Source organism: Sporomusa sp. GT1 (assembly GCF_014634905.1).
Lineage (GTDB): Bacteria > Bacillota > Negativicutes > Sporomusales > Sporomusaceae > Sporomusa > Sporomusa sphaeroides.
The window spans coordinates 173,015-230,685 of the sequence record NZ_BMBX01000004.1 but is presented as its reverse complement, the minus strand read 5'-3'; the positions used below and the strand labels follow the sequence as shown (position 1 = coordinate 230,685).

Below are 57,671 nucleotides of genomic sequence, written 5' to 3'. Positions count from 1 at the left end.
GATTGCTGTTAGTGAGAAATTGTTTAAAGAGTTTTCGAAAACAAAACTTGGGATAGATGTGGATGATTTTAAAAAAATATAGCTTCTTTAACCGGGTTTTTTATGGCGCAAACATATGTTCCGTGTTATAATAGACTTATAGTTCATAAAGGCAGGGAACCAGTATGCAAGAGCAAAAAGAATTGTGGAAAGAAGTAGAGCGATTACAAGAAATACTTCATGAAACAGTTAGTAAGAAGGGTGTTAATTCACCCGAATCAAAACGAGCAATTGAAGCGTTTAGAAACAAGATGGAAGAATATAACGATTCGGTGAAGCCCTAACGTCCTTCGGGACGTTTTTCTTTTACCATAAATAAAAGCCTGGGTAGTTAACCCAGGCTTTGGAGGCTAGTCTCGGTGATAGATTTGATGGTGATGGTAGGCTTTTATGCCAACATACACTAAAGCACCTATAGCCAGGACTTTTAATAATGGTGAGTCGCCACAACCGCATTCACGTTGATGCGAGCGCCTATGATGATGACAGAACATTATTAACCACCTCCTAATTTAGTTTGCCACATATCTGTAGTAATTATTTTTGGAGGTGATACTGACCAACTGCTTTACCCTACATAGCCGTACTTGGTTGATAGGCGGTGCGTCACCTTCAAGCGGGGTTCGCGATAATCAGAAAATTCAAAGGGCGGCTGATACGCCGGATTTGCATCAGTAACATATAGTATCATAAAGGAGGTAGTGTACTAATGAAGGGTATTGACGTAAGTTATCATAACGGTGTGGTAGATTGGCAAGCAGTCGAAGCTGCCGGTATTGAATTTGTAATCGTCCGCAGTTCTTATGGTTTGCAGTCGAAAGACCCAATGTTTGCTCAGCACGTGGCCGGAGCAAAGGCTGTTGGCTTGAAGGTTGGCGCCTATCACTACTCTTATGCATTGAGTGTAGCGGATGCAATCCAGGAGGCAGCTAACTGCCGGGAAGCAATTGACAGTACCGGGCAATTATTTGAAATGCCGGTATGGTTTGACATGGAGGATGCAGATGGCTACAAAACAAGAAAAGGCTTTGCCTTTGACAGAGCAGAGATAACGGCCATGTGTAAAGCTTTTATTGACAATGTTGGTTTGGATTGCGGTGTTTACGCCTCCTATTTTTGGCTTTGTGATTATATTGATTGGCGGTCGCTAGGCTGTGCCGTGTGGAATGCCCAATGGTCAAAAAATGATGATATCAAGGGCTACATGTGGCAGTATACAGATCGCCTGGAGATTGGCGGCAAACTATTTGACGGCAATATCTGCTATATATAAAATGAGTGCGGCGGCAGATACAGCTTTTTCGTGCACTAATTATAATTTTGCACCCTTAGGGGTGCATTTTTTACTTATAAAACCAGTATAGATTATCTAAATATTTCTAAGCTAGTAACAGGCTAGTAACAAATATGCGGCAAACTCCAAGGAGTGGCCGGGATTGTGTTAATTTACAGTTAATTCAGTGTTAAGAAACAAAAAAATACAGGAATTTTAGTTCTAATTGTCGAAGATTTGAATATTATAGAAATTATACTAGCGTTTAGGAGGGGCCATATGGCCAGACATGCACCCGAAAGGTTTGCCGCTATTCATGTCGGATCAGAACAAATTGGCGTCCAGATTGTGGAATATACCAATCTGGATGATTTCAGAATTGTGGAACAAAGTTATCGCCAGGTCATGTTGGGTGAGGAAACTTTTAAAACAGGACGCGTCAGCTTTAGCGCCGTAAGTGAGATTTGTGAACTGCTAAAAGGCTATCGCCGTCTGTTGTCCGAATATGGTGTGCGGGACTACCGCCTGGTAGCCACCACGGCTATCCGGGAAGCTCAGAACCAGCCGTATATCATCGACCAGATTAAAATCAAAACCGGCTTTTCGGTAGAAGTTTTTGAAATGCCGCAAGAAATATTTTACAAATACGTATCACTGGTTAAAACCGTGAACGACCGGGGACTGATGAACTCCTGTGATTGTATGCTGTTTGTCGATATTTCCTCAGGCGGTCTGGGCTTTACCCTGTACAAAGACGGCAATCTTACCTACCAGCAGAACATTCACATTGGTGCGCTGCGCATTAAGGAAAGCTTTGATAAAAGCCAGCGCGACTCCGCCCACTTTCATCAGGCGCTTTCCGAATACATCAAGAGTACCATCGAACCGGTAGAAAAGGAAATGAGGCAGCATAGTATCAAACGTCTGGTTTTGTCAGGCACTGAAACCAAGCTGCTGGTGAAAATGCTGGGCAAGGACCAAGGCAAGATTACTTTTGTCAGTTTGTCTGAATTTGACAGCCTCTATAAGCAGGTGCGTTCGCTTAACCTGCCGCAAATCATAAAAAACTTTCAACTGCCCGAAAATAAGGCGGAAATGGTGCTGCCAACCATTGTATTGTATAAGCAGGTCCTGTCCCTGACAAATCCGCAAGAAATGCTGATCTTAAGTGATCAGTTTATGGATGGCGTTGTTGTTAAGCATATTGCCGAAAAAACCGGACATGAACATAAGCAGCTTATCCAGGACCAGCTTATCAGCCTGTGCTGGGAAATTGGCAAGAGATATTACTATGACCCTGTCCATGCAGCCGCTGTGGAAAAGTGGTCGCTGCTCTTATTTGATAAATTGGCGCGCATTCACGGTTTAGGCGAGCGTCACCGCCTGCTGTTAAAGGTTGCCGCCATTCTTCATGACATTGGTAAACATGTGAACCTGAGGAAACACTATTTCTATTCCTACCGGCTGATTATATCCTCCGATTTTATGGGCTTTTCCGAAGCTGAAAAACATGTAGTTGCGAATATCGCCTACTATCACTCCAAAGGAACTCCCTCCGATAATGACCCCACCTTTGCTTATTTGACGCCAAATCAGAAAGTTACAGTTGCTAAGCTTTCGGCGATCATCCGGCTGGCCGATGCTCTTGACCGCAGCCACCGGCAGAAGATCAGTGAAGCAGAGGTTGCTTTTCGCGGTGATGAACTTGTCATTACTGTAACCAGCAGTGAGGATATGTCGCTGGAAGGTTGGACTTTTGCCGATAAAGCCGACTTTTTCGAAGATGTTTTTGGCATTAAGGCGACATTAATCAGAAAGGTAGGGTAGCGACAGTGGACAAAGACAAAAGTTGTGATATACATGATGACCCGGAATATTTTTTCAACCGGGAGTTAAGCTGGCTTAAGTTCAACCGGCGGGTGTTAGGCGAAGCCGATGTTAAACCTACACCGCTGCTGGAACGTCTCAAATTTATCGCCATTACCAGCTCTAACCTGGATGAATTTTTTATGATTCGTGTAGCCGGCCTCAAACATCGGCTGGAAGGCGGGATCAATAAGGTTGACGCTGCCGGTTTATCGGCGAGCCAGCAATTGATTTGCATTACCGAAGACACCCACGAACTGGTTAAGATCCAGTACCGGTATTTGAAAAATATAATGTCCGAGCTGGAAGAGAAGGATATTGCGTTTAAGGATATCGCCAGTCTGGATGAACGGGCACAGGAATGGATGGAGAACTTTTTCAATAACACCATTTTCCCGGTTATTACCCCGATGGCAGTGGATGCCGGTCATCCGTTTCCCTTTTTGGCCAATCGCAGCCTGAATCTTGCGATATTGTTATGCCAGGAAGCCGGCGATGACCATGCCGCCGTTGTCCAGGTCCCTGCCGTACTGCCGCGGATTGTGGAGGCTCCCTCTGCCGGTGCTAAGCGGCAGTTTGTCTTCCTGGAGGATATTATCAAGCATTATTGCGGTCATTTATTCCATGGATATAACATTAAAGATGTAGTGCCTTTTCGCATAACCAGAAATGCCGACCTTTCCATTGATGAAGAGGACGCGGAAGACCTGCTGGCCGAGGTTGAGAAATCGCTGCGCCAGCGAAAACGCGGCCAGGCCGTGAGACTGGAAATCGGCAAAACCAGCAACAGGCCTTTAAAGCAATTGCTGGTGCATAACCTGAATATTGAAGAACAGGATGTCTACGAAATCTCCGGTCCGCTGGATGCGGCTTGTTTCTTTAAATTTAGTGATCTGCCCGGGCTTGAGCATTTGCGGCACAGTCCGGTAGTGTCCTACCCGCCGAAGGAGCTTGCGGGTGTTGTCGACTTATATGAGGCCATCAAGCAGCAGGACATTTTATTACATCATCCGTATGAGTCCTTTCAGCCGGTTATGGAGTTTGTCCGGCAGGCTGCCTGGGACCCGAAGGTCCTGGCAATCAAACAAACCCTGTACCGGGTCAGCGGCAACTCGCCTATCGTCAAAGCTTTGGCGCAGGCAGCCGAAAATGGCAAGCAGGTTACGGTACTTGTCGAGCTAAAAGCCCGTTTTGATGAGGAGAATAATATCCTGTGGGCCAAACGTCTGGAAGAAGCAGGCTGCCATGTCATTTACGGCCTGGTTGGCCTCAAAACCCACGCAAAAATGGTATTGGTTGTCAGACAGGAACAGGACGGTATTAAGCGTTATGTCCATATGGGCACAGGCAACTATAATGACGCTACGGCCAAAATCTATACCGATATGGGGCTGTTTACCGCCAACGAGCAGTTTGGTGCCGATGCGTCAGCCTTCTTCAATGTACTGTCAGGATATTCCGACCCGCCGGTGTGGAACAAAATTGTGGTTGCCCCGCTGGGACTCCGGGAGAAAATTAAGGAACTTATTGATCGCGAAATCGAATTTGCCCAGACCGGCAGCGGCGGTCACATTATTGCTAAAATGAACTCACTTGTGGATAAGGATATTGTCTTAAAGCTGTATGAAGCCTCCTGCAAAGGGGTTAAAATTGACCTCATCGTCCGGGGAATTTGCGTACTCAGACCGGGAGTGGCCGGCGTTAGCCACAATATCACGGTACGCAGCATTGTCGGCCGGTTTTTAGAACATCACCGCATTATTTATTTCGGTAATGGCGGCGATGAGCGGATATTCTTATCCAGCGCCGACTGGATGCCGCGCAATCTCAACGAACGTGTGGAGCTCTTTTTCCCGGTCGAAGATCCAGAGCACATTAAACGGATCAAAGATATGCTGGACCTAACACTGGCCGACAATCAAAAGGCCTATATTATGAGAAAAGACGGTACCTACCGGCGGGTTGACAGGCGCGGCAAAGCCATCAATTCACAAAAGGAATTTTATACTCAGGCTCAGGCAGATGCCCAAACACCGGATATCACCATGGAGCAGCGGCTTAAACCGATGTACCGCCGGGCCGTGGAATAAGCAGTTTATACCGGCAGGATTTTGCACCCTGCCGGTATAATATTAGGATATGTGGAAATAATGTGTTTCTATGATTATGATGCTGATTTTTTAAAGCGGAACAGAGGAAAGAGGCGATACTGTGGAAAATAATTTTAAGGTGGCTGTTCAGTATAACAACAAATGCGGTTATATTGAATATGATCAAGCAAGTAAAACGGTGAAAGTGATATTTGATGACGCGGCTGTCCGCCAAATCATTGAAACCTACCTGGCAGCAGAACATGTTATCCGGGTTCCCGGTGAAGGGCTCTTGGATTTCCGCGAGGAAACCATCCGCCCGGCGGAAAGTGTGGAAAGTCTTAAAACCGCCCTCACCCGCATCTGGGGCAGAACAGGCGTACATGTAGATTGGAGCCGGCCGGTAGCGTGACGAAAGCGTCACGCTTTACTTTTTTTCACCGGTTTACACAAGTTATCCACAAAGTTATCCCCAAAACACCTGTTTTTGGGGATAACTTTGTGGAAGTTGTGGGGAAAAAGCAGTATAGGGGTTACCGGATACTTAAAAAACAAGCTTTTTTCTGTGGATAAGTCGGAATGTTGTGCATGTGGATAAATAGAACAGCAGGGCTTATGGGTAAAAGCATGACTTGTGCACACAAGACTAACAGCATTGTTGGCAATTATAGAGAATAGTGGGGATTATGATTATGGGAGAAAAGATGAAAGCCCTGAAAGCGGCTTTTCCACATACGATTCCTGTTTTAACAGGTTATCTTTTTCTTGGTTTTGCCTTTGGCATATTATTAAGCAGTAAAGGATATTCTGTGGGCTGGGCAATTGTAATGAGTACCGTAATTTATGCGGGAGCCATGCAATTTGTGGCAATCGGTCTGCTCACGACAGTTTTTCAACCGTTGTCTGCCTTGCTAATAACCCTGGTAGTTAATGCCAGGCACCTGTTTTATGGTATTTCTATGCTCAGACAATTCAGTGGGACAGGCAGGAAAAAACCGTATTTGATTTTCGGACTTACTGACGAAACCTTTTCGATACTTTGTTCGGCCGAACCGCCTCAGGACGTAGACCGCGGCTGGTTCATGTTTTTTATCAGCCTGCTCAATCAGGCCTACTGGGTCATTGGCTCCGCCTTGGGCGGGATTTTGGGTTCCATGGTCGCCTTTAACACCAAGGGCATCGACTTTGTTATGACCGCGCTGTTTGTAGTCATCTTTATCGAACAATGGAAATCGCAGAAATACCATGCCCCGGCTATTATCGGTATAGCTGCATCGGCGCTGTGTCTGTTGCTTTTTGGTGCCGGTAACTTTATTATTCCGTCTATGATAATGATTGTTGTGCTATTAACCCTGCTTAGAGCAAGGCTTGAAAGGAGAGCGGCAGAATGATCCAGACAGTCCAGCAGTCTTTGCTTATTATTGCGGTCATTGCTTTCGGAACGCTTCTGACAAGAGCGTTGCCGTTTATTCTGTTTCCTGACAGCAATAAAACGCCGGCATATATCCTCTATCTGGGCAAAACCTTGCCCTTTGCGGCCATCGGGCTTTTAATCGTGTATTGTTTGAAAAATGTATCCCCTTTAGCTGCCCCTTACGGTATTCCTGAAGCCATAGCCATCGGCGCAATTGTACTGCTGCACTTGAAACTGAATAATACCCTTCTCAGTATTGGCGGCGGCACAGTACTCTATATGCTTTTAGTACAACTTGCCTTTGGGTAAAAGCTGTGGCAGGAGGGCATTTGTAAAATTCCCTTTTATTTACGCTTTGCCTAAAATCTGCTATAGTAAATAGATGGATGAAAACGATTATCAATCAGTGGGGGAGAGTATGGAACTTTTAAAATCAATAGGGTATTTTATCCTGGCAGGCTTATTTGAGATTGGCGGCGGCTATCTGATATGGCTTTGGCTAAGGGAAGGCAAAGGGATTAGCTATGCGGTCGCCGGCGCCGTAATTCTTGTCTTGTATGGGGTGATACCAACCTTGCAGCCGGCGAACTTTGGCCGGGTGTATGCCGCCTATGGCGGTGTGTTTATCGCCTTGTCCATTCTTTGGGGCTGGGGCGTGGATAAGGTTGTACCGGATAAATTCGATATTATCGGCGGTGTAATATCGTTGATTGGGGTTATGATTATTATGTATTGGCCCAGATGAGCAGCAAGTAGGGAACCCATTTTGAGGTTGGATTTTGCCATAACAAAAAAATAAGCATCTGTAGTTAATTACTCTACAAATGCTTCGGGCCTTTATGCGGCTGTTTCATTTACCGTTTAGGGAAAAATGCGTTTGGCTTTTCCTGGTTTCATATATTTCTATTTCAAGCAAAAACCGTTCGATGATTATCCTGTTAATCATCTCCTGCACCTGCCTGGCCGTCTCATCAACACCGGTTTCAATGGAGGCTATGAGGGCTTTCCGCTCTTCAAAAGTCAATGTTGGCGGTACTGATAAATTGAAATTTGGTTCAAACCATGTATTGGCATAGTTCTGAATAAAACTCATCATCCGTGCGGCAACCGTGTCAATGAAATTGCGCTCATCTGACACATTGCACAACCATTCCCGCATAAGCTTCTCTATTTCCGGTATATTGGGTTCATACTTGTCAGGAAACGGAATTACCTTTGCTGCCACATGCATTCCTCCTATAAGTGCTTAAAATTCTACGACTTGATTATCGCATGCAATTATTAAAAATCTATTTACTGTCAAGGCCAAAATGTCAGGGGATAGTAGCATGATATGGGTGTGGCAGATACTGTCGACGACATACAGGAAAGCAAAAACAACATTGACTGGATTTCCGGATAGTGGTGAGGCTGTTATGAGGAGGGGAGGTAAGTAATGACAGAAAAATTAAAGTTCGAGGTTTTAGTTGACACACTGGGTGTTTGCCGGCTGTGTGCAAGCCAGAGTATTCCGCAGTGGGCTTATCGGGGCGAGTTTTTTTCCATTACGAAAACAACGGAGGAGCTTTCTATTGTCTGCTCTGAGGTGGTTATCCCCGAAGATGTCGTCTGTGAAAGAGGCTGGCGGGCACTAAAAATTGCCGGCATACTGGATTTTAGCCTGGTAGGCATATTGTCGGTGGTAGCCACAATACTTGCTAAAGCCAAGGTAAGCATTTTTGCTGTTTCTACCTACAACACAGATTACATTTTGGTAAAAGCCAAAGACCTGGAATGCGCTTTGCAGGCACTTCGGCATGAGGGATATGACGTAGTGATTCAGTGATTATCAGGCTTGGAAGGAAAATTGGCAATACCCGACAATTGACAATGCCTCATTCAAAATGCTATACTAAATAGCGTTATCTTTAGTATTGCCATTACCGACGAAGCTGCCAATTATGCGGGTTGACATCACTTGCGCGACTGTCAATTGCATCTTTTGGTATGGAGGAAATGGCGAAAAAGATATGAAATCTGCGTCCGTAGCTCAGGTGGATAGAGCGGTGGTTTCCTAAACCGCGTCTTGCGGGGGTTCGAGTCCCTCCGGGCGCACCATCTAAATACAACAACGGCAAGGCTTTGGAGTTTTCCAGCCTTGCCGTTGTTGTGTGCTTTTTTATAGTTTTGTATGCTATTTGTATGCTACGGCACTTTCTTGCTAGAGTAAGAAGAGAAGTTCTGACTATTCTTAGGCAGATTGTAGCTTTGTTTGAAATGTAGATTTCAGAGGTACTTCTGATGGGCTGCAGGTAGCGGTTTTAGAAATAGGATGATTGTCATTATATTTTATGTATTTAAAACAAGGTGCTTGTCCCCCTGTTTCTTGTGTGGATATGGTGGACAGCTCACGGCTAACGCCTACCTGACCACATATCGCACAGAAGCATCGCCTTGACGACTATTATTATTTTTATTAATTTTTTTCAGGGGTTGTGCCTTTTAAAATACGCTTTAACAACAAAAAGATTCAACCGAAAAAGCCGGAGAAAGGTAAAATAGTTACTTTACAAATTCCAAGGGTTGGTGTATATTTAATATGTAATATAATTTCATATACACTATCGGGTAAAAAAATAAAATGTTGATTTTACTATTTTAGTGAAATCATCTAACCCATAAAAAAAACGAATTAAATCCCGTGTATGGCATGTCAAAATACCGATAGTTGATTACTTGAATTAAAAACAGGGTGAAGTCTGCCCTTTTTCAAGCGAGTAATCAACTATTGGTATTTTTTGTTTTTATGATTGATATCTTCGTAGTGATCTTTGAAATCTTACATATTGTTTGGGAAAGTCTGTCGTATCGAACGATGGGAGCGCTGTTGCAGAAGACTTTGGATTGCGCTTAGCGTGCCAAGAGTCACGAGACTCGGAGAAGCATTCGCGATGAAAACGCACCACCGTAGAAAAATTTTTATTATAGGAGGAAACTTTTATATGGATAACATTAAAGAAATGGCAGCGCGTTTAGCGCCGAAAATGAATTTGTCAGGAGTAAATTATAAGAGGAAATTATGCAGAGAATTCGTCGTCCAAGAACCTTTGAAAAAAGAAATGCCACGTAAATGCTCCATTGATAATGAAACTCTTAGTCGAGCTCTTGAAAGAATCCACAAAAGAGAAGAAGATATAAAAAAGGAAAGTAGGGAAAAAATGTTTAAAAAGTTTAGAAAAGTAGCGTTTTGGGGTGGTATTATATTCGTCGGTGTAGTGTTAGGGGTTGGGTTGTCTAAACTATCTGAGAGAAGCAAAAAGGATGAGCCAGATAAAAAATGGGAGGTTGATCCAGTTTATCTCACATCAGCAGACATCGAAAATATGGAAGGACCAGAAGAGGAAATAGTTGTAGATAAGTACACATACGAAGATCTTTTACATAGCCTGCGAAATATCCATGGAGATGATGAACCGGAAATCGAAGCAGCTTTAAAGACTGAGGATGCTTATCAATTGTGGTTAGAAGGCATCCACGAAACCGATACATCGGAGAACCGCGAATGGTTTTTTTGTCCGATGGATCAACGCGCACAGTGGTTAGAGGACCATCCTGATTTTTGAGGATAAGTAAATCATTGGAATCCAGACATTCAAAAAAAATGCTCTTCGACTAAAACCGGCAAAATGAAAAGCCGGTTTTAATTTTTAGGTATGCGTCTAATTTTGTGTAAATAGAAAATCTTTATGGCAAGAATTTAGGCGATTTTATTGATAAGTAGAGTTACCCATTGCCCCTTAGCTATTGTTCTCCCTGGACAGCTCGGTAGTATGCACGCGTTAGCGTGAATGCTCCGTTCTGTCCAGGGAATCATATTTTATGGGCAATTAAATAGCATGGCGGTTTTCAAAAAGTATGGCTAAATGGTTTAATACCATCTCCCAGTCCCGGTAACGCTGGGTCCATTTTTTAGTGATATTATTCGATGCTAGATAGAGCATCTTGCGCAGAGAATCGTCATTCGGAAATACGGCCTTAGTTTTTGTGACTTTGCGAAACTGCCTGTGCAGTCCTTCAATAATGTTAGTCGTATATATGATTTTCCTTATTCCCGGTGGATATGCAAGAAAGTAGACAAAATATCCCAATTGTCCTCCCAGCTTTTTATGGCTGCTGGGTATTTTGTACCCCATTTCGTTTTAAAGCTCATAAGATTTTCAAGAGCCGCTTCTTCAGTAACAGCGGTATAGACTTCTCTTAGGTCTGCGGTAAAGGCTTTTGCATGTTTATAGTTAACATACCTCATGCTGGATCGAATCTGATGAATAATACAACGCTGGATTCCGGCCATAGGATATACAGCTCCAAAGCCTCCCGAAAACCATTTAGCCCGTCTACGCAAAACATGTAGACATCTTGTATTCCGCGGCTTTTCAGCTCGTTTAACACGCTAAGCCAAAACTTACTGCTTTCGTTTTCACCAATCCAAATGCCCAGTATTTCCTTGTAACCCTCTAGATTAACGCCTAAAACTACATATGCGGCTTTGGTGATAATTTGATGGTTTTCACGAATTTTATAGTGGATAGCGTCTAGAAATATAAATGGGTAGTCAGTTTACTAACTGGAATCACCTCAACATTTTCTTTGCAAAAAATGTTGAGGTGAAACTTTCCCTTAAATTAAAGTGAGCTTAGGAATAATGGGGTACAAATACTCAGCAGCCATAAAAAGCTGGGAAGAACAATTGGAATAGTAATAGCTCCATAGGGAATGCCTGACATGGCTCCATATAGGGTAATACTATGTGTGCTTTACGATACTTTGTCTATAAAAATACAATTTTATACCGATGGCTTTGGCTTTTGTAAAATAACAATCATCTAAAAATTCGAAATATTAGTATTGGGATTCATGTGGAGTAAATGAGGGCAAATAACAGGCAGCAGTGCAGAAATATCGCTAATTTGATTATAATTGTAAAATCCAAGGGTTTGTATTATACTAAAATAAGACAATTGCATAAGTAATCTATCGGTTAAAATGTAAATTAAACCCAATTAACCCAAATATAAAAAGCGAGCGAATTTAACCCCGTGGTGTAGTCGGGGTTGCCTAAGGATACCGATAGCCTTTTACTAATTTTTCCATCACTAAAAATAGGGTGTAGTTTGCCCATTTTTAGTCGAAAAGTTAGTTTTTGGCTGTCTGTGTCCTTTTTTTGTTGCCAAAATTGATGTTTTCGTAGTGTTCTTTGAAAACTGCATATTGCTTGGGAAAATCTGTCGTATAGAACGATGGGAGGCCGACGCAGAAGACTTTTAAAAAGACCGACATTGCGCTTAGCGTGCCAAGAGTGAATAAAACTCGGGGAAGCATTCGCCACGAAACGCAATGGTCAAGAAATTAAAAAAATTAAGGAGGAATATCAAATGAAATTAGAAAAAGTAAAATATGGAAGTCATGAGACTATACATATCCGCGACAAAGACTCTAAGACAAGTAATGTGTCTTTGTGCGGATATGCAGGATACTTTAAAAGCGGGGTTTCGTTTGGTGCCATGCCCACATCGTTAGATACTCCACTATGCAAAAAATGTAAAAAAATTGCAAAGTCAAAACTAAAAGGGGGAAAATAAAAATGTCTATAAGATTACCTATGGATTGTCCTTTTTGTGGGGCAAAAATCACAGATGAAAATGTTAATTCAGAACAGCGGAAAAAAGGGATAGTGCACTTAATACATTGTCCAAAATGTAATTTTAAAAAAAAGTTATCTGTTGATACCAAATCATAACCTGGTTTCTATTCAATTCCGTCAACAAAAAAAGTCGAAAAACCCTTGATTTTCAAAGGGCTTTTTGTATCTGAAAATTAATTGACAAAAAGTGTAACACCAATTACATATTTACGCTATATATAATGTGTCATTATAGGTGGTTTTGCTTTGGAAACTATCGTCATGCATATTAATCCGCGTGCTTACGCAGCAATAAAAAGGGATGCAGAGTCAATATATTGACTAAAACCCATAATGGAACATAACCATGGGTCTCAAGATAATGTTTTATGGATTGATTACTGGGATAATTACGTGATATGTCTTGCTGGATTGTTGATATTAGTTTACTAACATCAGCCAGCAATGATTGGTTAAAATTGGCAAGCCTTAAGTAATTATCATGACCGTGTTCCCAGGAGAACTCGTACGCAATGGCTGATTTTACAGTATTCTCTATTCGTAATATCCTTTTTAGGAACATGGACCGTAGTTCTCGGTCAAAAGCATATAATGCATATATTTCAAAAAAGTCTGCATGGATAAAACAGATTTCCAATATACCTGTTCAGGGTAACAAAATAGTCTAAAACGACAAATACGTCTAAGAGCAATGTTTTTTCAGAGAATCCTGTTGCCGTGAATTTTGCCGTGAAAGTCGCGGCAAACAAGCTATTTTTACGGCAAAAGACAGCAATTTAAAACCTAAGAAATGCGCTATTTCTGCTGGTTTAAGCATATGGAGGCAAATATATAAAACAGTTTCCTAAACCGCGTCTTGCGGGGGTTCGAGTCCCTCCGGGCGCACCAGAAAGAACAAGCCTTCCGGCGTTGGCTGGAAGGCTTGCTTGCGTTTTGTAAGCAGGGTTATCGCTAGGTTTTAACCAAATGTTTACAAGGTCTTAACTAATTATCTTGATTTTTGGTATATTATTGAGTTAGTCATTATTAACTGAAGGTGGTGTTAGTGATGGAGAAGGCACCTGATAATTTGGAGATTACTTTAACTGAAGAAGAACTGGAAGAGTTGCTGGCCGACTTACCTGATTTTATTAGAGAGTTAGAAGAAAGTGTAGCTTAAAACTTAATGGGGAAGCATTGATTAGCCGCTTGATCCTTCTGGATGAAGTGGTTTGTTCTTTATACCTGCCCCTGTGGCCGTGTAATCAGGGAGTGGCAATTATAGCGGTGAGGCCATTAATTACCGCCAAGGAGAAGTCAATCTGTCAAAATATACAATAACCAAACCGATGATAGCTATTAATATTACGATTGCAAATATTGTCATGACGTCCTCCTGGCTGGATTACTCTGACAAAGCGTCATAAACATTTTGATTTGCTTTAACAGCAGGCTCATCACGTAATTTATCCTGAATTGCACCGCTTGTTGGCGGATTATTGTATTTGACCGGTGCTTGCTCGGACACGTTTTTATTGAAGCTATCTTGTTGAGTTGCTCCACTATCACCTTTAGACATGTTTAATACCTCTCAGCTTTTATTTTTTAGTGTTTCCAGGAAAGATGAAGATTATTTCCGGGGAAAATAGGGTCAGGTTGACTTACCTTCTAAACCGCGTTTTGCGGGGGTTCGAGTCTCTCGGGCGCACCAGCAACAAACCCGTGTAAATCTTTGATTTACACGGGTTTGTTGTGTTTAACAGAATTTAGTTTTGCGTGCCGCTGAGATTATCAGAGCTTTCGCTGAAAATGGCGACCTTGTGTAAGTCCTTCCAGAAACGCAGCAGTATAACTCTTCATGTTGCCGGTTAGATCGCAGATGACGCCTGGTTCCGCATTTTGTCCAGGTCGCAACAGGGTTAGCATAGCTGTCGCTTCACCGCTCAGACCGATGGTCTTATAATGGTTAAAGGTGTCTCCGAGGAAACTTTGTACATCTGCCGAGCCTTTGAGGGACTCTATATGGGAGCCGCCAGGGATATAAACAGCATCGTAAAAGACGGCGGCCGTGGTGGTGTAAGTCTGGGTACACTCTACCGTGCTGTTATCCTGAGCAGTGGCTGGTCCAAGCTTGCAGGATACCACATCAAAACAAGCACCGGCGGCTGTGAGAGCGGAGGTAATAGCATCAAACTGTGCTTTGTCGAACCCGTTTCCAATCAGGATAGCTACCTTTCTGGTTTTCGGGCTATTTGCAGTATTGGCCATACTGAGTGCGGCTGAGGAAACTGTTGTAGGATTTGCCGTGTTGGCCGGAGGGGTGGCGCCCAAGCCTTCCGCAACCTTTTGGGCCAGTTCCGGATCAACATTGCCCAGCATATCTACAAGCTTTTGGTGGGTATTCTTATTTTTGCATTTGCCCAGCTCGAACCGGAAAGCATCAATAATGTGCTTTCTTTCCCAGTCAGACATACTGTTCCAAAACAACGCCGGCTGGGTGTAGTGATCCCGGAAGCTCTCACTGCGTTCCCGGACAATGTGGCCATCCACCTTTTCCTGATAGTGTTCGAAATGGCTTTCACCGGCGCGGGCGGCGTGAGGCTCTCCCATATTCAGGGAGTTGGGATAGTAGCTGGTTTGCCCCTTGTCAATGGTCATGCGGTGCATGCCGTCCCGTTGGTTGTTGTTAACCTTGGGCAGCGGGCGGTTAATGGGAAGCTGTTGGAAGTTGGGACCTCCCAGACGGGAAATCTGGGTGTCCAGATAGGAGAACAGCCGGCCCTGGAGCATAGGATCATTGGTAAAATCGATGCCGGGCACCACATTGGCCGGACAAAAAGCCACCTGTTCTGTTTCGGCAAAAAAATTATCCGGATTCTGGTTCAGTGTCATCTTGCCGATTTTCTGCACAGGGATTAACTCCTCAGGCCAAAGCTTGGTGCAGTCCAGAATATCGAAATCAAACTTGAACTCATCCTCTGGAGCCAGCACCTGAATGCCAAGTTCAAATTCGGCCGGATTGCCATTTTCAATATTCTCCCAAAGGTCCCGGCGGTTAAAATCAGGATCTTTGCCAGCAGCCTTCTGGGCCTCATCCCAGACGAGGGAATGGACACCCAGAATAGGCTTCCAGTGAAATTTTACAAATTTAAACTCACCTTTGGCGTTGACCAGACGGAAGGTGTTAATGCCAAAGCCCTCCATCATGCGATAGCTCTTGGGAACAGCGCGGGGAGACATCAGCCACATGACATTGTGCATGGTCTCCGGAGTATTCACCACAAAGTCCCAGAAGGTGTCATGGGCTGAGGCCGCCTGGGGCATTTCATTGTTGGGTTCCGGTTTTAAGGCATGGATGAGATCAGGGAACTTAATGGCATCCTGAATAAAGAACACCGGCATGTTGTTGCCAACAATATCATAGTTGCCTTCCTGCGTGTAGAATTTGACCGCAAAACCACGGACATCCCGTACTGTATCCGCAGAACCGCGAAAGCCTGCAACGGTGGAAAAACGGACAAAGACCGGCGTAACCAGCTTGGGATCGCTGAGAAAATGAGCTTTTGTCAGATGAGTAAGGTTTTTATAAACCTGAAAATAACCATGTGCTCCTGACCCGCGAGCGTGAACAATGCGCTCAGGAATTCGTTCATGGTCAAAATGGGTAACTTTTTCCCGGAAGATAAAATCCTCCATTAGGGTTGGGCCGCGTTTGCCTGCTTTGAGAGCATCATCGGTGTTACTAATACCAACACCCTGATTGGTGGTGAGATAACCGCTGTCATGGCTGACCCGGGCGGCGTCAAGATCTACGTCTTTTGGATTTTTACTTTGCTGTTTCATACTAACCCCCCATTCCGCGATTTCCATAATAGGTAGTATTATCCTGAAAAATGAATTTATGCAAAGCACCATTTTGGTGCGGACTTGTGTAGCTGTATTTTCCAATATATAATGGTACTGATAAAGGCGCTTTCTGTGCCAATAATTTAGCGATGCTGTTTAGGAGGCGTAAATTATGAAGGTAGTTGCTTTTAATGGAAGTCCCCGCGCGAAAGGTAATACCCATCATGCACTTGCCGTTGTCGGGGAAGCTCTCAAAGAAGAAGGCATAGAATTTGAACTCATTCATGTTGGCAACCAGGTTATAAGAGGTTGCACGGCCTGTATGGGTTGTGTCAAAAATCAGGATGAACGCTGTGTATTTGGCGATGACGGGGTAAATGACTGGATTCAGAAGATGAAGGAAGCTGATGGAATCGTATTAGGCTCACCGGTTCATTATGCCGGCATTGCCGGGACAATGAAGTCCTTCTTAGACCGGGCCTTTTATGTGACTTCGGTTAACAAGTCCATGCTGCGGCATAAAGTTGGCGCAACCGTGGTGGCGGTAAGGCGGTCGGGCGGTGTTTCAACCTTTGATTCGCTGAACCACTATATCACGTATTCCGAGATGCTTGTACCGACGACAAATTACTGGAATGTCACTCATGGTCTTAAACCCGGGGAAGCGGAACAGGATGAGGAAGGTAATCAAATTATGCGTGTTTTAGGCAAAAATATGGCCTGGTTATTAAAGGTTCTGGCTGCCGGTAAACCTTTGGTACCTCCTGTCGCCCTGGAAAGAAAGAAAATGACAAACTTCATTCGATAAGATAAGCGTGCAATAAGAGTCCGCGCCACTTTTGGTGATACGGACTCTTATTGCTGTTTTGTCAATGAAAAGACCGGATTATTTACGGTTTGTAATACCCTTGACGAACTTATGGCCTGTCTATATACTAAAAGAATACTACGGGTATCGATTACAGAAGGATTGCTAGTGATATTTTGATGAAAAAAAGCTGCAAAAGCTGTGAGATTTACATCACAACTAAGTATAGGGAGTGGGTAGCTTGTGAGAACAATAATTGAAAGGGTGGATTTCCCCTGTAAAGTATTTCGCGGCTTTGGCGCATTGGGTTCGCTGGGGGATTATTGCAAGACTTTAGGAACAAAAGCGTTTATTGTAGGTGGCAAAACCGCGTTGACCAAGACGGAGCAGAAGCTGCATGTCAGTCTGGAAAAGGCCGGAGTTAGCATTGCCGCAAGCCGGTGGTATGGCGGAGAATGTTCGCGGCGCAACATCAATGAGTTAGTTGCGGCAACAAAACAATCGCAAGCCGATTGTGTGATTGCCGTTGGCGGTGGCAAGGCACTTGATATTGGTAAAATCATCGCCTGGGAATGTCAGCTGCCGGTTATAACCGTTCCGACTATTGCAGCGACTTGTGCTGCGATTACTACGGTATCGGTTGTTTACACTGATGAGGGTGAGTTCGTCGAGATAGTGTCTTTTGATGAATGTCCGGCGGCAACCGTCATTGATACTGAGGTTATTCTTGATGCGCCTGTCCGCTGGCTGGCGGCCGGTATGGGCGATACCATGGCTAAATGGTATGAGTATCGCGTCAGTATCGAGTGTGCGGAGAAAACCAGTATGACCTTGGCTGCGCTGGCAAACGGCAGGTTATGCTATGATTTGATTGAGCGGTTTGGCGGTGAAGCCCGGCAAGCCGTGGAGTCGAAAATATTCCATGAAGCCTTGGATTCGACGGTGGATGCCATTATTTTATATGCAGGGCTGGCTTCGATTTTCGGCGGGGAAAAAATCCGGTCCGCCGCCGCACACGGCCTGCATAACGGCTTAACCAAAATACCGAGAGCGCATGAAGTCGGACATGGGCTGCTTGTTGGTTATGGCAACTTATTTTTGTTGGCTTTGGAAGACCGTTCGGATGCTGAAATTATTGAAGCAATACATATTGCCGAACGTTGCGCGGTTCCCACAACGATGAGTCAGCTCCTTGACCTGACTGCAGAGGAGCTAACAGTGGTGGCTGCGGCGACGATATTGACTCCGGACATGAAAAATATGCCGTTTACCGTTACCGCCGATATGGTTTTACAGGCTATGCGCCGGGTGGACAGTTTGGCCGGCAGCCTGAAAGCCTGATTGTCAATAACTAATCCGCATTTTTTATTTTGCTGTAGGTACATAACCATGGTTACAGAGGGTTAAACTTTTCAAGAATGCATCAATCGGATTAAGCGGTCGCTGCGCCCGGATTTTTATCCCATCGGCTGCCGCTGTCGCCAAAGGCTCGGAGCAAGTCGTATTTTCTTTATTGGATGAATAACACTTGTCGTGATTATGTAACAGAAAGGAATGTGACTGATTATGTGGTTTGCAAAATCGGCGCCGGAAGTTCTTACAGAATGTAAGGTCGACCCGGCTACGGGGCTGACTACCGAAGAAGCGCAGGCCCGGCTGGCTCAGTATGGTGAAAATAAGCTCGAGGGTAAACCTAAGAAAAGTTTAATAGCGCTATTTTTTTCCCATCTTCAGGATATGCTGATCTATGTGCTGCTGGGGGCGGCCGTTATCACCCTGGTAATTGGTGAATATGTAGACGCAATTATCATTCTGTTAGTAGTATTCTTAAATGCGGCTATTGGTGTTATCCAAGAGTACAAAGCAGAAAAAGCGGTTGAGGCGCTGCAGCAAATGACTACGCCGAAATCACTGGTAAAACGTGACGGACAAATCCAGGAAATTAACTCTGAAGACATAGTAGTAGGCGACATTGTGGTCATCGACGCGGGGCGGTTTATCCCTGCCGATATCAGACTGATTGAAAGCGCCAACCTTCAAATAGAAGAATCGGCGCTAACCGGCGAATCGGTTCCCTCTGAGAAAGATGCCAACAACATACACCCGGACCCGAAGACGCCGATTGGCGATAAAACCAATATGGCCTTTATGTCAACTCTGGCTACCTATGGCAGAGGCGAAGGGGTTGTTGTCGCCACTGCGATGGAAACGGAAATTGGCAAAATTGCTAAGATCCTGGATGAGGATATTGAAGAAATGACTCCCCTGCAAAAGCGTCTGGATGAACTTGGCAGGGTTTTGGGTTTTATTGCTATTGCCGTATGTGTGCTCATTTTTATTATCGCCTTTTTCCAAAAACGAGATTTATTTGAGATGTTCTTAACCGCCATAAGTTTAGCTGTTGCCGCTATTCCTGAAGGTCTTCCGGCAATTGTTGCCATCGTTCTGGCGCTGGGTGTCACCAGAATGTCAAAGATAAACGCAATTGTTAAAAAACTGCCTGCGGTTGAGACCCTCGGCTCTGTAAGTATCATATGTTCAGATAAAACCGGCACACTCACCCAGAACAAGATGACGGTGGTGAAGTTTTATACATTAGATAACCTTCAGAATGTCCCGTCAGAAGGAACCGGGTTTGAGGCCAGGCAGGAAGAACAGGAATTAATGAAATCCTTTGTCCTGTGCTCTGACGCCACCTATGAAGATGGCCAGGGCACCGGTGATCCTACGGAAGTTGCTTTGATTGTGCTGGGGGATAAATATGACCTGTCAAGGCAAAGGCTGCATACCGAGTATAAACGGGTTGGTGAAAAGCCGTTTGATTCTGACAGAAAGCTGATGTCCACCCTCAACCAGGAGGGAACTGGCTACAGAGTTCATACCAAAGGCGCTATTGATAATATTTTAAAAATAGCCAAAAACGCTTTGGTCAATGGTCAGGTTGTCCCCTTAACGGCAGAGATGAAAGCAAACTACTTACAGGTTGCTGAGGCAATGTCAGACGATGCCTTGCGGGTGCTTGGCGCCGCCTATAAAGATACGGATCGTGTAATTGACCCGGAGGAAATGGAGCAGGACCTGACTGTTTTGGGGATTGTCGGCATGATCGACCCGCCCAGACTGGAGGTTAAGGACTCGATAGCCCAAGCTAAGAGCGCCGGTATTACACCGGTTATGATAACCGGCGATCATAAGAATACAGCGGCTGCGATTGCCAAAGAACTGGGCATTGCCTCGGCGCTGGAACAGAGTATTACGGGTACGGAAATAGATGCCTTGTCAGAGGAAGAATTTGCAGGCAAAATAAACAATTATCGGGTATTTGCCAGAGTATCACCCGAACATAAGGTTAAGATTGTTAAAGCCTATCAGGAACAGGGAAATGTTGTTTCGATGACCGGTGACGGTGTTAATGACGCACCTTCTTTAAAAAATGCCGATATCGGGGTTGCCATGGGTATCACCGGCACAGATGTGTCTAAGAGTGCCAGTGACATGATCCTGGCAGATGATAATTTTACAACCATTGTCCATGCCATCGAAGAAGGCAGAAATATATACAATAACATCAGAAAATCGGTAATATTTCTCCTTTCCTGCAATCTGGGTGAAGTTGTCGCTATTTTTGCTTCGGTACTGTTCTTTTGGCCGGTGCCGCTGCTGGCCACCCAGATACTCTGGATTAACTTAATCACCGATACCTTGCCGGCGATTGCCCTTGGTGTTGATCCCGGCGATAAGGAAGTTATGAAGAAAAAGCCAAGAGATCCCAAGGAAAGCTTTTTTGCCGGCGGTGCCGGCGCCAGAGCGGTGCTTGGCGGAACCTTAATCGGTGTTCTTACCTTGGTCGCCTTTTACTTTGGCTTGAACGAATACGGCTATAGCCTGGGATCTGCCAATATACCGGAAGAGGTATTAACATATGCAAGAACTATGGCATTTGTAGTTCTTGCCGGTTCCCAGCTGTTTTACTCATTTGCCATGAGGAGTCCTACGAAGTCCATTTTCCAGCTTGGCCTGTTTTCCAACAAGTATTTGGTGGTTGCAGTAGTCGTTGGCTTTATGCTCCAGCTTGGGGTTATAACGATACCCTTTCTTGCCGATGCATTTAAGCTGCAAATGCTTTCCGGCGGAGACTGGGGGATTGTCATCCTGTTTAGTCTAATCCCCTTGACCTTAAACGAGATAGCTAAAATATTTATGAGAATGACGGCAAAGAATTAAATATAAGGCAACAACTGTATAAAGGCTCTACAGGCACTGGTTCTGCGGGCCTTTTCTCTTTTCCTACTGCTGGGGCAGCGGTTGCAGATATATCTGACCGGATTAGTGAGTATACTTTTGTTTTGTGGGAATGTACATCCGGTAAGAAAGGTAGTAATTTTTTTGTACAATCATATCAAAGCGGCAGGAGTTTTTAAGTTTTCACATAATATTATGATAGGTTGCGGGGTAATGAAATAGAACGAGAGTAGAAAGGCGGAAAACCATGGACGAAAGTCATACACAACAAGAAGTACGGCGTGGCCTCAAGAATCGTCATATTCAAATGATTGCGCTCGGGGGAGCTATTGGCACAGGGTTGTTTTACGGCTCGGCTACAGTGGTGAAAATGGCGGGACCGGCGATTACCTTATCCTATCTGGTTGGCGGTATTGTTATCTTCTTTATTATGCGGGCGCTGGGGGAAATGTCGGTAGCCCATCCGGTATCAGGTTCTTTCAGTCAGTATGCTTATCAATACTGGGGTGAGCTTCCGGGCTTCATTTCCGGCTGGAACTATTGGTTTAATTATGTGGTTGTTGGCATGGCCGAATTATCGGTTATCGGCACTTATATTAATTATTGGATTCCGGATATTCCCACCTGGCTGTCGGCGCTGGTGTGTCTGGTAGTCGTTACCCTGATTAATGTAATTAATGTAAAGGCCTATGGCGAGTTTGAATTTTGGTTTGCTATTATCAAGGTGCTGGCCATTATCGGCATGATTGTTTTTGGTGTGGCGATGATTTTTTTCGGCATCGGCAATGCGGGACAGCCTGTGGGGCTTAGTAATTTATGGGCCCATGGCGGCTTTTTCCCAATGGGTCTCTATGGGGTGGTTATGTCACTGGTATTGGTCATGTTTTCCTTTGGCGGTGTCGAGCTTGTGGGTATTACGGCCGGCGAAGCGGAAAACCCGGAAAAAACCATTCCTCAGGCCATTAACCAGGTAGTCTGGAGAATTCTGCTGTTTTACGTAGGGGCGATGATCGTTATTTTAGCCATATTCCCCTGGAATGCCATTGAGACAACAGGCAGCCCGTTTGTTCAGATATTTTCGCATGTAGGTATTCCTTCGGCGGCTCATTTGCTGAATTTTGTCGTGCTTACAGCCGCCCTGTCGGCGTATAACAGCGCTTTGTACAGTAATGGCAGAATGCTGTACGGGCTTGCCAAGCAAGGCAATGCGCCGAAGCTTTTGGGCAAACTCAATAAGGCGGGCGCGCCGGTAAATGCCGTGCTGGTTTCAACGGCGTTTACTTTAATCGTGGTATTAATAAGTTATTTGGACCCGGCCAAGGTTTTCTTATATTTTATGGCCTTAGCCACCATCTCGATTATTATTAACTGGGCCACCATATTGCTGGTTCAGTTAAAATTCCGCAAACATCACCAGCAAACCAACGAACCAATTTTGTTTAAAATGCCGCTGTATCCGTTGGCGTCTTATTTTGCCCTGGCCTTTTTAGTGTTGGTTGTCGGTATTATGGCACTGATGCCTGAGATGCGCTACTCACTGTATATTGCCCCGGTCTGGTTGCTGGGTTTGTATTTTGCCTATAAACTAAAAGCCAAGTAAACAAGTATATTTGTTACCAGCAAAAATCCGCAGACTTTTAGTCTGCGGATTTTTTTGCGCCAAGCGCCTGCTTTACGCCGGTAATGTCGGCAGTAATGGAATCCAAAGCAATCAGGTCATCAGGCTGAAGCTCGGCTAAGGAGGACCGGCCCAAAGCCCGCATGGCTTCTTCCATTTCCGCAGTCATTGCAGTCAGTACATTGGCCACGCTGGTAGCGGCCTGTCCGACCGAAAGCTGTGTTTTGGCCGGTGAATTGTAATATACCAGGGCGGTGGGCGGTTCCCAGGGGGCGATTTTGGTGATTTGATTATGTGTCAGGGCAAACAGAGGAACCGTACCCAGCGAGACGGCGTCCGCACCGAGGGCCAGGGCTTTTAGACATTGGCCTGGGGTAAAATATCCGCCGGAGATGATTAAACTAACCGGGGTGTTTGCCAAAAACCGTTTGGCCCGAACCAAAGCGCATAAACTGGGCAGCCCGAAATCATCTTGTTTGGTCGGGATGGAGGCATGGGATCCGCCTTCGGCACCATCAATGGCGATGGCATCAAAGCCTAAAGCTACGGCCAGCGCTAAATCTTCTTCAAGGTTCTCGGTCGCCATGATTTTAAGTGCAATGGGGATGCCATTGGCTCTTTGGCGCAGCCTTTGCATGAAAATGGGCCAATCCTCCGGCTTTTGTATCCCCGGCGGTGCGGGGAGGGGGCTGGCCGGCTCGCCGGCGGCTAAGCCGGCCAGCAGGCGCGCTCTGCCGGCAATATCTGCCGCCTTGGTGCGGGTTGAACCGATGCTGCCGCCTTGTCCCATTTGCACCTCCAGCATGTGGGCGGCGGCAATTTGCTGATCGGTCCTTCCGCCCCACGGCCAGCGGCAAATTTGTAAAATGAATTTGCCGGCAGCCTGCGGTTCCTCGGGGAGAAAAGGACCCTCACCGGAATTTGTCGCCGTCTGCAGGGTTTTCGACGCTTTGGCCAAAGCCAGTTTCGCCTCTTCGCTGAGCGCCGTGCCATAAGCCATGCCGGCAATCAGTAAAGGGATTTTTATGGTCAGCGGTTTTTCCGCTTTAGGACCGAGGGTTACGCTCATATCGATTTTAGCGTCTTCAGGCAAGGAGAATTTAGTCATTTGCCGGGGAGAGAACATAAGGTTATCATAGCCAAGGAACTGTTTTGGCGAGCCTGATGGCCTTTCGATAAGTTTTCCCGTTTCGGCACGCAGACTCATCTCAATTAAATTTAAGAGAGACAGGCGCTTTACGGACGGAAACAACTCGGCCAGATTCTGATCGTAATCTTCCGTAAATAGTTTGGTTAGCGCGTCGTCAGAGATACGATTCATGAAATAACGAAAAAGAGGTTTGGCCAGAACGAGCAATACTGCCGGCATAAGAACCAGCAAAAGCAGTATCAGCAGCAGCAACAGCGTATCTGTTATCAATATGGGCATAGTGTCATTCCTTAACAGGCTGGTTGTTACCGGTAATCAGCATTTCCTTCACTCCTGTAATCTCTGCCGTGGTGGAATCCAAAGCAACAAAATCATTAATACTAAACTCTTTAAAAGAAGCCTTCCCCAAAGACCGCATGGTCTCTTCCATTTCCAGCACCATTGAGGTGATTACATTGGCTGCACTGGTGGCAGCCTGGCCGATATCAAGCTGGTTTTTGGTCGGTGAATTGTAATATACCAGAGTGGTAGGCGGTTCCCAGGGGACGACTTTGTTAAGCTGGTTGTGGGCGAGGGCCAATAGCGGAACGGTGCCCAAATAGATGGCATCCGCCCCTAAGGCCAGGGCTTTAAGACACTGGCCTGGTGTAAAAAAACCGCCTGCCACCACTAAACTGATGGAAGTGTTTTTCAGCAAACGTTTGGCCCGCACCAAAGCATAGATGTTGGGTATACCAAAATCATCCTGCTTAATGGGAGCGGTGGCATGCGAGCCGCCGCCGGAACCGTCAAGCATGACGGCATCAAACCCCAATTGAATCGCCATCGCCAATTCCTCTTCCAGCCGGCCGGTAGCCATAAGCTTCAAGGCTATGGGAATACCATTAGCTCTCTGCCGTAATTTCTGCATAAAAGCAGGCCAGTCTGCCGGCGTTTGCACCCCGGGCGGCGCCGGCAGGGCAATTGCCGGTTCACCGGGAGCCAAGCCTCCCAGGATGCGGGCTCTGCCTTCCACATCGACCGCATCGATGCGTGAGGTTCCCATATCGGCTCCTTGCCCCATTTGCACTTCTAACATATCGGCGGTGGCAATTTGCTGATCGGTTCTCCCACCCCACGACCAGCGGCAGATTTGCAGGATGAATTTGCCGGCAAGCAGCGGTTCTTCGGGTAAAAACGGACCTTCGCCGGAATTGGTGGCTGTTTGCAGGATTTTTGATGCCTTGGCCAAAGCCAGCTTGGCCTCTTCGCTGAGGGCCAAGCCGTAGGCCATGCCGCCGATCATCAGGGGGATTTTGAGAGTTAACGGTTTTTCCGCCTTGGGGCCAAGGGTTACGCTCATATCTATGCGGGTACTTTCGGGCAGAGCAAAGGAAGTCAGTTGCCGGGGGGAAAGCATGAGGTTATCATAGCCGGCGAAAGACTTAGGTGAGCCTAACGGTCTGGCGATGGCTTTTCCCGTTTCGGCACGTAAGCTCATTTCGATCAAATGCAAAAAGGAAAAACGTTTCAGCGAGGGGTAGAGTTCGGCAAGATTCCGCTCGTATTTTTTGGTCAGCAGCTTGGACAGCGCAGCGACGGTCATACGTTTTATAAAAAAACGCGCAATCGATTTAGCAAACAACAATAATATCAGCAATACCAAAAACGGTAAAAGCAGCAGTAGCAGCAACCATTGGGACTCGGCTATGAACAGTTCCATAATCGTCTTCCTTAACAACCCTTTATCTTTATTAGGGAATAGTATTTGATATTTGCCCTTGGTTTAAACCGGATTTGCGGGGCAGGCAGCGAAGAACTTGGGCAGAAGAGCGGCTACTTTGCAAAAATGTGGCAATACTATAACGTAATCCTTAGGTGGGGATAAAGGGAGGGACCGGCTTTGGGCAAAGCCTATACTTTTTTTGGCATCCTCTTGGCCGTGATGGGACTTTTTTCTGTTTTGGTTTATGATTCTATCCGTAATGCCGACGCAGAGCAGCCCATTCCGCCTGATGCCTTGCAGGGGAAACAGATCTTCCAACGGCGGGCCTGTATTGAGTGTCATACCGTTTTTGGCAACGGCGGCTATGTAGGGGGCGATCTTACCAAGAGCTATGTCAGAACCGGTGCGCCGGCTCTTACGGAATATCTGGTACAGGCACCGGTACTAACCGGAGCTAAAAAAAAGCGCCATGAACAGCTTAATGAGCAAGACGCAGCAGCCGTGGTGGCTTACCTCAGATATCTCAGTACCCTTAACACGCTTGATTGGCCGCTGAATACCAATAAAGGAGCCCGTTGATGCTACTTTCCCAAAAGTTATGCTATAAGTATGTTGTATTAACTTTTATATTTTTTGGACTGCAAGGCATTGTGTCAACCGGTGGCGCCCTGGATACCGCTTTTCCCGACCTCCCCAACCCGGTTCCGTTTACAGCCGGCAGGTCTTTTCATCTCAATATCAGTATTCTGTGGCCGCTGTTTGGCATAACAGGCATTGTATACTATTTTTTCAGTCGTGAAGCCGGCAGGGAAATGTATAGTTTAAAACTCATTGAAGCAAATTTCTGGGTGTTTCTGGTAACCATAGTAACAATACTTGGTTCGCTTGTGCTGGGTTTCAATGAGGGCATTGAATATCTCGAAGCATGGCGGCCACTCAAGCTGGGAATTGCCGTTTCCATCAGTCTCCTGTTTTATAATCTTATCAGAACCTATCTTGCGGCCAAGGTGCCGAAAAGCCGGGCAACGCTTGTTAGTATCTTAGCCGGGAGTTTTACCCTGATTGTCTTCTTTTTGCCTAACCTGCTGCGTTATGCGCATCCGGTTGCTGAAGAATTCCTGAAATTTTGGGTGGTTCACCTTTGGGAAGAACTGAGTTTAGAGCTTATTGGCACAGGTGTGCTGGCGGCAGCTGTGCTAAATTTGCCGGGAATGCAGCGTAGCGTTATTGAAAATGTCATTTATCTGGATATTACGGTTATGGTCTTAACGGGAGTTTTGGCTACCGGCCATCATTACTATTGGGCCGGAGGCCCGTTTTACTGGATATGGATAGGCGGCGCTTTCAGCACCATCCAGGTTGTGCCTGCGTTCTTACTGCTGTACGCCATTGGTAAAACCGTGAAACTGCAATATTTTTTTCAATTGGGACAACGCGAGAAAGTGGTTATGGTCATGATTGCCAGCAGTATGTTTTATCATATTTTCGGGGCAGGCTTACTGGGCTTTCTGATGGCGGTTCCTGCTGTCAACAAATATATTCATGGCACATACATAACCTCTGCCCATTCACATTTGGCGGTTTTTGGTGTCTTTGGTTTTCTGGTTTTGGCGTTAGGCTACTATATTTTTTTCTCGGAAATTGCGCTTGATACACAAAGCTACCGGCTCAGCCTGCTGGGGGTCTTTTGCCTGAACGCCGGTTTGCTGGTCATGTCGGCGGCCTTACTTGTCGCCGGTGGTTTGCAGTCCTATCTCTGGTATGTTGCGGGGCTGTCGGTGGGGGAGACAAATCAGGGGATTTTTCCCTGGCTGCTGCTCCGGCTGGTGGGCGGGCTGACCTATACGACAGGCAGTTCTCTCCTGACCTATATAATTATCAAAAAAGTCTGGAGCAACTTTGCTCTCTGCTTCCCTTCGCTGGCCATGCTGGAACAGCAGCGAACCATTACCTTGCAGGAGCTGCACAGCGGTTTTCAGCAAGTCCATACTGCGGGCAGTAAGCTGGAACAGGTTTTGCGCCAGACAAAATTTCTGCTGGATAAGTATCGCAATTTAAAGTGACTTTATTGTAAAAACCAGGTGTATATCGCTCCCAGGGGAAAATTCTTCAGAAATCTCCGGACAAATGGGTTATAATTAGTCCCAAGGGAGGGATTGGTATGGAGTCAAATTACCGGATTGCTTATAATAAAGGCTGGCAGGATTTGAAACAAAAGGACCCTGAGGAAGTTTCCCAATACATGCAGGTGACTTACTTGCCTGAGGTGCAGCAATTTATCGTCCCCATGTTTAATGAAAATTACATAGTAGACATACAACACGAAACCATTGCCAGACAGGCAGATGGAAAAACGCCGGAAATGGAAGCCGCTATCTTGCTGCTGCATTATCTGTCTTTTTTCCAATACCAGGCAGAGCCGGCAAATAAATGGGTAAGCCTCAAGGAAATACCCAATGGCGGTATTTTGTTTTATCCTGCGTTTCGCAAAACTCCGATTCAGAGCTTGATTAACACCTTTGGTAACCGTCCGGAGTTTCTGCTTACCTGTGCCGCCCGGCTCGGCGGCCAGGCTGCGAAATTTGGCGATGCTGCTGCGGTTTTTCAGGTGTTCCCGAAAATTCCCCTATGTGCGGTGGTGTGGGAAGGTGATGAAGAAGTTGCGGCCAATGCCACCATCCTGTATGATCCGTCGATCGCGCATTTTTTACATATTGAAAGCATCATCGGCGTGGGCTGGCACCTGGCGCAAAGGCTGGTCAAGCTGGCGTCGAAGGAACAGAGTTAGCCTGCTTGCCGGATAAGCCTCCGTAGACGGTTTCGTCTACGGATTTTTGTATTCCACCGGAAAGCCCCGGTGTGTGGCTGATTGTTATACTCGCTGCATCGCTGGGTGTTTACCTTCGGCGGCACCATAAATTAATGACAATAAATGTCGAAATTGCTATAATGGTAGTTGGCAAAACAGCATAAGGACAAAATGAGTGAAAGGACTTTAGGAAACCGAATGGCAAACATACTGTCAGGATTTACCACCATTCCGTTCGGGGTGCTGGTTGTGATCTTTATCGCCTATTTTCAAATGCCTGTCAATGACGCATTATTTGCGATGCTGGATAGCTCTGCCTATATCCTATATGGTGCCGGAATGATTCTGAGCTGGTGGTTTAACCGCAGCCGGGTCTTTTTTATTACTATGCTGCTGGCGCTTTCCCAGTATGCGCTTAGTGGCACAGCGGCGGCCGATACCGGAATTGCGGCGCTGCCGGCAGTACTGTACCCTGTGCTTTGTACACTGTTGCCGATGAATATATTCGTTTTTTCGCTGCTGAAAGAACGGGGAATCTTTAATACCTGGGGCCTGGGACGGTTTGCGATTATTCTTTTCCAGGTATTTTATGTTGCGATGGCGATTACCGCCAATGACAGTACCATGCTCAGCTTTTTTCATAAAGAATTCCTGGCTGAAGACCTGTCCGGCATAACGAAAATTCCGCAGGTGGCATTACTGGCCTATGCGGCTGCGTTTTTATTGCTCTTTATCAGGCAGCTCAAAACCCGGTCCCGGTTGGACCGCACCTTTGCCGCGGTACTGGTTAGCACTATGCTGGGGCTTCAGTGGCAGGCCGAGCCGTTGGCGCTGCCGGTATTTTTTGCCGCTGCCGGGATCATGCTGATTATTGCCGTCATTCAGGATTCTTACTCCATGGCCTATCTTGATGAGCTGACCGGGCTGCCGGCCCGCCGTGCCCTCAAAGAAGAACTGATGAAGCTAAGAGGCGAGTATACCATCGCAATGGTGGACATAGATTTTTTCAAAAAATTCAATGATACCTATGGCCACGACACCGGTGATGACGTGCTGTGCCTGGTGGCGACTGTTTTAAGAAAGGTGACAGGGGGCGGGAAAGCTTTTCGTTATGGCGGTGAGGAGTTTACCATTGTCTTTCCCCATACGCCGCTTGCCAATGCCTTGCCTCATCTGGAGAAACTGCGGGAAGCAATAGAAAAAACACCGTACGCCTACCGGGGAAAACGGGCGCAGAAGACCAAGAAAAAAGCCACGAAAAAGCTGTTTGTAACCATCAGCATTGGAGCGGCTGAACGCAGCGAAAAGCATGCGGAAACTCACGAAGTAATCAAAGCCGCTGACACTGCCCTCTATCGCGCGAAAAAGAAGGGACGGAACTGTGTCAGTAAATAGCGGGAGAAAAGGAAGATTGCCATGTTGATACATATAGATAAAGCCATTCTGCATATTCTGGATTTTAACTCAGGCGTAACGGTTTTTTCCGAACAGGAGCTGGATATAACCAGTAACAGTGTTGTCGCCTTTTTAACTAAGCATATCGAAAAATTGTATCAGGATCAGAGTGCCAAAACAGGCAATTTTTATCCCAACAGCAAGTTCAGGCAGCAGGTAGCAGACTATCTTGCCGGCGGTGTGGATTTCACCGGTTTTTCCATTTATGCCGCCGAATTAATGTATGCTGCCATGGCTCAGGCCGATGCCCTGGCCTCTACCGATGTACTAATTTGCGATTTTACCATTGACAGCAACCGGATGCTTGCGCTGTTAAAATGCAATAACAAAATTGGCTTCATTCATCAGGTGGTACAGGAAAATGACAAAATCAAAAATGATATTATCAACCATTATGCCATCTTGCCGGGGCTGGCGCAAAAGCTGGATGAATATGCCTTTATTGATGCCAATTCACTGGCGATTACCTTTGTTGATAAAAAGCGCTCAGTCAATGGCGTGGAAACCTATATCCTGGCCGATCAGGTATTAGAATGCAGTTCACGGGTTTCACCGAAGGAGACCCTTGCCTTGGTGAATGCCATTACCCGCACGGTAGCGGAAAATCACGGAGCAAGCACTGTCGAGGCAGTGGCTAAAGCCAAAAATTATATTGTGGAGAATACCGGGATTTCCGAACAACTGGACCCGGTGGCCTTAGGCAAAGAGGTGTTCAGCGCTTCGCCTGCCATGCAGGCCGAATATATCAAAGAAGTAGAAAGTGCCGGCATTGCTGAAACTGTCAAAATCGATAAGGATTTTGCCGTTAAAAAGGGAAAAAGCCATAAGATTAAAACCGATACCGGGATTGAAATAACATTTCCTGTGGATTATTTTGAAAGCAGCGAGTATATTGAGTTTGTTAATAATCCGGATGGCACAATATCCATCCAGTTAAAAAATATCGGCAGCATAATCAATAAATAATGGATTAGGAAACTGCGCTGTCAAGGCCGGCAGGCGCAGCCGGAAGTATAGAGGATTATCCCCGGCGGTGGCGAATCCAGTAGGAAAGCTTTGTTAGGAGTGACATGCATGACTTTGAATCCTAAGAATTGGTCTTTGCCCGATATCCCCATGCTGAAGTCCTTTAGCCAGCAGTTGTCTGAATTCAATCAGCCCTATACTGCCAAGAATATGTTTCAGCAGCTTGTGGAGCGGGTCAAGGATTTTGAGGCTAAACTGGACCAGGAGCATGAGGTGGGGATGCGCCTGGTGAGTTTTGGTAAATCAACAGAATTCAGCGTATCACGTATCGGTTATTTGGACCCCAGTTTGCTCTGGTTTCAGGGGGTTATGCCTGATGGCTCGGAGGTTGAGCTTGTCCAGCACGTTAGCCAGATTAATTTTATGCTGCTCAAAGTCAAACGAAAGCTGCCGCAAGAACCGCGGTGTCCGATCGGTTTTTGTCCGCTATTGCCACCGGCGGAAACAGCCATTCCTGACAGGCAAAAAATAATTGAGGCGAATGAGGAATAATTTATGTATATAGTGGGGATACTAATAATGTACTAGGTGTCCTCCGAGTCTGAGGGTTGCGAAAAAAATACTTTTGAATTATGCGCATACATAAGCACCATACATACCCCCCTGCCTGGCAGGGGGGTAATTTTATTTTACCGGAAAGTGATTTTTACCGGCAGGATCAACGTCGGCTTGTGCTTTTGCCAAAGGCGGGGTGCAAGCGATGTTTCTTTAGCGAGATAATAATGACAAAAAAAATTCGAATTGGTATAATAAGAGACTAAGAGGTACAGTGATATAAGTTAGCATTGACCTGGATGAGGTGCCAAATGAACGAGACACCAAAGTGTACCAAATGCCAACACTATTATATTACCTGGGATAAGGTTTTCCCCTATGGCTGTAGAGCCATGGGCTTTAAAAGCCATAGAACTCCTGCTGCTGTTGTCAGGGAGTCGTCCGGACAGGAATGTTTGGCCTATGCCGAAAAAACCAAAGGGGTAAAGTAAGTATCCGTGGACACTTGGTCTGCGGATTTTTAACAAAAGTGCCGAGCTGCACAGAGTAGGAGTTTGCCAGCATGCAAAAACGGGACATCCTCATCGGCCTGGTGGTTGTTATTGTATGGGGCCTTAATTTTATTGCTATTAAAGTAGGTTTGCGGGATATTCCGCCGCTTTTATTAGTGGTGCTGAGGTTTGTGTTAACCTGCTTCCCGATTATCTTTTTCCTGCCAAGGCCGCCGATTTCCTGGGCTTGGCTGCTGGCTCTAAGCTTGTCGATAAATGTAGGACAGTTTTCGCTGCTGTTTATCGGGATGAAAGTGGGGATGCCGGCCGGGCTGGCTTCATTAGTTCTGCAATCTCAGGCCTTTTTTACCCTGTTGATAGGCGTCGCATGGCTGGGAGAACAGTGGCGCTGGAACCATCTGGCAGGGCTGTTTTTAGCAGGCAGCGGCATGACCATTATTGGTTCGCAGCAGGGTGGTGAGATGACGGCCACCGGCTTTGGGCTGGTTATAGCTGCCGCCGCTTGCTGGGGTGCCGGCAATGTCATTATGCGGCGGGCTACCGTGGGAATACCGGCTTTTCCGATATTGTCCCTGATTGTCTGGATGGGTGTGGCGGCTATTTTGCCGTTAATGGTATTGTCCTTATGGCTGGAAGGCTATGATGCCTGGGTGGCCGCCTGGCATACAGCCGGTTGGGCAAGCCTGGGCGCGCTTATCTATTTAGCCCTTTTCGCTACTATCATTGGCTACGGTTTGTGGGGAAAGCTGCTTTCCCGTTATCCTGCAGCAGTGGTTTCCCCATTTGCGCTGTTGGTGCCGGTGGTGGGACTGACCAGCTCGGTCTTGCTGCTGGGAGAGACAGTGTCTTTTTGGCAGGGGGTTGGCGCTTTGCTAATTATGATTGGTTTAGTGGTGCATGTTTTGGGGGCCAATTGGAAGGTGGGGAAAAAACGCCATGAAAATAGTAGTTGATGCCGATGCCTGTCCGAAGGCCGTGCTGCAGTTGTGCCGCCAAATCGGGAGCAACTATGCTATCCCGGTTTGGACGGTAGCCAGTTTTAATCACAATATTATCTCAGACCACCATGTAATCGTAGGGAGTGCTTCCCAGGAAGCCGATATAAAGATAATTAACCTGACCGAGCCGGGGGATATTGTCATTACCCAGGATTGGGGCCTGGCCTCGATGGTGCTTGGCAGGGCCGCCTATTGCCTGAGTCCGGTGGGGAAGGAATATCAGCCGGCAAGGATTGAATTCCTGTTAGAAGAACGGGAGCTCAAAGCAAAGTTTCGGCGGGGTGGGGGCAGAACCAAAGGGCCGGGGAAAAGAACCCAGGAAGATGACCGGCGCTTTGCGGCTGTGTTAGAAGGTATTATTATCAGGACAATTAACAGGTAAGTCTCTGAAGGGGCTTTATAGCCCCAAAAGACTAGGAACCGCCAGCCGGCGGTTCCTTTTGTCTGGGCAGGACAGTATACATTTAATGATTTTCTTTCAATACAATTTCTGCAGGATCAGGATTATCCTGCACTGTGGGATTGGCGTCAGCCAATTGTTTGCTGCGTTCATTCATTTTATGGGTAATGTGTTTGATATAGTTGCAAGTGCCGCTGATAATATCGACAAAAGAAGTTTTCTTGAACTCGAAGAGGTCTTCTTTGGAGCTATAGCCGATGGCCTGGCTCATCATCAGATAATCATCAGAAATGTTGATGGGAATACCCATATCCACAATGACCCGGTTTAACCTGCCGATTTCTTTTAGTATTTTCGCCATATCAAGATCGTTGAGCGTGTAGTCCAGTTTGCGCCAGAACTCGACCGGTTTGTAGATGGAATACTCGTAGTTCATCAGTTCCGGGACAAAGTTTTCTCCTAGCTTGAAGCCCAGCTTTTCTTTGTCGTCAAACCAGACTGTGCCGGGGAACACACCGGGCGGGTTGATGATAACCGCATCCGGATTGGCTTCAATAATCAAGCTGACGTTTTGCTCGAAAACCTCTTCCAGGGTTACGCCGGGGACGACCGGGCACGGATAGATCATGGATAACACGATTTGGCAAGACATATTTTCGGCCGATGCCGCCAGTTTGATGCAATGAATGGTATCAATGATGTTTTTCCGCGTAACGCCTTTGTTCATAATTTTGTCATTAATTTCATCATGGCCGGTTTCACCGCCTAAAAATACGGCTCTGAGGCCGGAGCGGATCATCAGGCGGTAGCTCTCATAAACATACTCGGTTACATTACCTGGCCGGGCAAACATGGAATAATTCATTTTTATCTTATTATCGATAATCATTTGTGCGATGTCCCGGCCGTGCCCTATCGGTGTTTCTGAGCTGCTGAACCGGAAAAAGGCGATACCGCGGCTGGTCATTGCCGTAATTTCGTCTTTTATCTCTGCCAATGGCCGTGGCGTATAATGGGTATTTTGCCTGGTATGTGAGCAAAAGCTGCACTTATTCCAAGTGCAACCCAGGCCGTCGACCAGGGTATGGAACCATACCTTGTCTGCCATGTCTACTGGCCTGTACTTGGGAACAGTAAAGGAGTGGAACATATAGTCGCCGGTTTCATGATAGTGTCCTGTCCGGATTACCGGTGAAGGCCCGATTTCCTGCTGCACCAGTTTGAGGAAAGCGGCTTTTGTCGGGACGGTTTTTCTTTTATTGAGCAGATATTCCAGGATTTCTTCGCCAGGGCCCATAATGGCCAAGTCAAATTGCTTTTCGGCTAACACATATTCACCATACACCTTGACATGCGGTCCGCCGACAACCACAATGGTTTCAGGATTGGCCTCCCTGAGCCTTTGCGCCAGTCTGACACTCCAGGCATAAGGAGCGCCGCCCCAAAGCTTGATTCCCACAATGGGGATTTGCTCGGTTTTTACCAGGGTAACGATATTGTTGATAATCTTCTCCATATATTTTTTGCGGAAATGCAGGGTTAGCGACTGAACCGGCCAAGCCAGCAGCAGGGAAAGCAAGCCCAGTGGCTTAAAACGGCGGCTGTATTCATGAAGCTGCAATTTTACCAGTTTGCGCAGCAACCGGGTGCACCACTGGGGAACCCCCTTTTCTACGCGCGACACTCGCTGTTCGTCGGCAACATACACGGTAAAGCCGTGTTCTTCCAGATAGGTTCGGATGACGGCCAGTCCATTTTCCAATGCCGCGTCAGATGCAATTCGCTGTCTGGGCGCAAAGCTGTTCACCAATAATAAATCAATACCTTTAGTCATTTTCTTTTCCTCCTTGTTCGGTTAATGAGGCGCAAGCATAGGCAAATCCCCGGCTGGTTGTTAGGTTGCTTACTAGGATTTCTGCCGCTTGCGGATGAAGATGCTGATAACGTGCCAGGGCTTGTCCGGGTAAAACAAAGACTTCCGATTCGGTTAAAGCAGTTACTGTTTCGGTTTGCCGGACTTGGGCAGACAGAACAGGGCTGCCAAAATGATCACCAGGCAGAAGGATGCGTGTGCCTGCCGGTGAAGTGGCCTGCAAAGTGCCTGAGATTAGAATATATATATCGTTTGACAAACTGTTGGGGTAGAGGATGCAGTCGCCTGACGCGCAATGGAAGAGAGCGCCTGACGCCAGGATAGTCATAATGCTCTCACTATCAAGGTTTATGAAGGGCGGAATTACATAAGGAGAGACAAGTAGCTTCTCCTGGACATAGGCCCATAGGCTTTCACGGGAGGCTAATTGGGTATTGATGTGTTTTGCTGTTTCCGGGAATGCTTGCAGGAATTGTTGGGGTATGGTTAGATCATTGCAATATCTGCGGGCATGGCGGTATAGGGGAGATTTAATAGCACGGAAATGATTAATATCTTCTACTACCATAACCAGTGATACTAACAAGCCATAACCTGGATCTGTGAAATTTTTGGCAAATTTTCTAAAACCCATTCGCTCATATAATGGAACAAGGTAAGGGTTGCAGCCTGTAAAGCACAATTGAACTTTATATTCACGGAGAAGGCGGTAAGCCTCGGAAATTATAAGATAAAGAGTGGGTGAATTCCGATATTCAGGTTTAACAGCTAATTTGGTGCCAAGACCAAAATGTTGATTGCCCCAATTGGTATGAAGCAACTGAATCTTATTCATGCAGAAAACTTCAGCTAAGTCAGCAGGATAGTTTTCTGCTGCGGCGATGGTTACCCGTATTGTGGCTACAATGTTGTTGCCGGTCTGTGCATACAATAAGATACTGCTGTTATCAAGCACATCATAAAGCAGTCCTTCATTGTTACCAGCCGATTCTAAGGGCTTTCCCATTTCTTGCACATACACTTCATAACGCAACCGGTAAATCTCGTGTTTTTCCCAGGTTTGGGTAGCAATACGGATTTGTACGGGGCAATTAGGCTGGTCATCGCAATAAACTGGGATGTTGTTGGTTTTCATAATAAGATCATCTCCTTATTTTTACGTCAAATGCCCTGGGAAAATATTAATACAATCAAAGGCACCACCTCCTTTCTCATGGTTTGAATATAAATGCTACACAGTAAATAAGACATATTAAAACAAAAAAAAGAGTCCTTGTTAGGACTCCTTGAAGAACAAGCCGCTGCCTTATGTATTTTTGAAGATGACCTTGAAGGTTGTTCCTAGAGGTCCCGAATCCACTTGAATAGTGGCGCGGTGATCGGAAACTATTCTGTAGATGACAGCAAGGCCAAGGCCGGTCCCATTTTCTTTGGTGGTCAAAAAGGGCTTGCCGATATTATCTAATATGTGTTGAGGGATTCCTTTCCCTTGATCCTGGACAGATAGGACCACATCGCCATTTTCAACATAAGTTTTTAACGTAACAGTTCCACCTGGTTCCATGGCTTCCAGACCATTACGAACTAAATTCAATAATAACTGTCGGATTTCTTTCTCATCCAGACACACGGCGGGTGTAGGCGCCGCATTATAACACACATCTTTACTGGTGGCATTGGCGGCAGCCTTTAGCAAAGGATAAATATCTTGGATGATTTGGTTAAGTTGGAAGGATTTTAGTTCTCTTGATTTATTCTGACACAGAGACAAATACTCCTGAATAATTAAATTGGCCCGGTCAAGTTCACTGATTAATAGATTAAACTGCTCCTGGTAACTGGCGAAGTTAGATTTTCGTTGAAAGAGCTGTAAGTATCCCTTGACTGTTGTCAGTGGGTTTCTGATCTCGTGCGCTACGTTTGCCGCCATTTGACCTACTGTATTTAGCCGGTCTAAGCGGGAAACATCGTGTTCTAATTCCCTTCGGGCAGTAATATCACGAATGATTCCTTCGAAACTCATGCAGACACCATTTTCATCAAAAATGGGAACGGTGGTTTGTTCAACCCAGATAATAGTGTGATCCCGCCGGATAAGACGCATAATTATGGGAGTAGCCGAAGTTGCAACAGGATCTTGTATAAGTTTCTGAATGAGTAAGGTATCACTTGGATGAATCAGGGAGAAAAGTAGTTCGGGCGACTGGGAAAAATCGCTGATATCGTAGCCGGTTAATTTGACGATAGAAGGGCTTAAATAGGTAATCTTTGGAACAGGATGTAGCTTATAGAGATAAATGGTGTCGGCAGCGTTTTCCGCCAGGAGGCGGTATTGTTTTTCTTTAGTCGCTAAATCGCGGAAATTTCGCTCTAGATAGAGCATTAATATACCCAGGGCTATGATAAATCGGAGAGTGCCGCTAATTAGGAATCCCCATGGAATGAACCAAGTAACAGTTATCAGAAACGGCATATCTAAAGTATGTATTCCTGTTCCTAAAAAAGCTAAGCTTACAATAGTTTTTCCCCAGCCTTTAGTGTTAAGATGCCGTATAAACATCCAACTGTGCCAAAAGTATATATAAGCAACGAAGACACAAGCGGGAACTACTTTAACAAGAAAATGCATATCTAGAGAGCTGGTTATAATAGAAAATATAATGACCCCAAATGCCGAGTAATACCAGCCCTTATGCATTTTATGTTCTAAAAATTTACACGTGGCATATATCAACAGTAAATAATTGCTGAGTAATATAATCTGAACGCTGATTAAAAGGAACAAAGGAAGTTGGTGGAGTGGAGTACGGTAAAAGATTTGGCTTACAAAATGGACAAGCCAAAAAATAGCCCACAGACCAATATAGGTTTGGCGATATAGAGAGTATAAAAAGAAGTAGACACATACGACAATAAATGTAGCTGATAAAGTTACAACAATAGAAAGCTCGTAAAAGGTCATTTACAAGATCCCTCCAGCGCACCTAACATCTAATTTTCATATTCCTACACAATTAAATTATTATACCAAATTTATTGTGCGAATTATGGGATTTCGTGACGAAATTTCGATTTATTATGCATATGGTGGAATAATCAGTGCCCCTCATTGAAAACAATAATAGTAAATCATTATAGTTCTTTAGTGAGACACAGTATGTTATACTAAACATATAACTATATTTATCCAAATAGATGGAACGGAGGCAGCATTATGGAAAAAAACTTTTTGGTTGCAGTGCGAGATAGAAGAAGCTTTTATGGAATTAGCAAGGAATTTGTTACTACCGACGAGCGGGTTCAACAAGTAATTGAAGAGGCAGTTAAGCATACGCCCTCCGCCTTTAACTCACAAAGTGCACGGGTGGTTGTTTTATTCGGCGAACAACATAACAAGCTGTGGAATATTACCAAAAATGAACTGCAAAAGATTGTTTCTCCGGAAAAGTTTGCATCAACAGAAGAAAAAATCAATTCTTTTGCCAACGGTTCCGGTTCCATCCTCTTCTTCGAAGATATGAGTGTTGTGGAAAACCTGCAAAACCAGTTTCCTTCTTATAAAGAGAACTTTCCGCTATGGTCTCAACAGTCCTCAGGCATGCTGCAATTGGTAGTCTGGACTTCGTTGGAGCTAGAGGGGTTTGGCGCTTCATTGCAGCATTACAACCCGCTTATCGACGAAGCTGTAAAAAAGGAATGGAATATTCCAGAGCAATGGAAGCTGATTGCCCAAATGCCTTTTGGCAAACCTACCGCAGCCCCCGGTGACAAGGAATTTCAACCGCTGGGAGAACGCATTAAAGTCTATAAATAACTGGTTAGGCAGGTCAATATAAAAGCCAGGAAGCCTTATTAAGGTTTCTTGGCTTTTTCCTTGAATATCGCCAACATGTGACATTGATTTTTTTCCGGCGGCGGGATATAATATCTAAGTAACATTTTTGGCAAAACCGTTCGGCGGTGAGATAACGTGGATGACAACTACTATATGGGATTGGCACTTACTGAGGCGAGAAAGGCATTTGCTCTTGGTGAAGTACCTATTGGCGCGGTGCTGGTGATGGATAATCAGGTTGTATCTGCTGCTCACAACATGCGGGAAAGTTGGCATGATGCCACTGCACATGCGGAAGTCATTGCCATCCGGGATGCCTGTCAGCAGTTGAACCGCTGGCGGTTGACGGGAGCTACACTTTATGTTACTATAGAGCCGTGTCCCATGTGTGCTGGGGCACTTGTCATGAGCCGCATAGACAAATTGGTGTATGGCAGTCCGGACTACAAAGCCGGGGCAGTAGAGTCGCTGTTCAATATTGTGCAACATCCTGCGCTCAATCACCGGTTGGAAGTAATAGCCGGAGTGCGCGCCGATGAATGTTCCGGTATTATGAAAGAGTTCTTCCGTTTACGCCGAAAATAAATACGGAGAGGTGTCCGAGTGGTCGATGGTGCTTGACTCGAAATCAAGTGTCCTGTCAAAGGGACCGTGGGTTCGAATCCCACCCTCTCCGCCAGTGAAGTCAAGGCTTCTAGCGTTTTTGCTAGAAGCCTTTTTTATTGCGAAAAAAGAAGAAACTGTTTGTTTTGACCCCATTTTGACCCCAAGTGTAATTTTAGTGTGTATAATGATGGATTTTGACATGATAAATATTTCATTGTAAAACGTGGTGATAAGAGGCATTTATTCACCGTAAAGTAATTACTTTTATAAAACTAAAAGTATTGATAAAAGTAATTACTTTGTGGTAAAATAAGGATGTATGGTTGTACGGGTAAGGGGTGGTTTTGTGGCAAAAAGGAAAGAAAATACTGGAATTGCGCCAGTTTACAGAACCGCAACGGAGTTTCTTAGAGGGCAGGCATCTAAGATATTTAATGAGGTGTCAGAACAGGACAAGGTAGTTGTAGTAAATAAGAATAGTAAGCCGCAAGCGGTGATTATCTCTTATGAACGATATGAAAAGCTAAAATACAAAGAAGGGGCGGACATATAATGAATATTAACGATCAAGCCAATTTTATCTGGAGTATTGCGGACTTGCTCCGGGGTAACTTTAAACAGAGCGAATATGGCAAAGTCATTCTTCCGTTTACGGTGTTGCGCCGGTTTGATTGTGTCCTTGCTCCATCCAAAGTTAAAATACTGGAAATTAATGAAACATTGACGGTTAGCAATAAGCGTCCCATTTTCAGGAAGTATACAGGGCATGATTATTACAACATCAGCAAGTTTGATTTTGAGAAGCTGTTGGATGACAGCACGGCAATTGAAACCAATCTACGTGACTATATAAATGGTTTTTCAGATGATGTACGAGAAATCATGGATAATTTTGAAATTTTCACCATCATTGACAAGCTGGCAAAAGCGAATCTACTGTATCTGGTTGTGCAGCGGTTTGCTGAAATAAATATGAGTGCACAAGAGATTGATAACCTAGAGATGGGTTATATGTTCGAAGAACTGATTCGCAAGTTTTCCGAGCAGTCCAATGAAACTGCAGGTGAACACTTTACCCCTCGCGAGGTCATCGAACTAATGGTGGAGATTTTATTGGAGCCAGACATGAGCGACCTTGCCACCACCGACGGCAAGGTCATTACTATCTGCGATGTTGCCTGCGGCACGGGGGGGATGCTATCCGTTGCGCAAAATAAGATGCGCGCGCTTAATGCCACAACCCAAATCATTCCATTCGGGCAGGAATTGAATCCGGAAACTTACGCCACCTGCCGTTCTGATATGATTCTAAAAGGCAATACCAACAGCCGTATTGTTTTAGGCAACAGCTTCAACGAAGATGGCTTTAAAGGGCAGAAATTTGACTATATGCTGACCAATCCACCTTTTGGCGTGGAATGGAAGAAGGTCGAAACATTCATTAAGGACGAAGCGGCATCCCAGGGAGATAAGGGTCGTTTCGGTGCAGGACTGCCGCGCATATCCGATGGGTCGCTTTTGTTTCTGCAACATTTCATCTCCAAGATGAACGATCCGAAGGACGGCGGCAGCCGCATCGGTATTGTATTCAATGGCTCACCCTTGTTCACCGGTGATGCAGGAAGCGGTGAAAGCGAAATACGACGTTGGATTATTGAAAATGACCTACTGGAAGCGATTATTGCACTGCCGGATCAACTTTTTTACAACACGGGAATATCAACGTATATATGGATTCTGACCAACCGCAAGAGAGAGCGCCGCCATGGTAAAATCCGTTTGGTGAATGGTACGACTTTTTATGAGCGGATGCGCAAATCGCTGGGTAACAAGCGTAATATGATAAGCAACGTTAACCGTGCGGAGATCGTGCGTCTGTACAGCACCTACGAGCCGGACGAAAACTACATTGATTTCGATAATGAGGACTTTGGCTACCGCAAGATCACGGTGGAACGCCCGCTCTATAGCGAGGACGACAAACCTATTGCGGACAAAAACGGCAACAAAAAAGCGGATCCTGCCCTGCGTGACACTGAGACGGTGCCGCTCAAGGAGGATATCCGCGAATATTTTGCCCGTGAGGTACTGCCCCATGTTCCCGATGCATGGATTGATGAAAGCAAAACTAAAACTGGTTATGAGATCCCGTTCACAAGGTATTTTTATAAATTCATCCCCCTGCGTGACAGCAGCGAGATTATGGAGGAAATCAAGAAGCTGGAGGAACGTATTCAGAAAAACCTTGCGGAGGTGCTAGCTGAATGAAACCATACGCAGAATATAAAGATAGTAGAATGAAGTGGATTGGTGAGATACCAAAGGAATGGAGCTTTAAGAAAATCAAGCACTTTACCACCAAAATTGGAAGTGGAAAAACACCTCGTGGTGGAAATGAGGTGTACGTTGATGATGGCATCATGTTTTTGAGAAGCCAGAATGTACACAATACAGGACTTGTTCTTGACGATGTAGTTTATCTTACCGATGAAATGGATGCCGAACTGTCAAATACGAGATTGAAGATGAACGATGTCCTTTTAAATATTACGGGTGCATCCATTGGTAGGGCATGTATCTGGGATAAAGATATTCCAGGCAATGTGAATCAGCATGTGTGCATCATCAGGGTTAATGGAATAGTTTTGAGTAAGTATCTGCATTACATGCTTATGTCTAATGTAGGCCAAACTGCTATTGACCTTTATCAAACTGGTGCAAATCGAGAGGGTTTAAATTTCGAACAAATCGCTAATATTCAAATTCCTTTTACGGATATACATAACCAACAAATTATTGTAAAGTATCTTAATCAAAAGTCCGCCGCTATAGATACTATCATTGCGGACAAGCAAAAGCTCATTGACCTCCTGAAAGAAAAGCGCAACGCCATAATTAGCGAAGCCGTTACCAAGGGACTGGACAAGACCGCAAAAATGAAAGATAGCGGTGTGGAATGGATTGGCGAAATACCGGAAGACTGGGAAATAGAAAAAATTAAATGGTTGTTCGAATTGGTGAAACGTCCATATTACGAGGAGGACAGGCCTGTTTTGTCAATTACACAATCTGGTATAAAAATTAAAAACATCAAAGACAATGATGGTCAACAGGCTCAAACATACATAGGATATCAGCGCGTTGATGTGAATGATTTTGCTATGAATGGAATGGACTTGCTTACGGGATATATGGATTGCTCTCAGTACGATGGTGTCACAAGCCCGGATTACAGAGTTTTTCGATTCTGGCAAAATAATATTCAGAACCATGAATATTATAAGCATCTGTTTCAGATGTATTATAAGCGAAAAATCTTTTATAAGTTTGGGCAAGGTGTTTCGAATCTTGGTAGATGGAGGTTGCAGACAGAAACCTTCTTAGAGTTCCTAGTGCCGAACCCTCCGATTGATGTTCAAGAAAAAATTGCATCATACATACAAGAAAAAAGCCATTATATCGACTCCCTCATTACTGACATCACTGAGCAAATCGTAAAACTGAAAGAATATCGCCAGAGCATTATTTCCGAAGTGGTGACAGGAAAGGCGGCTGTGTGATATGGTGATGCAAACAAAAGAAATCACCTTTGAAACCGAAATCGAATACAGCCTGATTGACCACGGAGGGTATATCAAGGGCGCCCCCAAGGACTACAATCGTGAATTCGCTCTCGATACGGCTATGCTGTTTCGTTTTCTGCAGGATAGTCAGCCGAAGGAATGGCAGAAGCTTTGTAAAAAACATGGGGCTAACGTGGAAGCCGGTTTTCTTAAAAAGTTATACAAGGATTTGGATACGTATGGGATGTTACACGTTCTGCGTCACGGTGTGGTGGATGCTCCTGCTAAGGTTGCACTCTGCTTTTTTAAACCAGCCAGTGGCATGAACTATACTAACCTTACCTTGTATGGGAAGAATATTCTTTCTGTTACCCGTCAGGTGCATTATAGTTTGAAGAATGAAAACTCTATCGATGTTGTGTTGTTTATCAATGGGTTACCTGTTGCTACGCTAGAATTGAAAAACGCTATTACAGGGCAAACGGCGGAAAATGCCAAACGTCAATATACGAAAGACCGTGACCCGAGGGAATTGCTGCTTTCTCCTAAGGTACGCTGTCTTGTTCACTTTGCGGTTGACACGGATGAAGTTTGGATGACTACACGGCTTAACGGCATCAATACCTATTTTCTGCCGTTTAATAAGGGGAATAAAGGCGGTAAAGGTAATCCGGTAGGTGCGGGAAACTTTCGTACTTCCTACCTGTGGGATGAGGTTTTGCAAAAAGATAGTATTCTTGATATCGTGCAACGATTTATTCACATGGAAAAAGGTAGAAAGGGTTCAAAGAAAGAAACCAGCGTCTTTCCCCGCTATCATCAGTTAGATGTAGTGCGCAAGCTGATTGCGGATGTTCATGAAAACGGTACAGGGCGGAATTATCTTATCCAGCATAGTGCGGGAAGCGGTAAATCGAATTCTATTTCGTGGCTTGCTCATCATCTGTCTAATCTTCACGATAAGAATGATAAAGTTATTTTCAATAGCATCATTGTTATCACAGACCGTCTTGTGTTGGACAGGCAGTTACAGGATACAATTTATCAGTTTGAACACGTAGAGGGTGTGGTTGTAAAAATCAACAACAATTCTACCCAACTTGCCGAGGCGCTGAATACAAGCAAAAAAATCATCGTTACCACGTTGCAAAAGTTTCCCTTTGTTCTTGAAAAGGTGGATAGCCTTGCAGGCAAACGGTTTGCCATCATCGTGGATGAGGCGCATTCATCCCAGACAGGTGAAGCCAGTCGAAAGATGAAAGCCATTCTGGGCGAGGTGGAGGGATTGACTGAGGAGCAGCAACTGCAGAAGGTGGCAAATGAGGAAGCCAAAGAAGAACGTAACAAGTCTGATAGTGAAGATGAAATTGCCAAGGAAATGTCCACTCACGGAAAACTCGACAATCTATCATTTTTTGCTTTTACAGCTACTCCAAAGCCGAAAACGATAGAAATGTTCGGAACACCCGGAGTTGACGGTATTCCGAGAGCGTTCCATATCTATTCCATGCGGCAGGCAATCGAAGAGGAGTTCATTCTCGATGTTCTGGAAAAATATGTAACTTACGATACATATTTTAGGATTGGTAAAAAGATTGCGGATGATCCCCGGTATGAAAAAAGCAAGGCCAATAAAGCGTTGGGCAAATTCTTGAGTCTGCATCCCCATAACCTCGCGCAGAAAACGCAAATCATGGTAGAACATTTTCGTACAGTTACCAAAGATATGATTGGCGGCAAGGCTAAGGCTATGGTTGTCACTGGCTCCCGTCTACACGCAGTACGGTACTATCAGGAATTCAAGAAATACATCAAAAAGATGGGCTGCGAGAACGAATTGGGTATCCTGATTGCATTTTCCGGAACAGTACATGACGGCGGTGCGGAATATACTGAGGTCAGCATGAACAATATCAAGGAAACGGAACTACCTGAAAAATTTTCAAGCGGTGAATATCAGGTGCTGCTCGTAGCAGAAAAATACCAGACGGGTTTTGACGAGCCGTTTTTGCATACTATGTTTGTAGATAAGAAGCTAAGCGGTGTAAAGGCTGTACAGACTCTTTCCCGTCTGAACCGAACCTGCTTTGGCAAAGAGGACACTTTCATTCTTGATTTCGTTAATTCTGCCGAAGATATTCGTGCAGCATTTGCACCATATTACGAGGAAGCTACGATCGAGGAAACAACCGATGCCAATATTGTCTATGACTTAAAAACGAAATTAGATGCCTTTAGAGTCTATTGGGAAAGTGAAATAGCAGCGTTTGCAAAAGCTTTTTTCAGGCCAACGAAAAAGCAGGGAAACATGGACTTTGGTGTGCTTAATAGTTACCTTGACCCTGCTGTGGACAGATACAAGGGTATGGAGGAAAATGAGCAGGAGGAGTTTAAATCTACGCTAACTAAATTCGTGCGTACTTATACATTTCTCACAAGCGTTATTCGCTTGGATGACGCGGATATGCATAAATTCCATGCCTACGCAAAGTTTCTGCTTAAAAAGCTGCCAAAGCGCGATGGAAACACCCCGGTTTTCTTAGATGACGAAGTTGCACTGCAATACTACCGTGTTCAGAAAATATTCGAGGGTTCGATTGTATTGGAGCAAGGCGAACCGCTGTCTAATACAATCGTTGCCGGAAAGCCAAAGCCGCAGGAAGAAAAAGCGCTGCTGTCGGAATTGATAAAAAAACTCAACGAGAAATTCGGTACGGAATTTACGAATATTGATAAGGTTCTAGAACAGTTTGTTTCTGATATGGATAATAATGAAGAATTGCGGATGCAGGCACGCAATAACTCTCAGGAACATTTCCGTTTCCCATTCAATGATGCTTTTATGGATGTAGTCATTGAACGGATGGCGCAGAATCAAAAATTCTGTGAGCGAGTATTAGATGATGAAAAATTTGGAGATACAATAAAGGATTTGCTCGTGAGTATTGTGTATGAGAGGTTGAGAGCGCAACCAGAAACTACCGTGCAGTATGAAGTATGATACAAAAAAAAAGCATGTTATGGATAATTTAGCAAAGAAAAAAACTATTCGAAAGTGATAGTTTTTTGTCCGTTGTCCGGTGAAAATTGGGTCAGGGGGACTGGGTCAGGGGGACGGTCCTTAATTGTCGTCTCTACTATACAAATCCGGAACTAGAAAACATGAAAAAGGCTGTTAAAAACAATACGAATAAAAAGAAAACAACATTGAGTTTGCGATAAGACTAAAAAGAAAACACCACCTTCAAAAGCCTTATACATCAAGGTACTGAAAAAAGTCCGTTTCGGGCGATTTTTGCACCCTATCAAATGGATGGTATTCAGGACATGCTTGGTCTATGGGCGGGAGAAAACGAAAGCGCTAAGTTTTGGCTTAGTATCTTAAATAATCTGAAAAAACGGGTCGTTCACGATAACTTCATTATCAGAACAACCTAAAATGCCTTTAGCCATTACAAAAGTAACGGCCAAAGGCATTTAAACTTATATCCCCCAAATAGGCACGATCAAATTCTGGCTGTCAAACGCCGACAGTCTATCGGTCGTACAAAGCACAGCCCCTGTTCCACGCTCCAAAGTAGTCTTGTCAATTACACCAAACACACGAGTTAGCTGCTTTTGAGGCGTGGCAGTTTTCTTGATTTCCATGGGGTATAGCTTGCCGCTGTCCTCCAACAGAATGTCAATCTCTTTAGTATCCTTATCCCGATAGTAATAAATAACGGCCTCCCAGCCGCAATTGTGATAGCTCTTGACAATCTCAGACACCGCAAAATTCTCAAGAATCGCACCACTCATGGCACCATTCATCAGGGTATCACTGCTGCTCCATTTGGTCAGGTAGGCCACCAACCCGCAGTCATAGAAATACAGCTTAGGCTTAGTTACCACGCGTTTAAGCATATTGTTGGAATAAGGATGAAGATAAAACACAATGCCCAGCCGCTCTAAAATCACCAGCCAGTTTTTGGCGGTAATCTGGTCAATGCCGGCAGTGTCAGCAATGGTCTTGTAGTTGAGCATCTGTCCGCACAGGGCTGCGGCGGCCGTGATGAAATCCATAAACCTGAGCGAATCAATGGTACCGGAAAGCTCTTTTACATCCCGGTCTATATAGGTACTGATGTAGCTGGAATACACTGCCCGATGGTCGCTATACTGCCCGCTGATGAGGGCAGGCATACCTCCTCTGAAAATACGCTCATAAAGTGCAGGAGTATCAATAGGCGGGCGCTCTTTTACCCGCTGTGACAACTGCTCAAAATCCAGCACAAAAGGTGCGGTGGAAGCACCATCAATCTCCGCCTGTGATATGGGAGATATATGCAGCAGGCAGACACGCCCGGCCAGGGATTCCTGTATCCCCTCCATCAACTTGAATACCTGCGAACCAGTCAACCAAAAGTCACCGGCCCGTCGGTTTTGGTCAACATGTATTTTGATATAGGTAAACAGCTCCGGTGCATACTGTACCTCATCGATAAACACCGGCGGCTTATGGATTTGCAGGAACATCTTCGGATCGTTCTTCGCCATTTGGCGCTCCGTCAAATCATCCAGTGTCACATACTCCCGTCCGATGTTCTCCTCGGCAGCCAGTTTTTGCAGCATGGTTGTTTTGCCAACCTGCCTTGGACCGGTGAGCAGCAACGCTGGAAACTCCTTGCTAAGACGGAGAAACGTATTCTCCATTGCTCTGTGTATATAATTCATGAGATCACCTCATCGTCTAAAGTTAAAGTTTGTTATATTATAGCCGAAACACGTCTTGTGATCAATAAATTTTCGGCTGTTATTTGTTTTAACAATATTTTAGACGAAGTTAGTAATGCGAGGATAATAAAAAAATAGCGGGGAATACCCCGCTATGGTTCAGTTCTATTAACTGCTTCTGTAACTGGATTGACCGAAGGTGTGGAATTAATATATTCCGCGGCGGCGTGTAACGCATCCTTATCTTTCGGAATTTCTGATTCTTTAAAGGATAAAGGCTCCGGATTATTTGGCCCATATCCTACTGAAGCATTTGTCTCCTGTTCTTGTTGTTTCGTAGATTTGTTCATAAAAGTCACCTCCAGAGATAGTGTTTCCAGTTAATTTTTATTTAATGCTGTTAGCGAGGCGGGGAATATATGTTTGACAATGGCTAAAGTTAAGTGAGGCAAGGGGGCATAACGCCCCTATTGCCAAGGATAGGAAAGCCAATCAAAGAATGCGACAGCTAAAAAACACATGCCGGCTATGACGTATATTGCGATTGCTATTGTTTCCATAGCATACGCCTCCTTTGGTTTGTTAAGCTAGGCTATCCCATTGTTAGTATGTGAGATTACTGAAAAATTATTGAGTATTTTACTGATAAGGAGGCCCCAATGGACACTAAAACTATGCCGGGGCAGACAATTAAAACCATAGATCTATGAAGCTAATAGATATCCTCACACGGTCCGGAGCATAACTGCGAGCATTGGGATTTGTGGCTTCTGCCTGGTACTGACAAGGGTGGCGGTGGGGGATTTAATCAGGGGTAAAGCAATTGGTATCAGCAAAATAGTTAACCGTGCTTACGGGCGGCTTAAGCGTAATGTGAATACAATATAATAACATAACGTGGGCGGGGGGTTAATATGGATATAGGGAAAATAAAAAATACGATTGATGGTGTCGGTCGTAAAGTTAATGGTTTTGCTGCTTACCATAATTTCGATCAATGGCAAATATGGCTTGCTATTGCGTTTGTGATTGCACTGGTTACGTTGATTCTTATAGTCATCTGCTAAATAACTGAAAGATAGAAAAATAGCGCCGTGGAGGCGGCGCTTAATGGGAGAAGAGTGAGGATTATGTTTAGTTTAACCAAACGCCAGGCGGCTATTCTGCTTGGCGTTGTTTTGTTGGTGTTGGATAATAGTTATTTCGCCCTAGAATGATTTAACATAATATTTACCAAGCTATAACACAAGATTGACTATTTTGATGTAATATTAAATCATCCTTTAAGTATCCTTCCTTTTTTTGCAAGCCGCCTGCCGGGTTCGCCCTGGTGGGCGGCTTTTTTTGCGTTGTAACAAATCGACAATTTCTATCCAAAAGCATAGCAGTGATACAATTTTGCAATTAGACATTCTATTAATGCTAAAGCATACTAGTAATGGGAGTTTATCGCATATTACAAAGAGGTACAATATGACGACTCAGATAAGTATTGTTTCCGGATTTTTAGGGGCTGGCAAGACGTCTTTCCTAAAAAAGATCCTTCCTAACCTGGAGGGAAAAATTGCTTTAATAGAAAATGAATTTGGTGAAGTCGGCGTTGACGGGGATTTGCTGCCCAAGGAGTTCCCGGTTAAAGAAATATATGCCGGCTGTATCTGTTGCAGTGTTGTACAGGACTTTGAGAAGGCTATAAGAGAGCTGGTGTTAGGCTATCACCCGCAGCATATTTTAATAGAACCTTCGGGGGTTGGCAGCCTTTCGGACATTATCAAAGTTTGCCAGGGAATTCGGCAAACGGGAGATTTGGCTATTCAAATAAAGCATCTGATTACCATCGTAGATGCAGCAGCATTTGAGGATTATTCAGAAAACTTCGGCAGTTTCTACTCAGATCACATTGCCAATGCCCACATAATTTTTCTCAGCCATATGAACCAAATGGAACAGCAGAAGCTGGAAAAAGTAATTGCCCGGATAAGTACAATCAACCCGGCTGCGTTTATTGTTAAGGAAGATTGGTATTCTCATGCCGGCGAAGAACTTATGGAAATATTACATACAGCAGACGGCTTTGGTATTGACGCGAAAGAAAGAATAAATGTAATGCCTGCCGCTAAAGTGTTTGACAGTCTCTCGATTGCGAAGCCAAAGGTTTTTTCTGAAGCTGAGCTTGAAAAAGTATTGGCAGTCCTAAGCGGCAAGGAACACGGTTGCATTTTGCGGGCCAAAGGAATTTTGGAGCTTGATACCCAGCACTCCATTCTTTTTAACTTTACGCCTCAGCACTGCCGGTGGGAATACCTGGCTGAGGACAAGGCGGCCAAGGTGGTTGTAATCGGTACTGATTTAAATAAAGAAGCTATAGCGGAGTGGTTTGGCAAATAGCCGGGAGGAGGGCCGCATGAGTAAAATTGTTGACTTTCAGTGTACCTATGTCAATTCTGTGGGAATTAATAAGGACGCCGTAAAGGGACTGGATTTAGAATTTCCTCAGGCCTATAAAACGTGGCAGGGTATGGCCCAACTGGCTCTGGCCTTGAAGGACTATGATAAAACGGAATTTTGTGAATTGCCCTTTTGTCATACGGTCGAAGGCGAAGCACTGGGAGGGCATGTTAATTATGGTGATGAAAACGCAGGCCCAAGAGGGGAAGACTATATTTGCATAACAGCAGAAGAACTACTGGACCTGCCTGAAATTGACTATTCGAAAGGGCGTATCGCCGAAGTGCTAAAAGCCTGCCAAGCTTTGCAGGACAAAGGCGAACAGGTAGTTTTATACATTTCAGGACCTTATACAATTCTGAATATATTAATGGAGCCCCGGCATATTTTCAAGATATTTCGCAAAAAGCCGGAGCAGATGAAGCTTATTTTTGATAAATTGCAGAGGGAAATGCTGCGTTATGTGGAGGCAGCACAGCAGGCAGGAGTCACTATGTTTAGTTATGGTGATTCTACCGGCGGCCTGAATATCCTGGGACCTGAGATGTCGGCAAAAACAGTGGAACTTTTTACTTATCCTTTCTTTAAAAGAGTGGAAACAATCCTCGGCAATGAAAGTCTCCTGCTGCTTTGTCCTAAAACCGCCTTTGCCTTGCTGGGGACAGAGAAAGCCGTTTGGCAGGACATTGATCTGGGTGCGCCTATAAACTATTTTTCGGCTTGTCAAAAAGTAGTAGGAAAAACGAAATTTGTTGGGCAAATGTGCGTTAAAAACAGAGAGTTTGTCTTGCAAAACGGGATAATTAAAACCCTTGAGCTGCTTTAATTTTAAAAAAAGACGCAAAGCAACAGCAAATTTTCACTAGGATCTCATTAGGAAATGAAGGAGAAAGTGACCTATGCATAAAGATGATCACATGACCCCTAACGAACGGCTGACCGCTTTTATGACAGGAAAACCTATGGACAGAATTCTGGCTATGCCGGTGGTCTGCTCCATGTCCGGCCTGGCCTTAGGAATGACCCATAAGGAAAAACGGAGCAGCGCGTTAAATGAAGCAAAGGCTCAGGTGGCTGCCTATAAAAGATTCGGCAATGATTTAACCATCATCGAATACGGATTGCATGGAGTAGGGATAGCCCTGGGTTCTGTGATGAATGATCCGGAAGACTCCATTCCGGCAATTATGAGTTATGCCCTGAACGATCTAAATCATGTGGACCAGCTGGACATAGCCAAGCTGGAGCTGAAGAATGACAAAAAACTTCAGCTCCATGTGGAAGCAACTAAAATTCTTATTGATGAACTGGGAAAAGAGGTTCCGACAGGGGTATTGATATCCGGTCCTTTTACGGCGGCTGCCAGCATCTATCAAACAGAGAGTTTGCTGAGGGCAACCAGAAAAAATCCGGAGAAGGTACACCAGTTGCTACGTTTCTGTACTCAAGGCTTAAAGACGATTTACCGGGAATTTATTAAAGCCGGGGCTGTATTTTTGTTGTGTGACCCCATTGCCTCCGGGACGATCCTCAGTCGCAAACAGTATTTGGAGTTTGTTTTGCCTTATACGATAGATTTGATGCAGGATATCCATGAGGCCAAAGGAATGGTATGCTACCACATTTGCGGAGATACGACAGCCATTGTGGCAGACATGGTGACATCAGGCTGTGATATGCTGAGTATCGATAACAAAGTGGATCTGGCCTATACCAAGCAGGTAGCAGGGGGCAAGGTTCCGATTCTGGGGAATGTAGACCCTGTAGAGGTATTAATTTTGGGGAACACCAAGGATGTGGACCAGGCGGTTAAAAGTTGTATTCAAAAAGCCTATGACAGTCCCTGCGGCTACATTTTAGCATCAGGCTGTGATCTTTCCGGCAATGTTCCGCTGGAAAATGTTGATCAATTTATGGCTTCTGCCAGGAAATATGGGAAATGGCCCTTGGAGCCCCAAAATTTCATGAGCTAGTAGAAAAAATCTAATACATGATAAAATGGGAGGAGAAACTTATGCCAGCATCTAAAGAAGAATTACTGAAAAGATTATCAGACGGTGTTGTGGACATGGAGGAAGATGACGTAATTGCAGCCTGTCAGGAATACGTAGCAGCAGGCTATCCGGCCTTCGACGGCATTATGGAGGGCCTTGTGGACGGTATGAATCGTGCGAGCCAATTATATGAGGATGAAGAGTATTATGTTACCGATGTATTGCTGTGTTCAGACGCCATGTATGAGGGGCTGAATATTTTAAGACCCCATCTTCCTTCAGACGAAGCGGAGAAAGAAAAGATCAAAGGCGTCATTGGGGTCGTTGAGGGAGATACCCATGATATTGGCAAGAACCTGGTGAAAATTATGATGGAAACCGCAGGCTTCGAGATGGTTGATTTGGGAAGGGACGTTCCGCTGCAGCGCTTTGTGGATAAAGCTAGGGAGGTAAACGCCTCTTTTGTATGTATGGCAACCCTGATGACGACAACGATGGGAGGCATGGGCACGGTAATTGAGCTGCTAACAGCAGCGGGCATGAGAGATGAGGTTAAGGTGATTATTGGCGGAGGACCCATCTCCCAGAAATTTGCCGATATCATTGGGGCAGATGGGTATTCTCCCAATGCCGTTGAAGCAGTCAAACTGATCAAAGGCTTGCTTAATGTTGCCTAAAGGTAAAGGAGGATGCAGCTGTGTTATTGCCAAAGGAACGGTTGAATAAGGTTTTCAGAGAGGAACAGGTTGACAGACCCCCCTGCATTTGTCCCGGGGGGATGATGAATATGATCACTGCGGAGCTGATGGAAGAGGCGGGAATCCGTTTTCCGGAGGCTCATACCAATGCCCGGATGATGGCAGACTTAGCAGCGGCGGTTTATGAAAAGGGCTGCTTCGAAAATTATGGCGTTCCCTTTTGCATGACCATTGAAGCAGAGAATTTGGGTGCGAAGGTGGATTTGGGAACAAATTTTTATGAGCCCCATGTTGTAGAATATGCCACCACCTCTGTAAAAGAGTGGGAAAGGCTTACCGCAGCCAATAACCGCCAGGGACAGGGAAGGGCGGACGTAGTTGTTGAGGCCATTAAATTATTAAAAGCCAAGGGAAATGACGTACCGGTCATCGGGAATATAACGGGCCCCATCAGCATGGCCAGCTCGCTGATGGAGCCTGTTGTGTTTTATAAAGAACTGAGAAAAAATAATGCCAAGGCCCATGGGTTTATGGAGTTTGTCACCGGCCAATTGATCGCATTTGCCAAACGGCAAATAGCGGCCGGGGCGGATATTATAGCCATTTCCGATCCAAGCGGTACGGGTGAAATTCTGGGACCCAAGCTCTTTGAAGAATTTGCCGTGAAATATATTAATAAAATTGTCGACAGTATTCACAGTGAAAATAAGTATACCATTGTCCACATTTGCGGACAAATGCGCAAGGTATATTCGGGAACTGCCCAAATAAAAAGCCATGTGTTGAGTTTTGATGCCATTGTCAGCATGCGGGAAGCCAGAAAAAATCTGGGAAACAGGCTGCTGATGGGTAATGTCAGTACCTACGCCATTGAATTTGGCGAACCGGGAAAAGTCGCCGCACTAACTGAGAGATGTGTGCAGGACGGAGTCAATATTATCTCTCCTGCCTGCGGGCTTGGGATGAAATCCCCTTTGAAAAATGTAAAATCAATGCTGGAGGCTGTAACTAAAGGAGCTGCGAACATCGATGCCTGATATTTTCATTACGAATGAGGGGAAGAGAATTCAGTGCGACCCGGGTAAGGATTTGCTGCAGGTCCTGTTGGCAAATGGGGTCTTTGTGGATAATCCCTGCAACGGCAAAGGCTCCTGCGGAAAATGCAAAATCAGGCTGTTGCAGGGGCAGCTGCCTGCTGTCTCCGAGACGGAAAAAAAGCTTTTGAAAAAGGAAGAAATGGCTGCAGGTGTTAGACTGGCCTGTCTGGTAGTGCCGGAAGAGGACATCGAGATCGAAACACTGCAAACAGAAAGAAAACATGAAATACTGACAGCCGGTTATATGCCTGATTTTCGCATGAATCCGGGGATTTCCAAAAAAGTCTTGCACATAGAAAAGCCAACCTTGGAAAACCCCAGTCCCTATGAGGATTCTCTCTGCCATGCCCTGGGCCGGAAAGACTTGGATTGGCGATTGCTGCAGCATTTGGACACCGGGGAGGGGAAGGTTACCGGTGTTTTTAACGGTACGGATTTAATCGGGATCGAGACAGGTGATACAACGGCGCTTATTTATGGAGTGGCGGTTGATATTGGCACAACAACGGTGGTAACCGCTTTGATTGATCTGAAAACCGGCGATGAGCTGGCTTCCGCTTCCATGCTCAACCCGCAAAAGAAATTTGGCCTTGATGTGTTAACCAGAATCTCCTATAGCCTGGAAAACCCGGCAGACGGCCGCAAAGAACTGCAGCAGACAATTGTTGAAGGGCTCAATTCGCTGATTGAAGATATGTGCAGTAAGGCGGCTGTCAGCAGGCAAAACATTTATGAGATCTCAATTGCTGCCAATTGTACGATGATGCACTTCCTGTTGGGTATCGACACGGCGCCTATAGGACGCTCCCCCTATGCCCCGGTCTTTGTCAAAGCCAAAAATATAATGGCAAGAGATATTGGCTTACAGGGAGCCACGGGCGCAAGGGTATATTGTCTGCCGTCGGTATCCTCCTATATCGGCGGAGATATCGTAGCCGGGGCATATGTCTGCCAACTGGAAAAAAGCAGGGAGAATCTCCTGTTTATTGACATCGGCACCAACGGCGAAATTGTTTTAGCTAAAAATGGCCGGCTGATGTCCTGCTCCTGTGCTGCGGGGCCGGCCCTGGAAGGAATGAATATCAGCTGCGGTATGAGAGCGGCAGTAGGGGCCATAGAAGATGTGGCAATTACTGACGGGGGGATTGAGCTGAAGGTCATCGGTGATGAGGCACCGGTAGGCCTATGCGGCAGCGGCATTCTGGCGGTTGTAAAAGAATTGCTTCGTATCGGACTGGTTAAAAAGAATGGCAGCTTTATTAAGAAAGAAGAACTGGAAGAAACGGATTACCGATATCCTCTGCTGCGGGTGGATGGTAAGAAGCGCGAATTTATTTTAAAAGATGGTCAGGAGCCTTTAGGGATTACCCAGGGAGATATCCGGCAGGTTCAATTGGCCAAGGGAGCGATTCTCTCAGGATTTCATGCGCTGTTAAGGCAGGCGGAGCTGCATATCAATCAATTGGATAAGGTCATGATTGCAGGGCAGTTCGGATCCCATTTGCCGGCCGACAGCTTGATGGGAACGGAGATTTTACCGGCAGAGGTTAAGGATAAGATTCATTATGTGGGAAATTCCTCGAAAACAGGAGCCTATATGGCTCTTATGTCTGTTGAAGTAAAGCGAGAGCTTGAGGCATTGGCCAAGCAAATGGATTATATGGAACTGGGAGCATCGGCAGGATATGAAAGGCTGTTTGCCCAATGCCTGCAATTCGAGAAAGCCCGATAATAATGCCGGTATTGACCGACCGGCAGAATGACAGCATGTTATTCAAGCATCTGTAAAGTCTCTGTTTTTTGATGAGGAAGTAGTGTATAATCTAATCAGGACATAAAATAGCAGGCTGATTAGCTTTGAAACTAAGGGAGAATAGTATGGACCTGATTATTAAGCGTTTTGAGGATTTGACCACCCGCGAACTGTACGACTTGTTACAGGTGAGGGTAGCGGTGTTTGTGGTCGAGCAAGACTGCCCTTATCAGGAGTTAGACGGAAAAGACCTTTTTTCTTATCACATCTTTTATAAAGAAAATGGCTGTATTCAGGCTTATCTTAGGGTAGTAGACCCTAATCCAGGCTGTGACAAGGTTGCCATCGGCAGGGTTCTGACAGTCAGGCGGGGAAGCGGTTTAGGCAAAAAAGTCTTGCTGGCAGGGATTCGGGTTGCGCAGGAAAAACTGGGGGCTGACAATATTTATATCGAAGCCCAGACCTATGCTAAAGGGTTTTATGAGCAACTGGGCTTTCAGCAAATCTCCGACGAATTTTTAGAGGATGGTATTCCGCATATAAAAATGCTGCTAACGCTGTAATTGAATTTTGAACCGGTAGACTAACTACCCGCTGCCCGTGAGGGTAGCGGGTTTTTCGCTTAGATTAATGGGAAGCAGGTTCGCTTGCTATTTCGTCATTACTCCGGGGGGAGGGGAATTACTCAACCGTCTGCTAAAATGGCGGGTTGACAGCCGGTTGAATAATTGCAAGAAATTCACCTACCAGGTGATTAGAAATCTGGTAAATTCCTTGTATTATATTGGTAATATGGGGTTTTTCATTGTTTAATAAAGAAGGTAATGGCGGTAGTTAAGGCTTCATGCCCGTCGGCACAGTGGAGCTAACATTCACCGGCGGTATCGATGGCGGTTATACTGCGTGGGTCAGCCACACACTGCCCAACATCGGTTTTGCCGGTTTTTTTTAATTTGACTGCACTGGCATTTCAGCATATGAGAGGTATTAGGCCGAACCTGGTGTGGGTTGCGGTTGCTCTGGAAATAATTATCATAGCCCGATAATCTGTGGCTTTTGGCAGTGTGAATGCACAACTTTTTTTGCTAATAGGAATAAATCGCCACGATGCTTGTGAGTATTTGTACATAAACAAGATACAAGGTGATGCGAATGACAACAGTAAAGCGCTATAATACAAAAAAGCTGTATTTTCCCGAAAGAATTACGGCGGCTCTGGGAGAAATTTTCGACTATCCTCTGGCCGCTGTTGAAGCACCGATGGGTTACGGCAAAACTACCGCCGTCAGGGAATATTTAAACAAAAGCACAGCTCATGTATTGTGGCAGATGGTTTATGACAATTCCTTGAGCAACTTTTGGCAAGCCTTTAGTAATTTATTTTCCCAAGTCGATACTGACTGTGGGCAAAAACTGCTTTTTCTCGGCTTTCCTGCAGACAGTGTCTCGCTTCAGGAAGCCTTGCGGATTATTGCGAAAACCGAACTGTCCGTCCGGACCGTACTGGTGATTGACGACTATCATCTGGTAGAAACCACCGAAATTGACCGGTTTATTGAATTTTTGGCTCTCAACCGGATAACCAATCTGCATATTGTTTTGATTGCGCGGTTTATCGGATTGCAGAGCCGGGAAGAATTGCTGCTTAAAGGCTATCTGTACCACATCGCGCAGGAAACGTTTGAA

Annotated in this window: 52 protein-coding genes, 2 tRNA genes and 2 pseudogenes (2 of these 56 running past the window's edge); 44 read left to right on the top strand and 12 right to left on the bottom strand. The window is 45.2% G+C overall.

Features of this window, described 5'->3' with window-relative positions:
* The 9 genes from GT1_RS08535 to GT1_RS08495 all read left to right on the top strand — a co-directional run.
* On the top strand, positions 1–82 hold the 3' end of the coding sequence (locus tag GT1_RS08535) for a hypothetical protein (RefSeq protein WP_158027078.1). 92 nt of this gene lie to the left of the window's left edge; 82 of the gene's 174 nt are visible here — the last part of the coding sequence; its start codon lies beyond the left edge, outside the window; the stop codon is at positions 80–82.
* Positions 83–164: 82 nt separating this feature from the next.
* Positions 165–323 (top strand): hypothetical protein, encoded by a 159-nt coding sequence (locus GT1_RS08530; RefSeq protein WP_158027077.1) that lies wholly within the window; start codon positions 165–167, stop codon positions 321–323.
* Between the two features lie 425 nt (positions 324–748).
* The gene (locus GT1_RS08525; RefSeq protein ID WP_188398342.1) at positions 749–1,312 is read left to right on the top strand and encodes a GH25 family lysozyme; all 564 of its coding nucleotides are present in this window, start codon (positions 749–751) and stop codon (positions 1,310–1,312) included.
* A gap of 279 nt (positions 1,313–1,591) precedes the next feature.
* Positions 1,592–3,139, top strand: a complete 1,548-nt coding sequence (locus GT1_RS08520; protein WP_188398341.1) for an HD domain-containing protein — start codon at positions 1,592–1,594, stop codon at positions 3,137–3,139.
* A 29-nt stretch (positions 3,140–3,168) separates the two neighbouring features.
* Positions 3,169–5,268 (top strand): RNA degradosome polyphosphate kinase, encoded by a 2,100-nt coding sequence (locus GT1_RS08515; RefSeq protein WP_083945597.1) that lies wholly within the window; start codon positions 3,169–3,171, stop codon positions 5,266–5,268.
* Between the two features lie 121 nt (positions 5,269–5,389).
* Positions 5,390–5,680, top strand: coding sequence for a hypothetical protein (locus GT1_RS08510; RefSeq protein ID WP_075756257.1), 291 nt, complete (start codon positions 5,390–5,392; stop codon positions 5,678–5,680).
* Positions 5,681–5,960: 280 nt separating this feature from the next.
* Positions 5,961–6,659 carry an AzlC family ABC transporter permease gene (locus GT1_RS08505; protein WP_075756256.1) on the top strand — a complete coding sequence of 233 codons (699 nt, stop codon included), beginning with the start codon at positions 5,961–5,963 and terminating at the stop codon, positions 6,657–6,659.
* Positions 6,656–6,991 carry a branched-chain amino acid transporter permease gene (locus GT1_RS08500; RefSeq protein WP_075756255.1) on the top strand — a complete coding sequence of 112 codons (336 nt, stop codon included), beginning with the start codon at positions 6,656–6,658 and terminating at the stop codon, positions 6,989–6,991. The genes GT1_RS08505 and GT1_RS08500 overlap by 4 nt, the downstream gene beginning before the upstream one ends.
* Before the next feature lie 109 nt (positions 6,992–7,100).
* Positions 7,101–7,427 (top strand): YnfA family protein, encoded by a 327-nt coding sequence (locus GT1_RS08495; protein WP_075756254.1) that lies wholly within the window; start codon positions 7,101–7,103, stop codon positions 7,425–7,427.
* Positions 7,428–7,532: 105 nt separating this feature from the next.
* Here GT1_RS08495 and GT1_RS08490 read toward each other — a convergent pair whose 3' ends face one another.
* Positions 7,533–7,907: a hypothetical protein gene (locus GT1_RS08490; protein WP_075756253.1), complete on the bottom strand. Its 375-nt coding sequence runs from the start codon at positions 7,905–7,907 to the stop codon at positions 7,533–7,535.
* Between the two features lie 210 nt (positions 7,908–8,117).
* Between GT1_RS08490 and GT1_RS08485 the strand changes: the two genes are divergently transcribed.
* The 3 genes from GT1_RS08485 (at position 8,118) to GT1_RS08475 (ending at position 10,284) form a co-directional block, all read left to right on the top strand.
* The gene (locus GT1_RS08485; protein WP_188398340.1) at positions 8,118–8,507 is read left to right on the top strand and encodes an ACT domain-containing protein; all 390 of its coding nucleotides are present in this window, start codon (positions 8,118–8,120) and stop codon (positions 8,505–8,507) included.
* Between the two features lie 193 nt (positions 8,508–8,700).
* A tRNA-Arg gene (locus tag GT1_RS08480) sits at positions 8,701–8,779 on the top strand.
* A gap of 884 nt (positions 8,780–9,663) precedes the next feature.
* The gene (locus GT1_RS08475) at positions 9,664–10,284 is read left to right on the top strand and encodes a hypothetical protein (RefSeq protein WP_188398339.1); all 621 of its coding nucleotides are present in this window, start codon (positions 9,664–9,666) and stop codon (positions 10,282–10,284) included.
* A gap of 264 nt (positions 10,285–10,548) precedes the next feature.
* On the opposite strand, the pseudogene GT1_RS22155 reads toward GT1_RS08475, so the two are convergent.
* Positions 10,549–11,272, bottom strand: a pseudogene (locus GT1_RS22155) (IS256 family transposase); the annotation flags it as partial.
* Between the two features lie 821 nt (positions 11,273–12,093).
* Here GT1_RS22155 and GT1_RS08455 point away from each other — a divergent pair.
* Positions 12,094–12,300 (top strand): hypothetical protein, encoded by a 207-nt coding sequence (locus tag GT1_RS08455; RefSeq protein WP_188398336.1) that lies wholly within the window; start codon positions 12,094–12,096, stop codon positions 12,298–12,300.
* Between the two features lie 2 nt (positions 12,301–12,302).
* Entirely contained in the window at positions 12,303–12,458 is a 156-nt protein-coding gene (locus GT1_RS08450; protein WP_188398335.1) for a hypothetical protein, read from the top strand.
* A gap of 172 nt (positions 12,459–12,630) precedes the next feature.
* Here GT1_RS08450 and GT1_RS22725 read toward each other — a convergent pair whose 3' ends face one another.
* From GT1_RS22725 to GT1_RS08435, 3 genes are all read right to left on the bottom strand, one after another.
* The gene (locus GT1_RS22725; RefSeq protein ID WP_188398334.1) at positions 12,631–12,999 is read right to left on the bottom strand and encodes an Abi family protein; all 369 of its coding nucleotides are present in this window, start codon (positions 12,997–12,999) and stop codon (positions 12,631–12,633) included.
* 747 nt (positions 13,000–13,746) lie between these two features.
* Positions 13,747–13,920 (bottom strand): hypothetical protein, encoded by a 174-nt coding sequence (locus tag GT1_RS08440; RefSeq protein WP_158027076.1) that lies wholly within the window; start codon positions 13,918–13,920, stop codon positions 13,747–13,749.
* Between the two features lie 212 nt (positions 13,921–14,132).
* Positions 14,133–16,184 (bottom strand): catalase, encoded by a 2,052-nt coding sequence (locus tag GT1_RS08435; protein WP_188398333.1) that lies wholly within the window; start codon positions 16,182–16,184, stop codon positions 14,133–14,135.
* A 175-nt stretch (positions 16,185–16,359) separates the two neighbouring features.
* On the opposite strand from GT1_RS08435, the gene GT1_RS08430 reads away from it, so the two are divergent.
* From GT1_RS08430 to GT1_RS08415, 4 genes are all read left to right on the top strand, one after another.
* A complete protein-coding gene (locus GT1_RS08430; RefSeq protein ID WP_075756250.1) occupies positions 16,360–16,995 on the top strand; it encodes a flavodoxin family protein in 636 nt (211 codons plus the stop codon).
* Positions 16,996–17,238: 243 nt separating this feature from the next.
* Positions 17,239–18,336: an iron-containing alcohol dehydrogenase family protein gene (locus GT1_RS08425; protein WP_188398332.1), complete on the top strand. Its 1,098-nt coding sequence runs from the start codon at positions 17,239–17,241 to the stop codon at positions 18,334–18,336.
* A 225-nt stretch (positions 18,337–18,561) separates the two neighbouring features.
* A complete protein-coding gene (locus GT1_RS08420; protein WP_188398331.1) occupies positions 18,562–21,219 on the top strand; it encodes a calcium-translocating P-type ATPase, PMCA-type in 2,658 nt (885 codons plus the stop codon).
* Positions 21,220–21,484: 265 nt separating this feature from the next.
* A complete protein-coding gene (locus GT1_RS08415; protein ID WP_188398330.1) occupies positions 21,485–22,837 on the top strand; it encodes an amino acid permease in 1,353 nt (450 codons plus the stop codon).
* Between the two features lie 37 nt (positions 22,838–22,874).
* Here GT1_RS08415 and GT1_RS08410 read toward each other — a convergent pair whose 3' ends face one another.
* Both GT1_RS08410 and GT1_RS08405 read right to left on the bottom strand, forming a co-directional pair.
* Entirely contained in the window at positions 22,875–24,284 is a 1,410-nt protein-coding gene (locus tag GT1_RS08410) for an FMN-binding glutamate synthase family protein (RefSeq protein WP_188398329.1), read from the bottom strand.
* 4 nt (positions 24,285–24,288) lie between these two features.
* Positions 24,289–25,707 carry an FMN-binding glutamate synthase family protein gene (locus GT1_RS08405; RefSeq protein WP_075756246.1) on the bottom strand — a complete coding sequence of 473 codons (1,419 nt, stop codon included), beginning with the start codon at positions 25,705–25,707 and terminating at the stop codon, positions 24,289–24,291.
* 180 nt (positions 25,708–25,887) lie between these two features.
* On the opposite strand from GT1_RS08405, the gene GT1_RS08400 reads away from it, so the two are divergent.
* The 9 genes from GT1_RS08400 (at position 25,888) to GT1_RS08360 (ending at position 33,387) form a co-directional block, all read left to right on the top strand.
* Positions 25,888–26,289: a cytochrome c gene (locus GT1_RS08400; RefSeq protein ID WP_223226126.1), complete on the top strand. Its 402-nt coding sequence runs from the start codon at positions 25,888–25,890 to the stop codon at positions 26,287–26,289.
* Positions 26,289–27,773 (top strand): cbb3-type cytochrome c oxidase subunit I, encoded by a 1,485-nt coding sequence (locus GT1_RS08395; RefSeq protein WP_188398328.1) that lies wholly within the window; start codon positions 26,289–26,291, stop codon positions 27,771–27,773. The genes GT1_RS08400 and GT1_RS08395 overlap by 1 nt, the downstream gene beginning before the upstream one ends.
* 98 nt (positions 27,774–27,871) lie before the next feature.
* Complete coding sequence (locus tag GT1_RS08390) at positions 27,872–28,498, top strand: DUF3786 domain-containing protein (RefSeq protein ID WP_188398327.1); 627 nt, start codon at positions 27,872–27,874, stop codon at positions 28,496–28,498.
* A 219-nt stretch (positions 28,499–28,717) separates the two neighbouring features.
* Positions 28,718–29,914: a diguanylate cyclase gene (locus GT1_RS08385; RefSeq protein ID WP_188398326.1), complete on the top strand. Its 1,197-nt coding sequence runs from the start codon at positions 28,718–28,720 to the stop codon at positions 29,912–29,914.
* A 21-nt stretch (positions 29,915–29,935) separates the two neighbouring features.
* On the top strand, positions 29,936–30,940 hold the full coding sequence (locus GT1_RS08380; protein WP_188398325.1) for a nucleoid-associated protein: 1,005 nt from the start codon (positions 29,936–29,938) through the stop codon (positions 30,938–30,940).
* 108 nt (positions 30,941–31,048) lie between these two features.
* The gene (locus GT1_RS08375; protein ID WP_075756243.1) at positions 31,049–31,492 is read left to right on the top strand and encodes a DUF6173 family protein; all 444 of its coding nucleotides are present in this window, start codon (positions 31,049–31,051) and stop codon (positions 31,490–31,492) included.
* A gap of 314 nt (positions 31,493–31,806) precedes the next feature.
* The gene (locus GT1_RS08370) at positions 31,807–31,986 is read left to right on the top strand and encodes a uracil-DNA glycosylase (RefSeq protein ID WP_075756242.1); all 180 of its coding nucleotides are present in this window, start codon (positions 31,807–31,809) and stop codon (positions 31,984–31,986) included.
* Positions 31,987–32,057: 71 nt separating this feature from the next.
* Positions 32,058–32,960, top strand: coding sequence for an EamA family transporter (locus GT1_RS08365; RefSeq protein WP_188398324.1), 903 nt, complete (start codon positions 32,058–32,060; stop codon positions 32,958–32,960).
* Positions 32,944–33,387: a DUF188 domain-containing protein gene (locus GT1_RS08360; protein WP_188398323.1), complete on the top strand. Its 444-nt coding sequence runs from the start codon at positions 32,944–32,946 to the stop codon at positions 33,385–33,387. The genes GT1_RS08365 and GT1_RS08360 overlap by 17 nt, the downstream gene beginning before the upstream one ends.
* Positions 33,388–33,469: 82 nt before the next feature.
* On the opposite strand, the gene GT1_RS08355 is transcribed toward GT1_RS08360, so the two are convergent.
* The 3 genes from GT1_RS08355 to GT1_RS08345 all read right to left on the bottom strand — a co-directional run bounded on the left by GT1_RS08355 (position 33,470) and on the right by GT1_RS08345 (position 38,240).
* Positions 33,470–35,239 carry a B12-binding domain-containing radical SAM protein gene (locus GT1_RS08355; RefSeq protein ID WP_188398322.1) on the bottom strand — a complete coding sequence of 590 codons (1,770 nt, stop codon included), beginning with the start codon at positions 35,237–35,239 and terminating at the stop codon, positions 33,470–33,472.
* The gene (locus GT1_RS08350; protein ID WP_188398321.1) at positions 35,232–36,413 is read right to left on the bottom strand and encodes a cyclic nucleotide-binding domain-containing protein; all 1,182 of its coding nucleotides are present in this window, start codon (positions 36,411–36,413) and stop codon (positions 35,232–35,234) included. The genes GT1_RS08355 and GT1_RS08350 overlap by 8 nt, the downstream gene beginning before the upstream one ends.
* A 171-nt stretch (positions 36,414–36,584) precedes the next feature.
* A complete protein-coding gene (locus tag GT1_RS08345) occupies positions 36,585–38,240 on the bottom strand; it encodes an ATP-binding protein (RefSeq protein ID WP_188398320.1) in 1,656 nt (551 codons plus the stop codon).
* A 252-nt stretch (positions 38,241–38,492) separates the two neighbouring features.
* Between GT1_RS08345 and GT1_RS08340 the strand changes: the two genes are divergently transcribed.
* The 8 genes and pseudogenes from GT1_RS08340 to GT1_RS08305 all read left to right on the top strand — a co-directional run.
* Positions 38,493–39,092 (top strand): nitroreductase family protein, encoded by a 600-nt coding sequence (locus tag GT1_RS08340; protein ID WP_188398319.1) that lies wholly within the window; start codon positions 38,493–38,495, stop codon positions 39,090–39,092.
* A gap of 156 nt (positions 39,093–39,248) precedes the next feature.
* On the top strand, positions 39,249–39,698 hold the full coding sequence (gene tadA, locus GT1_RS08335; RefSeq protein ID WP_188398318.1) for a tRNA adenosine(34) deaminase TadA: 450 nt from the start codon (positions 39,249–39,251) through the stop codon (positions 39,696–39,698).
* A gap of 4 nt (positions 39,699–39,702) precedes the next feature.
* Positions 39,703–39,792: transfer RNA gene (locus GT1_RS08330), tRNA-Ser, on the top strand.
* A 273-nt stretch (positions 39,793–40,065) separates the two neighbouring features.
* On the top strand, positions 40,066–40,272 hold the full coding sequence (locus tag GT1_RS08325) for a type II toxin-antitoxin system prevent-host-death family antitoxin (RefSeq protein WP_223226125.1): 207 nt from the start codon (positions 40,066–40,068) through the stop codon (positions 40,270–40,272).
* Positions 40,272–41,987: a class I SAM-dependent DNA methyltransferase gene (locus GT1_RS08320; RefSeq protein ID WP_188398316.1), complete on the top strand. Its 1,716-nt coding sequence runs from the start codon at positions 40,272–40,274 to the stop codon at positions 41,985–41,987. The genes GT1_RS08325 and GT1_RS08320 overlap by 1 nt, the downstream gene beginning before the upstream one ends.
* Positions 41,984–43,279, top strand: coding sequence for a restriction endonuclease subunit S (locus GT1_RS08315; RefSeq protein ID WP_188398315.1), 1,296 nt, complete (start codon positions 41,984–41,986; stop codon positions 43,277–43,279). The genes GT1_RS08320 and GT1_RS08315 overlap by 4 nt, the downstream gene beginning before the upstream one ends.
* 1 nt (position 43,280) lies before the next feature.
* On the top strand, positions 43,281–46,283 hold the full coding sequence (locus GT1_RS08310) for a type I restriction endonuclease subunit R (RefSeq protein ID WP_223226124.1): 3,003 nt from the start codon (positions 43,281–43,283) through the stop codon (positions 46,281–46,283).
* Positions 46,284–46,591: 308 nt separating this feature from the next.
* Positions 46,592–46,696, top strand: a pseudogene (locus GT1_RS08305) (transposase); the annotation flags it as partial.
* Between the two features lie 69 nt (positions 46,697–46,765).
* On the opposite strand, the gene GT1_RS08300 reads toward GT1_RS08305, so the two are convergent.
* Both GT1_RS08300 and GT1_RS08295 read right to left on the bottom strand, forming a co-directional pair.
* Positions 46,766–47,995, bottom strand: coding sequence for an ATP-binding protein (locus GT1_RS08300; protein ID WP_188398313.1), 1,230 nt, complete (start codon positions 47,993–47,995; stop codon positions 46,766–46,768).
* A 152-nt stretch (positions 47,996–48,147) separates the two neighbouring features.
* A complete protein-coding gene (locus GT1_RS08295; protein ID WP_188398312.1) occupies positions 48,148–48,345 on the bottom strand; it encodes a hypothetical protein in 198 nt (65 codons plus the stop codon).
* Between the two features lie 564 nt (positions 48,346–48,909).
* Here GT1_RS08295 and GT1_RS08290 point away from each other — a divergent pair.
* The 9 genes from GT1_RS08290 to GT1_RS08250 all read left to right on the top strand — a co-directional run.
* Complete coding sequence (locus tag GT1_RS08290; protein ID WP_158027071.1) at positions 48,910–49,062, top strand: hypothetical protein; 153 nt, start codon at positions 48,910–48,912, stop codon at positions 49,060–49,062.
* 406 nt (positions 49,063–49,468) lie between these two features.
* Entirely contained in the window at positions 49,469–50,383 is a 915-nt protein-coding gene (locus GT1_RS08285; protein WP_188398311.1) for a GTP-binding protein, read from the top strand.
* 16 nt (positions 50,384–50,399) lie between these two features.
* The gene (locus tag GT1_RS08280; RefSeq protein ID WP_188398310.1) at positions 50,400–51,269 is read left to right on the top strand and encodes a uroporphyrinogen decarboxylase family protein; all 870 of its coding nucleotides are present in this window, start codon (positions 50,400–50,402) and stop codon (positions 51,267–51,269) included.
* 73 nt (positions 51,270–51,342) lie between these two features.
* A complete protein-coding gene (locus GT1_RS08275; protein WP_188398309.1) occupies positions 51,343–52,416 on the top strand; it encodes a uroporphyrinogen decarboxylase family protein in 1,074 nt (357 codons plus the stop codon).
* 41 nt (positions 52,417–52,457) lie between these two features.
* Positions 52,458–53,114 carry a corrinoid protein gene (locus tag GT1_RS08270; RefSeq protein WP_188398308.1) on the top strand — a complete coding sequence of 219 codons (657 nt, stop codon included), beginning with the start codon at positions 52,458–52,460 and terminating at the stop codon, positions 53,112–53,114.
* Between the two features lie 20 nt (positions 53,115–53,134).
* Positions 53,135–54,172, top strand: coding sequence for an MtaA/CmuA family methyltransferase (locus GT1_RS08265; RefSeq protein WP_188398307.1), 1,038 nt, complete (start codon positions 53,135–53,137; stop codon positions 54,170–54,172).
* A complete protein-coding gene (locus tag GT1_RS08260) occupies positions 54,165–55,964 on the top strand; it encodes an ASKHA domain-containing protein (RefSeq protein ID WP_188398306.1) in 1,800 nt (599 codons plus the stop codon). The genes GT1_RS08265 and GT1_RS08260 overlap by 8 nt, the downstream gene beginning before the upstream one ends.
* A 146-nt stretch (positions 55,965–56,110) precedes the next feature.
* A complete protein-coding gene (locus GT1_RS08255) occupies positions 56,111–56,548 on the top strand; it encodes a GNAT family N-acetyltransferase (protein WP_188398305.1) in 438 nt (145 codons plus the stop codon).
* A 589-nt stretch (positions 56,549–57,137) separates the two neighbouring features.
* A protein-coding gene (locus GT1_RS08250; protein ID WP_188398304.1) for a LuxR C-terminal-related transcriptional regulator crosses the window boundary here: on the top strand, positions 57,138–57,671 show its start. 1,995 nt of this gene lie beyond the right edge of the window; the window shows 534 of its 2,529 coding nt (coding positions 1–534); the start codon lies at positions 57,138–57,140; its stop codon lies off the right edge, out of view.

What these genes read in the sequence shown, in the direction of transcription:
- GT1_RS08365 (WP_188398324.1), top strand. Translation starts at nt 32,058, where the DNA reads ATGCAAAAACGGGACATCCTCATCGGCCTGGTGGTTGTTATTGTATGG.
- GT1_RS08285 (WP_188398311.1), top strand. Translation starts at nt 49,469, where the DNA reads ATGACGACTCAGATAAGTATTGTTTCCGGATTTTTAGGGGCTGGCAAG.
- GT1_RS08500 (WP_075756255.1), top strand. Translation starts at nt 6,656, where the DNA reads ATGATCCAGACAGTCCAGCAGTCTTTGCTTATTATTGCGGTCATTGCT.
- GT1_RS08345 (WP_188398320.1), bottom strand. Translation starts at nt 38,240, where the DNA reads ATGACCTTTTACGAGCTTTCTATTGTTGTAACTTTATCAGCTACATTT.
- GT1_RS08295 (WP_188398312.1), bottom strand. Translation starts at nt 48,345, where the DNA reads ATGAACAAATCTACGAAACAACAAGAACAGGAGACAAATGCTTCAGTA.
- GT1_RS08280 (WP_188398310.1), top strand. Translation starts at nt 50,400, where the DNA reads ATGAGTAAAATTGTTGACTTTCAGTGTACCTATGTCAATTCTGTGGGA.
- GT1_RS08355 (WP_188398322.1), bottom strand. Translation starts at nt 35,239, where the DNA reads ATGACTAAAGGTATTGATTTATTATTGGTGAACAGCTTTGCGCCCAGA.
- GT1_RS08420 (WP_188398331.1), top strand. Translation starts at nt 18,562, where the DNA reads ATGTGGTTTGCAAAATCGGCGCCGGAAGTTCTTACAGAATGTAAGGTC.
- GT1_RS08410 (WP_188398329.1), bottom strand. Translation starts at nt 24,284, where the DNA reads ATGCCCATATTGATAACAGATACGCTGTTGCTGCTGCTGATACTGCTT.
- GT1_RS08310 (WP_223226124.1), top strand. Translation starts at nt 43,281, where the DNA reads ATGGTGATGCAAACAAAAGAAATCACCTTTGAAACCGAAATCGAATAC.
- GT1_RS08415 (WP_188398330.1), top strand. Translation starts at nt 21,485, where the DNA reads ATGGACGAAAGTCATACACAACAAGAAGTACGGCGTGGCCTCAAGAAT.
- GT1_RS08395 (WP_188398328.1), top strand. Translation starts at nt 26,289, where the DNA reads ATGCTACTTTCCCAAAAGTTATGCTATAAGTATGTTGTATTAACTTTT.
- GT1_RS08260 (WP_188398306.1), top strand. Translation starts at nt 54,165, where the DNA reads ATGCCTGATATTTTCATTACGAATGAGGGGAAGAGAATTCAGTGCGAC.
- GT1_RS08385 (WP_188398326.1), top strand. Translation starts at nt 28,718, where the DNA reads ATGGCAAACATACTGTCAGGATTTACCACCATTCCGTTCGGGGTGCTG.
- GT1_RS08455 (WP_188398336.1), top strand. Translation starts at nt 12,094, where the DNA reads ATGAAATTAGAAAAAGTAAAATATGGAAGTCATGAGACTATACATATC.
- GT1_RS08525 (WP_188398342.1), top strand. Translation starts at nt 749, where the DNA reads ATGAAGGGTATTGACGTAAGTTATCATAACGGTGTGGTAGATTGGCAA.
- GT1_RS08255 (WP_188398305.1), top strand. Translation starts at nt 56,111, where the DNA reads ATGGACCTGATTATTAAGCGTTTTGAGGATTTGACCACCCGCGAACTG.
- GT1_RS08380 (WP_188398325.1), top strand. Translation starts at nt 29,936, where the DNA reads ATGTTGATACATATAGATAAAGCCATTCTGCATATTCTGGATTTTAAC.
- GT1_RS08520 (WP_188398341.1), top strand. Translation starts at nt 1,592, where the DNA reads ATGGCCAGACATGCACCCGAAAGGTTTGCCGCTATTCATGTCGGATCA.
- GT1_RS08300 (WP_188398313.1), bottom strand. Translation starts at nt 47,995, where the DNA reads ATGAATTATATACACAGAGCAATGGAGAATACGTTTCTCCGTCTTAGC.
- GT1_RS08360 (WP_188398323.1), top strand. Translation starts at nt 32,944, where the DNA reads ATGAAAATAGTAGTTGATGCCGATGCCTGTCCGAAGGCCGTGCTGCAG.
- GT1_RS08340 (WP_188398319.1), top strand. Translation starts at nt 38,493, where the DNA reads ATGGAAAAAAACTTTTTGGTTGCAGTGCGAGATAGAAGAAGCTTTTAT.
- GT1_RS08270 (WP_188398308.1), top strand. Translation starts at nt 52,458, where the DNA reads ATGCCAGCATCTAAAGAAGAATTACTGAAAAGATTATCAGACGGTGTT.
- GT1_RS08505 (WP_075756256.1), top strand. Translation starts at nt 5,961, where the DNA reads ATGGGAGAAAAGATGAAAGCCCTGAAAGCGGCTTTTCCACATACGATT.
- GT1_RS08495 (WP_075756254.1), top strand. Translation starts at nt 7,101, where the DNA reads ATGGAACTTTTAAAATCAATAGGGTATTTTATCCTGGCAGGCTTATTT.
- GT1_RS08430 (WP_075756250.1), top strand. Translation starts at nt 16,360, where the DNA reads ATGAAGGTAGTTGCTTTTAATGGAAGTCCCCGCGCGAAAGGTAATACC.
- GT1_RS08475 (WP_188398339.1), top strand. Translation starts at nt 9,664, where the DNA reads ATGGATAACATTAAAGAAATGGCAGCGCGTTTAGCGCCGAAAATGAAT.
- GT1_RS08485 (WP_188398340.1), top strand. Translation starts at nt 8,118, where the DNA reads ATGACAGAAAAATTAAAGTTCGAGGTTTTAGTTGACACACTGGGTGTT.
- GT1_RS08435 (WP_188398333.1), bottom strand. Translation starts at nt 16,184, where the DNA reads ATGAAACAGCAAAGTAAAAATCCAAAAGACGTAGATCTTGACGCCGCC.
- GT1_RS08390 (WP_188398327.1), top strand. Translation starts at nt 27,872, where the DNA reads ATGGAGTCAAATTACCGGATTGCTTATAATAAAGGCTGGCAGGATTTG.
- GT1_RS08275 (WP_188398309.1), top strand. Translation starts at nt 51,343, where the DNA reads ATGCATAAAGATGATCACATGACCCCTAACGAACGGCTGACCGCTTTT.
- GT1_RS08405 (WP_075756246.1), bottom strand. Translation starts at nt 25,707, where the DNA reads ATGGAACTGTTCATAGCCGAGTCCCAATGGTTGCTGCTACTGCTGCTT.
- GT1_RS08530 (WP_158027077.1), top strand. Translation starts at nt 165, where the DNA reads ATGCAAGAGCAAAAAGAATTGTGGAAAGAAGTAGAGCGATTACAAGAA.
- GT1_RS08440 (WP_158027076.1), bottom strand. Translation starts at nt 13,920, where the DNA reads ATGTCTAAAGGTGATAGTGGAGCAACTCAACAAGATAGCTTCAATAAA.
- GT1_RS08315 (WP_188398315.1), top strand. Translation starts at nt 41,984, where the DNA reads ATGAAACCATACGCAGAATATAAAGATAGTAGAATGAAGTGGATTGGT.
- GT1_RS08370 (WP_075756242.1), top strand. Translation starts at nt 31,807, where the DNA reads ATGAACGAGACACCAAAGTGTACCAAATGCCAACACTATTATATTACC.
- GT1_RS08350 (WP_188398321.1), bottom strand. Translation starts at nt 36,413, where the DNA reads ATGAAAACCAACAACATCCCAGTTTATTGCGATGACCAGCCTAATTGC.
- GT1_RS08290 (WP_158027071.1), top strand. Translation starts at nt 48,910, where the DNA reads ATGGATATAGGGAAAATAAAAAATACGATTGATGGTGTCGGTCGTAAA.
- GT1_RS08450 (WP_188398335.1), top strand. Translation starts at nt 12,303, where the DNA reads ATGTCTATAAGATTACCTATGGATTGTCCTTTTTGTGGGGCAAAAATC.
- GT1_RS08375 (WP_075756243.1), top strand. Translation starts at nt 31,049, where the DNA reads ATGACTTTGAATCCTAAGAATTGGTCTTTGCCCGATATCCCCATGCTG.
- GT1_RS08320 (WP_188398316.1), top strand. Translation starts at nt 40,272, where the DNA reads ATGAATATTAACGATCAAGCCAATTTTATCTGGAGTATTGCGGACTTG.